This window comes from Mesorhizobium sp. WSM4898 (assembly GCF_029625845.1).
GTDB lineage: Bacteria > Pseudomonadota > Alphaproteobacteria > Rhizobiales > Rhizobiaceae > Mesorhizobium.
In genome coordinates this window covers 1-57,671 of record NZ_JARTVQ010000012.1, presented here as the reverse complement: position 1 = coordinate 57,671, position 57,671 = coordinate 1, and the positions used below count along the sequence as shown (strand labels likewise).

At 64.0% G+C, this 57,671-nt stretch carries 49 protein-coding genes and 1 pseudogene; 17 read left to right on the top strand and 33 right to left on the bottom strand.

Going from position 1 to position 57,671, the window contains the following annotated elements; all coding sequences use genetic code 11:
* Positions 1 to 80: 80 nt before the first annotated feature.
* Complete coding sequence (locus P9228_RS28570) at positions 81 to 2,303, bottom strand: AMP-binding protein (RefSeq protein ID WP_127241648.1); 2,223 nt, start codon at positions 2,301 to 2,303, stop codon at positions 81 to 83.
* 304 nt (positions 2,304 to 2,607) lie between these two features.
* The gene (locus tag P9228_RS28565) at positions 2,608 to 3,015 is read right to left on the bottom strand and encodes a 4-oxalocrotonate tautomerase family protein (protein WP_067321223.1); all 408 of its coding nucleotides are present in this window, start codon (positions 3,013 to 3,015) and stop codon (positions 2,608 to 2,610) included.
* A 112-nt stretch (positions 3,016 to 3,127) separates the two neighbouring features.
* Here P9228_RS28565 and P9228_RS28560 point away from each other — a divergent pair, with 112 nt between their 5' ends.
* On the top strand, positions 3,128 to 3,982 hold the full coding sequence (locus P9228_RS28560; RefSeq protein ID WP_095800089.1) for a LysR substrate-binding domain-containing protein: 855 nt from the start codon (positions 3,128 to 3,130) through the stop codon (positions 3,980 to 3,982).
* 148 nt (positions 3,983 to 4,130) lie between these two features.
* Here P9228_RS28560 and P9228_RS28555 read toward each other — a convergent pair whose 3' ends face one another.
* The 4 genes from P9228_RS28555 to P9228_RS28540 all read right to left on the bottom strand — a co-directional run bounded on the left by P9228_RS28555 (position 4,131) and on the right by P9228_RS28540 (position 8,221).
* Positions 4,131 to 5,030 (bottom strand): DMT family transporter, encoded by a 900-nt coding sequence (locus tag P9228_RS28555; protein WP_082954141.1) that lies wholly within the window; start codon positions 5,028 to 5,030, stop codon positions 4,131 to 4,133.
* 55 nt (positions 5,031 to 5,085) lie between these two features.
* On the bottom strand, positions 5,086 to 5,982 hold the full coding sequence (locus P9228_RS28550) for a DMT family transporter (RefSeq protein WP_095800088.1): 897 nt from the start codon (positions 5,980 to 5,982) through the stop codon (positions 5,086 to 5,088).
* 140 nt (positions 5,983 to 6,122) lie between these two features.
* Positions 6,123 to 7,625, bottom strand: a complete 1,503-nt coding sequence (locus P9228_RS28545) for a peptidase S10 (protein ID WP_278056786.1) — start codon at positions 7,623 to 7,625, stop codon at positions 6,123 to 6,125.
* A gap of 119 nt (positions 7,626 to 7,744) precedes the next feature.
* On the bottom strand, positions 7,745 to 8,221 hold the full coding sequence (locus P9228_RS28540) for a VOC family protein (RefSeq protein WP_095800086.1): 477 nt from the start codon (positions 8,219 to 8,221) through the stop codon (positions 7,745 to 7,747).
* A gap of 239 nt (positions 8,222 to 8,460) precedes the next feature.
* Here P9228_RS28540 and P9228_RS28535 point away from each other — a divergent pair.
* A pseudogene (locus P9228_RS28535) lies at positions 8,461 to 8,559 on the top strand (OsmC family peroxiredoxin); the annotation flags it as partial.
* Positions 8,560 to 8,647: 88 nt separating this feature from the next.
* Here P9228_RS28535 and P9228_RS28530 read toward each other — a convergent pair.
* From P9228_RS28530 to P9228_RS28465, 14 genes are all read right to left on the bottom strand, one after another.
* Positions 8,648 to 8,872: a hypothetical protein gene (locus P9228_RS28530; RefSeq protein WP_067001363.1), complete on the bottom strand. Its 225-nt coding sequence runs from the start codon at positions 8,870 to 8,872 to the stop codon at positions 8,648 to 8,650.
* A gap of 130 nt (positions 8,873 to 9,002) precedes the next feature.
* Entirely contained in the window at positions 9,003 to 9,644 is a 642-nt protein-coding gene (locus P9228_RS28525) for a hypothetical protein (RefSeq protein WP_278056785.1), read from the bottom strand.
* A 76-nt stretch (positions 9,645 to 9,720) separates the two neighbouring features.
* A complete protein-coding gene (locus P9228_RS28520; protein ID WP_067001369.1) occupies positions 9,721 to 10,464 on the bottom strand; it encodes an SDR family NAD(P)-dependent oxidoreductase in 744 nt (247 codons plus the stop codon).
* Between the two features lie 27 nt (positions 10,465 to 10,491).
* Positions 10,492 to 11,973 carry an amidophosphoribosyltransferase gene (gene purF / locus P9228_RS28515; protein WP_095800085.1) on the bottom strand — a complete coding sequence of 494 codons (1,482 nt, stop codon included), beginning with the start codon at positions 11,971 to 11,973 and terminating at the stop codon, positions 10,492 to 10,494.
* A 145-nt stretch (positions 11,974 to 12,118) separates the two neighbouring features.
* Positions 12,119 to 12,799 carry a CvpA family protein gene (locus P9228_RS28510; RefSeq protein ID WP_095800084.1) on the bottom strand — a complete coding sequence of 227 codons (681 nt, stop codon included), beginning with the start codon at positions 12,797 to 12,799 and terminating at the stop codon, positions 12,119 to 12,121.
* Positions 12,800 to 12,826: 27 nt separating this feature from the next.
* Entirely contained in the window at positions 12,827 to 14,245 is a 1,419-nt protein-coding gene (gene radA, locus P9228_RS28505; RefSeq protein WP_095823654.1) for a DNA repair protein RadA, read from the bottom strand.
* A gap of 230 nt (positions 14,246 to 14,475) precedes the next feature.
* Complete coding sequence (locus P9228_RS28500; RefSeq protein ID WP_067330253.1) at positions 14,476 to 15,966, bottom strand: replicative DNA helicase; 1,491 nt, start codon at positions 15,964 to 15,966, stop codon at positions 14,476 to 14,478.
* A gap of 269 nt (positions 15,967 to 16,235) precedes the next feature.
* On the bottom strand, positions 16,236 to 17,201 hold the full coding sequence (locus P9228_RS28495) for a small ribosomal subunit Rsm22 family protein (RefSeq protein ID WP_278056780.1): 966 nt from the start codon (positions 17,199 to 17,201) through the stop codon (positions 16,236 to 16,238).
* A gap of 1 nt (position 17,202) precedes the next feature.
* Positions 17,203 to 17,487: a hypothetical protein gene (locus P9228_RS28490; RefSeq protein WP_278056833.1), complete on the bottom strand. Its 285-nt coding sequence runs from the start codon at positions 17,485 to 17,487 to the stop codon at positions 17,203 to 17,205.
* Positions 17,488 to 17,531: 44 nt separating this feature from the next.
* Positions 17,532 to 18,815: a cyclopropane-fatty-acyl-phospholipid synthase family protein gene (locus tag P9228_RS28485; RefSeq protein ID WP_066995637.1), complete on the bottom strand. Its 1,284-nt coding sequence runs from the start codon at positions 18,813 to 18,815 to the stop codon at positions 17,532 to 17,534.
* A 230-nt stretch (positions 18,816 to 19,045) separates the two neighbouring features.
* A complete protein-coding gene (gene rplI, locus P9228_RS28480; protein WP_095779181.1) occupies positions 19,046 to 19,630 on the bottom strand; it encodes a 50S ribosomal protein L9 in 585 nt (194 codons plus the stop codon).
* Between the two features lie 207 nt (positions 19,631 to 19,837).
* Positions 19,838 to 20,086, bottom strand: coding sequence for a 30S ribosomal protein S18 (gene rpsR, locus P9228_RS28475; RefSeq protein WP_006203718.1), 249 nt, complete (start codon positions 20,084 to 20,086; stop codon positions 19,838 to 19,840).
* Complete coding sequence (gene rpsF / locus P9228_RS28470; protein ID WP_066995640.1) at positions 20,086 to 20,580, bottom strand: 30S ribosomal protein S6; 495 nt, start codon at positions 20,578 to 20,580, stop codon at positions 20,086 to 20,088. The genes rpsR and rpsF overlap by 1 nt, the downstream gene beginning before the upstream one ends.
* 360 nt (positions 20,581 to 20,940) lie before the next feature.
* A complete protein-coding gene (locus tag P9228_RS28465) occupies positions 20,941 to 22,887 on the bottom strand; it encodes an LTA synthase family protein (protein WP_278056776.1) in 1,947 nt (648 codons plus the stop codon).
* A gap of 257 nt (positions 22,888 to 23,144) precedes the next feature.
* On the opposite strand from P9228_RS28465, the gene fabD reads away from it, so the two are divergent.
* The 8 genes from fabD to gmk all read left to right on the top strand — a co-directional run bounded on the left by fabD (position 23,145) and on the right by gmk (position 30,036).
* The gene (gene fabD, locus P9228_RS28460; RefSeq protein ID WP_127246212.1) at positions 23,145 to 24,086 is read left to right on the top strand and encodes an ACP S-malonyltransferase; all 942 of its coding nucleotides are present in this window, start codon (positions 23,145 to 23,147) and stop codon (positions 24,084 to 24,086) included.
* A 28-nt stretch (positions 24,087 to 24,114) separates the two neighbouring features.
* The gene (locus P9228_RS28455) at positions 24,115 to 24,381 is read left to right on the top strand and encodes a ribbon-helix-helix protein, CopG family (RefSeq protein WP_127216608.1); all 267 of its coding nucleotides are present in this window, start codon (positions 24,115 to 24,117) and stop codon (positions 24,379 to 24,381) included.
* A gap of 10 nt (positions 24,382 to 24,391) precedes the next feature.
* A complete protein-coding gene (fabG, locus tag P9228_RS28450) occupies positions 24,392 to 25,129 on the top strand; it encodes a 3-oxoacyl-[acyl-carrier-protein] reductase (RefSeq protein ID WP_095800080.1) in 738 nt (245 codons plus the stop codon).
* A gap of 314 nt (positions 25,130 to 25,443) precedes the next feature.
* Positions 25,444 to 25,680, top strand: a complete 237-nt coding sequence (locus P9228_RS28445) for an acyl carrier protein (protein WP_006203723.1) — start codon at positions 25,444 to 25,446, stop codon at positions 25,678 to 25,680.
* A 34-nt stretch (positions 25,681 to 25,714) separates the two neighbouring features.
* A complete protein-coding gene (gene fabF / locus P9228_RS28440; RefSeq protein ID WP_095779177.1) occupies positions 25,715 to 26,977 on the top strand; it encodes a beta-ketoacyl-ACP synthase II in 1,263 nt (420 codons plus the stop codon).
* Positions 26,978 to 27,080: 103 nt separating this feature from the next.
* Positions 27,081 to 28,310 (top strand): endolytic transglycosylase MltG, encoded by a 1,230-nt coding sequence (gene mltG, locus P9228_RS28435; protein WP_067330283.1) that lies wholly within the window; start codon positions 27,081 to 27,083, stop codon positions 28,308 to 28,310.
* A gap of 155 nt (positions 28,311 to 28,465) precedes the next feature.
* The gene (locus tag P9228_RS28430; RefSeq protein WP_278056772.1) at positions 28,466 to 29,356 is read left to right on the top strand and encodes a YicC/YloC family endoribonuclease; all 891 of its coding nucleotides are present in this window, start codon (positions 28,466 to 28,468) and stop codon (positions 29,354 to 29,356) included.
* A gap of 5 nt (positions 29,357 to 29,361) precedes the next feature.
* The gene (gene gmk / locus P9228_RS28425) at positions 29,362 to 30,036 is read left to right on the top strand and encodes a guanylate kinase (RefSeq protein ID WP_066995702.1); all 675 of its coding nucleotides are present in this window, start codon (positions 29,362 to 29,364) and stop codon (positions 30,034 to 30,036) included.
* Between the two features lie 48 nt (positions 30,037 to 30,084).
* On the opposite strand, the gene rsmA is transcribed toward gmk, so the two are convergent.
* The 6 genes from rsmA to lptF all read right to left on the bottom strand — a co-directional run bounded on the left by rsmA (position 30,085) and on the right by lptF (position 37,885).
* Entirely contained in the window at positions 30,085 to 30,945 is an 861-nt protein-coding gene (rsmA, locus tag P9228_RS28420; RefSeq protein WP_278056771.1) for a 16S rRNA (adenine(1518)-N(6)/adenine(1519)-N(6))-dimethyltransferase RsmA, read from the bottom strand.
* Positions 30,942 to 31,976, bottom strand: coding sequence for a 4-hydroxythreonine-4-phosphate dehydrogenase PdxA (gene pdxA, locus P9228_RS28415; RefSeq protein ID WP_278056768.1), 1,035 nt, complete (start codon positions 31,974 to 31,976; stop codon positions 30,942 to 30,944). Before pdxA ends, rsmA begins: the two co-directional genes overlap by 4 nt.
* Positions 31,977 to 32,054: 78 nt before the next feature.
* A complete protein-coding gene (locus P9228_RS28410) occupies positions 32,055 to 32,981 on the bottom strand; it encodes a peptidylprolyl isomerase (RefSeq protein ID WP_066995711.1) in 927 nt (308 codons plus the stop codon).
* Positions 32,982 to 33,186: 205 nt separating this feature from the next.
* Complete coding sequence (locus P9228_RS28405; RefSeq protein WP_066995713.1) at positions 33,187 to 35,601, bottom strand: LPS-assembly protein LptD; 2,415 nt, start codon at positions 35,599 to 35,601, stop codon at positions 33,187 to 33,189.
* Entirely contained in the window at positions 35,601 to 36,683 is a 1,083-nt protein-coding gene (lptG, locus tag P9228_RS28400) for an LPS export ABC transporter permease LptG (RefSeq protein ID WP_127246208.1), read from the bottom strand. Before lptG ends, P9228_RS28405 begins: the two co-directional genes overlap by 1 nt.
* A 2-nt stretch (positions 36,684 to 36,685) precedes the next feature.
* Entirely contained in the window at positions 36,686 to 37,885 is a 1,200-nt protein-coding gene (lptF, locus tag P9228_RS28395; protein ID WP_067330299.1) for an LPS export ABC transporter permease LptF, read from the bottom strand.
* A 348-nt stretch (positions 37,886 to 38,233) separates the two neighbouring features.
* On the opposite strand from lptF, the gene P9228_RS28390 reads away from it, so the two are divergent.
* Positions 38,234 to 39,760, top strand: a complete 1,527-nt coding sequence (locus tag P9228_RS28390) for a leucyl aminopeptidase (protein WP_278056765.1) — start codon at positions 38,234 to 38,236, stop codon at positions 39,758 to 39,760.
* Between the two features lie 7 nt (positions 39,761 to 39,767).
* A complete protein-coding gene (locus P9228_RS28385; protein WP_066995722.1) occupies positions 39,768 to 40,217 on the top strand; it encodes a DNA polymerase III subunit chi in 450 nt (149 codons plus the stop codon).
* A 194-nt stretch (positions 40,218 to 40,411) separates the two neighbouring features.
* Here P9228_RS28385 and P9228_RS28380 read toward each other — a convergent pair whose 3' ends face one another.
* Together P9228_RS28380 and P9228_RS28375 are read right to left on the bottom strand one after the other, a co-directional pair.
* Positions 40,412 to 41,182, bottom strand: a complete 771-nt coding sequence (locus P9228_RS28380) for a hypothetical protein (protein ID WP_278056763.1) — start codon at positions 41,180 to 41,182, stop codon at positions 40,412 to 40,414.
* Positions 41,183 to 41,271: 89 nt separating this feature from the next.
* Positions 41,272 to 44,469 (bottom strand): DUF6212 domain-containing protein, encoded by a 3,198-nt coding sequence (locus P9228_RS28375; protein ID WP_278056761.1) that lies wholly within the window; start codon positions 44,467 to 44,469, stop codon positions 41,272 to 41,274.
* 249 nt (positions 44,470 to 44,718) lie between these two features.
* On the opposite strand from P9228_RS28375, the gene P9228_RS28370 reads away from it, so the two are divergent.
* Positions 44,719 to 45,729, top strand: a complete 1,011-nt coding sequence (locus P9228_RS28370; RefSeq protein WP_278056459.1) for a glycosyltransferase family 2 protein — start codon at positions 44,719 to 44,721, stop codon at positions 45,727 to 45,729.
* A 22-nt stretch (positions 45,730 to 45,751) separates the two neighbouring features.
* On the opposite strand, the gene P9228_RS28365 is transcribed toward P9228_RS28370, so the two are convergent.
* On the bottom strand, positions 45,752 to 46,042 hold the full coding sequence (locus tag P9228_RS28365; protein ID WP_141247041.1) for a hypothetical protein: 291 nt from the start codon (positions 46,040 to 46,042) through the stop codon (positions 45,752 to 45,754).
* A 237-nt stretch (positions 46,043 to 46,279) separates the two neighbouring features.
* Positions 46,280 to 48,955 carry a DUF6212 domain-containing protein gene (locus P9228_RS28360; RefSeq protein ID WP_278056758.1) on the bottom strand — a complete coding sequence of 892 codons (2,676 nt, stop codon included), beginning with the start codon at positions 48,953 to 48,955 and terminating at the stop codon, positions 46,280 to 46,282.
* A 232-nt stretch (positions 48,956 to 49,187) separates the two neighbouring features.
* On the opposite strand from P9228_RS28360, the gene P9228_RS28355 reads away from it, so the two are divergent.
* The 3 genes from P9228_RS28355 (at position 49,188) to P9228_RS28345 (ending at position 53,332) form a co-directional block, all read left to right on the top strand.
* A complete protein-coding gene (locus P9228_RS28355; protein WP_245307730.1) occupies positions 49,188 to 49,703 on the top strand; it encodes a hypothetical protein in 516 nt (171 codons plus the stop codon).
* A gap of 139 nt (positions 49,704 to 49,842) precedes the next feature.
* The gene (locus P9228_RS28350; protein WP_127335067.1) at positions 49,843 to 50,583 is read left to right on the top strand and encodes a sulfotransferase domain-containing protein; all 741 of its coding nucleotides are present in this window, start codon (positions 49,843 to 49,845) and stop codon (positions 50,581 to 50,583) included.
* A 334-nt stretch (positions 50,584 to 50,917) separates the two neighbouring features.
* On the top strand, positions 50,918 to 53,332 hold the full coding sequence (locus P9228_RS28345) for a sulfatase-like hydrolase/transferase (RefSeq protein WP_278056756.1): 2,415 nt from the start codon (positions 50,918 to 50,920) through the stop codon (positions 53,330 to 53,332).
* Positions 53,333 to 53,360: 28 nt separating this feature from the next.
* Here P9228_RS28345 and P9228_RS28340 read toward each other — a convergent pair whose 3' ends face one another.
* The 3 genes from P9228_RS28340 to P9228_RS28330 are packed head-to-tail and all read right to left on the bottom strand — an operon-like array spanning position 53,361 to position 56,375.
* A complete protein-coding gene (locus P9228_RS28340) occupies positions 53,361 to 54,344 on the bottom strand; it encodes an NAD-dependent epimerase/dehydratase family protein (RefSeq protein WP_278056754.1) in 984 nt (327 codons plus the stop codon).
* A gap of 31 nt (positions 54,345 to 54,375) precedes the next feature.
* The gene (locus P9228_RS28335; RefSeq protein ID WP_066995901.1) at positions 54,376 to 55,452 is read right to left on the bottom strand and encodes a glycosyltransferase family 2 protein; all 1,077 of its coding nucleotides are present in this window, start codon (positions 55,450 to 55,452) and stop codon (positions 54,376 to 54,378) included.
* 5 nt (positions 55,453 to 55,457) lie between these two features.
* Positions 55,458 to 56,375, bottom strand: a complete 918-nt coding sequence (locus tag P9228_RS28330; RefSeq protein WP_278056471.1) for a lysylphosphatidylglycerol synthase domain-containing protein — start codon at positions 56,373 to 56,375, stop codon at positions 55,458 to 55,460.
* 513 nt (positions 56,376 to 56,888) lie between these two features.
* Here P9228_RS28330 and P9228_RS28325 point away from each other — a divergent pair.
* Complete coding sequence (locus tag P9228_RS28325) at positions 56,889 to 57,356, top strand: DUF995 domain-containing protein (RefSeq protein WP_278056752.1); 468 nt, start codon at positions 56,889 to 56,891, stop codon at positions 57,354 to 57,356.
* Positions 57,357 to 57,671: the final 315 nt, after the last annotated feature.

The following is a 57,671-nucleotide window of genomic DNA, read 5'->3' as shown; positions in this document are numbered from 1 at the left end:
GCATCTGATCTCCCCCCGTGTGGGGGAGATGTCCGGCAGGACAGAGGGGGGCGCTGTCCCGCCAGCGCTTGCGATACGGCCTAAGCCGCCACCCCCAACCCCAGTCGGTCGATCGCCAGCCTCCGCGCCGACACGTAATCCGTCTTGCCGGAACCCAGCACCGGGATTTCTTCCACCTTGATGATGTCATTGGGCACCATCAACTCGGCCGCGCCCGCCTTCTTGCCGAACTGGCGCAGCTCTTCGGCATTGGCATCGTCGGCCGTGGTGACCAGCACGATGCGCTCGCCGCGCCTCTTATCGGGCACCGCCACCGCGGCATGGCGCTGTTCCGGCCATAGCGACTGCACCAGCATCTCGACCGCGCCCAGCGACACCATCTCGCCGGCGATCTTGGCAAAGCGTTTTGCCCGCCCTCGGATGGTGATGAAGCCGTCGCGGTCGACCGAGACGATGTCGCCGGTGTCGTGCCAGCCCTCGAGCGGCTGCAACTCGCCGGGGCGGTCGGCGGTCATGTAGCCCATCATCATGTTCGGCCCGTCGAGCCACAGCCGGCCGCCCTCGCTGATGCCCTCGACCGGCTCAAGCTTCATGCGGATCGCCGGCAGCAGCCGGCCGACCGTGCCGTCGCGATTGTGGATGGCGGTGTTCACCGCCACCACTGGCGCCGCCTCGGTCAGCCCAAAACCTTCGATGATCGATGCCTGGAAACGGTCGCGGTAGGTGCGCCTTGTCTCGGGCTTTACCGCTTCAGCGCCGGCAACAACGAAACGCAGGCTGGAGAAATCGCCGTCCTTGGCAGTGCGGGCATAGTTGGCGAGGAAAGTGTCGGTGCCGAACATGACGGTCGGCTTCACCTTGCGCGCGATCTCCGGAATGATCTTGTAGTGCAGCGGCGAGGGATAGAGGAACAGTTTCACGCCGGTTACCAGCGGCAGGATAGTGCCGCCGGTCAGCCCGAACGAATGGAAGACGGGCAGCACGTTGAGCAGGATATCGGCCGGGGAGATCGTGATGCGCGCCTCGGCCTGCATGGCGTTGGCGAGAAGGTTGCGGTGCGACAGCACCACCGCCTTCGGCGTTCCTTCCGAGCCCGAGGTGAACAGGATCACCGCTGGTTTCGACGCCTGCTGCCGCTGCAGCGGAAAACGCCAGAAAAGCGCCGCCGCGACCTTGTCGAGCAAGGTCACGCTCTCGCGCACATCCTCCAGCCATAGCATCTTGGCGCCGCCCGCCTCGACGGCGGTGACGATGTCGTCGATGGCGGCCTTCTCGATGAACGCGCGAGAAGAGACCACTGTGCGAATGACCGCCGTGCGGATCGCGGCGGTGACGCTCGCCGGGCCGGCGGTGTAGTTGATCATCGCCGCGATGCGGGCCGCCGAGATAAGCCCGACAAAGGAGAGCACAATGCCATTGGCATTGGGCAGGAGCAGGCCGACCGCTTCGCCGGGCGCCGTCACCGCCTCGAAGCGGCGGCCGAGCACGCGCGCGCCGATGAACATCTTGCGATAGCTGAGCGCGCCCGAAATCACGTCCTCGATGATCGGATGCGAGGCACCGACGCGATCCGCCGCGTCGCGCATGGCCAGGAACAGGCCGCGGTCGAGATTGCTGCCGTAGAGCCGCGCCTCGGCAAACCGGTCGAACAGGGCGTTGGTGTTCGACGCCATGTCGGGGTTGCGAGCCACCAGCTCGGCCACGGTCATCGGTTCCAGCACGCTGAGCGACAGGCGCGGGAACCAGTGACGCGGCGCCTTGTCGGCCGGCGTCAGCGACATCGGCAGGTCGCGCGCACCGGCGACGAAGATCGGCACGATGCGGGCGTCGGCCTGCATGGCGATGCGGGTGATGGCGCGGAACAGCCGGAACGACTTGACGTCCGGTTCGACGTCGTCGGGCAGATAGACCGCAAGCCGGCCCTTGCCCTTCAGCACGCGCACCAGCCGCCGGCTGACGAAGAGATGTTCGGCATTGAAGGCGATGGTGCGGGCAAGCTCGCGCCACGGCTCCAGCCAGGGCGAGCGGGCCGAGGCCTCGTCCAGAATGTGCAGCGTGTCGTCAGGCAAGAGCGACAGCATCAGCGCCGGCTCGATGCGCGATTGGTGCGAAACGACATAGATCACCGGCGTGCGGGCATTGCGGGCAATGCGGATGCGGTCGTCGGCAATACGGTAGGCGAGCTTGAACGGCACGTAGAGCAACGCCTGGGTAAAGCGCAGATCGAGCCGGAACCTTTCGATCACGCCAATCAGCAGCCAGGCAAAGACAAGACCGGCAAGCAGCGCCAATGTCAGGATCATGCCGCTCTCTCCCAACGTCCTCCACGGTGCGGCTCTTGCGCGGCCGCTTCGGTGGCAGAAGGTAGCGGAAGTGGGGGCAAGGTCAATGTGGGGCTGGTAGGGCGCTCCCTTCTCCCCTTGCGGGAGAAGGTGGCCGAGCGAAGCCCGGACGGATGAGGGTATTGGACGGATCGCTTCGCTGGATATGTAAGTGCCTGAAAGCAATCGATTCTTCCAGGCCGTGCTTCTTCCAAAACCTCTCATCCGTCTCGACGCTGCGCGCCGACCCACCGTCTCGCACAGGGGAGCGGGGAAAGGCGTGCCGCTACGCCACCTTCAGTCTCCCGCTGATGAAGCGGAACTCCTGGCTCTTGCCGCCAAAGCCGTAGGCCGCCGCCGGAACCTCATGCACCAGCGCGTAGCTTTCCTCATGGACGCCGCCGAGCAGGCGGCCGAAGGCGTCGAAAATCGCCTTGAGATACGCTTCGAGCTCGAGCTTGGTGTTGGTGCCGTCCACCACCTTGATGTCGAGCCAGAAGGTGCTCGTGCCATGCTCGGCCAGCGACTTGCCGCCGGCGAACCAGTGCTGCGGATCGACGTAGCTGATCGCAACCGCGGTGATGGTCGGGTCCTTGCGCAGTTGCGTGGCCGTAATCTCGGTGATCTCCTTCGCGATCGCGGCGGAACCCTTTGCGTCGGGCTCGCCGGTGACGCTGACATTGATGATCGGCATTTTTCTCTCCTTCGCTCTGACGGCTTCGCGCCGCCGATGAAGGGACCATGCCACTAGCCATGCGTCAAAAAAATCGAATTGTTTTTGACAATTACTTCGATATTATCGAATTATGGAAACTCTCGATCCCGACCTGCTCAAAACCTTCCTGGCCTTCGTCGATGGTGGCTCCCTGGCCAGGGCGGCGTCCGCTGTTGGCCGCTCCCCATCCGCCGTCACGGCGCAGATGCAGCGGTTGGAGGAGGTCGTCGGCGAGCCGCTGCTTGCGCCCCAGGGACGTGGGCGCGGGCTGACGCCTGCCGGCGAGGACCTTGTCGGCCATGCCAGGCGCATCCTTGCCGTCCACACCGAGGCCTGGCTGGCGCTGAAAGGCGCGCGCGTCGGCGGTCGCATCGCCATCGGAACCACGCAGGACTTTGCCGATCATGGCCTGCCGGAGCTGTTGCGCGCCTTCGCCGCCAGCCATCCGCGCGTCAGGATCGAGCTGCGCGTCGGCCGCTCCCTGGAGCTCGGGTCCGCGCTGCAGGCGGGCCAGCTCGATCTCGCGATCACCATGCGCCATGCGCCATCCCCGGATGAAGCGTTCCTGATCAGCGAGCCGATGCTGTGGCTCTGCTCGGAAAAAGGGCTGGCGACGCGGCAGGACGTGGTGCCGGTGGCGCTGCTCGATCCATATTGCGGCTTCAGGGAGGCTGCGCTCAATGCACTCGACGCCGCCGGCCGCCGCTACCGCATCGCTGCCGGCAGCTCCAGCCTTGCCGGCCTGCGCAGCGCGGTCAATGCCGGCATCGCGCTGACGCCGCGCACCCGGCGTCTTGCCCATTCCGGTATCGTGGAAGCGTCCCCCGATCTCGACCTGCCGCCGCTGCCAATGGCCGGCTTCGCCATCCGGCTCGGCCGCGAGGCGGCTCGTCCGCCGCGGGATCTCGCGGAGCTTCTGGGCAACGGCCTGGCGCTGCCGCCCTGAACGGCAAGGAACGCCCAAAGAAAAAGCCGACCTTTTTGCGGGTCGGCTTCTAGTCGGACGGGTCGAGGGGTTTGGGGGGACTTGGGGGGTGACCCGTCGATCTAACAATGCCTGAGTCGGGTGATGGTTCCGTGACCGCGAAAAAAAATTACGAACGCGTCGATTTGGCTCTCGACCAGTCGCGTGCGGCGTGCGCGAAAACCGCGCAAAGCACGATCGCGCCGCCGACGATGCTGGCCAGCGGTGGGAATTCGCCGAGGAACAGCAAGGCGAACAGGATGGCGAACGGCACTTCGGCCGAGCCGAGCAGGCCGGACTCGGCGGCGGGGATAAGCCGCGAACCTTCGGTCCACAGGATCGAGGCCAGCGCGAAGGAGCAGCCGAAGGTGGCAAGCAGCACCATATCGCGGGTCGAAACGGCAACCGGGTCGGTGACGAACCAGCCGAGGACGAAGAGCAGGAAGGCCGACACCGCGCCGGCCCAGACGACGGGCGAGTCGCGAAAGGCGCGCACCATGATCATGTAGAGCGCGCTGCCGGTGGTCATCAAAAGCGCCAGCCCGTCGCCGAACAGGTGGCCGCTGCCAAAGCCGCCGCCCACCATGACGGCGACGCCGCATAGCGACACGGCCGCCGCCAGCATCGTCTGCAGCCGGAATTTTTCCCGCACCAGCAGCAAGGCAAGCAGTGCGGCTATGAAGGGTGAGGTGGCGTAGATCACCGCGACATTGGCGACATAGGTGTATTTGAACGCCGCGATGAAGGCGATGCTGGCGGCAGCCCCCTCGACCGCAAGCAGCCAGCCGCGCCAGCCGAGCCTGAGGCTCTCGCGCCCGCCCGAGCGGCGGCGGCGCCACAGCACGTAAAGAGCAATCAGGATCGAGCCGAAGAAGCCGCGCCAGCAGGTGATGGTCAGCGGATCGGCATGGATCGACTTGGTCAGCACGCCGGTGAGCGCGAAGGCGACGGCCGAGGCCGAGACTAGCACCACGCCCAGCATGCGCTCGGCTGTGGCGTCGGCGGTGCCCTTGGCAAGCTTTTCAGGCATGTCGACCGTATCCGTCATGGTACCAGACTATGCCGCTCCTGCTGACAGCCTTCTGTCATGAGTCCTCGACCCGTTTGCGGAAATGCTCGTTGCCGACGATCAGCAGGCCGGCGCCGATGATCAAAGCCGCGCCCGTGAAAACTTCGGTTCTCGGCACGTCGCCCCAGATGGCGAAGCCCAGCGCAAACGCCCAGACCAGCGAGGTGTATTCGAATGGCGCCACGATCGACACCGGCGCCCGTTTCATGCCCTCGAACAGCATGTATTGCGCGACGCCGCCGAGCGCGCCAACGCTCATGAGAAGCATGAGTTGCGGCGCGTCGGGCATGCGCCACCAGATCAGCGCCGGCACTGCCGAAAAAAGCAGGAAGTAGAAATTGTTGAGCACCAGCTGGATCGTCGTGCGCTCCTGCATCGCGGTCTTGCGCAAGAGCACCACGGCGATGCCCCACAAAAGCGCTGCCGCCAGCACAAGCAGCACCGGCACGGAGAAGCCGAGACGCGCCGGGTCGCAGGCGATGAAGACGCCAACGAATCCGACGAACACCGCCGCCCAGCGCAAGAGCGGCACGGTCTCGCCCAGCATCACCACTGAAAGCACGGTGACGATGATCGGCGCGGCGTAGTAGATGGTGGTGAGCTCGGCGAGCTGCAGCGAGCGTGCCGCGTTGTAGTAGCAGAGCCAGGCCGCGAGCGTGAACGCGCTGCGCACCAGCATCGGCCGCACGATGGGCGAGTTTGCGGTGTCGGCGAACAGCGTCCGTCTGCCGATCGCGCCGCAGGCGGCAAGGACGGTGACCGAGCGGAAGAACATGATCTGCCACACCGTCATGCCGGCCACCAACAGCTTGATCGAGGCATCCTGCGCCGAAAACAGGAAATAGGCGGCCGCGGTGAACAGGATGCCGGCCAGCACCCTTTCGCGGCTTTCGAGGACGACGACATCGGCCATGCGGTATCGATTTGCCAGCGTGGAGGCGGCTCCGCCCCATCGGATCCACTTCTGCCAGCTATACGGCGAAAGCTTCTACGGCGCTGTTCCAGCGCGGCGCTTGCGTTGGGGCAGAGCCCTCGTGGCCGATCGAGAAGCGCTTACTGCGTCGCCTGGTAGAGCTCGGAGGCTGCCTCCTTCAGCGCGCGCCTTCCGTCGGGCCTGAGGTACATCATGTGGCCGCCCTCCACGACATCGAGCCGGATCGGTTTGGCGTCGGCGAGCGAGGGAAGCTGGTTCACCAGATAGCGCGAAGCGAGATAGGGCGTCACCAGGTCGGTATAGCCGTTGACGATGACCACGCCGAGCGAGGGGTTGAGCGAACGCGCCCGCTGCAGGTCGTTCATCGCCCCGGCATAGCCTTGCCCCGAGGTGCCGTACTCCCAATTGCGACTGATCTCGCCGTTGAGCAGCCGGTAGCTGACATCCGTGCGATAATTCAGTTCGTTACGGGCGTAAGCGACAAAGGCCGAGGTCAGCACCGGCACACTGCGGTCAAGCACCGGGTCCGGGCCTTCTATGCGGGCGCTGCCCGGCGAGATATCGGCGGTGCTGATCGTGGCATCGTAAGGGCTGAGCACCTTGCCCTTGGCGCGCTGGAACTCGCGGGTGAACAGGCCGGTAGGGACACGGGCGAAATTGCGCTCGACGAGATCGAGCGGCAGGCCGGTGATTTCCGCCACGCGCCCGCTGGCGAGCTTGCCGCCTTGCTCCAGCCCGCTGGCGAGAGCCGTCAGATAGTCGCCAAGCGCATAGCGTTCGACCTCGGCCAGTCTGTCGCGCAGCGCCTCGCCGCTGACGCCGTCGGCGCGAAGCCGCACCGCCGCCAGCGAAGGCAGTTCGAGCGCCCAGTGCAATTGATCGAATTGGTCCGGCCGCACCAGCATGAACTCCAGCGCCGGCGAGATCAGCACGATGCCGGAGGGGCTCAAGCCGACATCCTCCTGCAGCGTCCTGGCGAGCAGCGCGGCGCGAAAGCCGCCATAGCTTTCGCCGGCGAGGAAGAGCGGTGAAGCGGTGCGGCCGTTCTGCGCCAGATAGAGCCGTATGAAAGCGCCGACCGAGCTGGCGTCCTGGTCGACGCCCCAGAACCCTTTCGTGTCCTGGCCCGGCGCTTCGCGGCTGTAGCCGGTGCCGACCGGATCGACGAAGACGAGATCGGTCATGTCGAGCCAACTGTCCGGATTGTCGATGAGCCTTTGTGGCGGCGGCAGGAATTGGCCGTCGGCAGCGGTCGCAACGATGCGCGGGCCAATCGCGCCGAGATGCAGGTAGGCGGAGGCCGCGCCCGGCCCGCCGTTGAAGACGAAGGTGATCGGCCGCTCTTTGGCCGGGGCAGGCGACTGCTGCGTGTAGGCGACGTAGAAGATCTCGGCCGTGACCTCGCCCTTGCCGGAAAGCAGCGACAGCGTGCCGGCCTTGGCCTGGTAGTCGAGCTTGCGCCCGCCAAGGGTGATCGAATGCTCGGTGACCTGCGGCGGCGGCAAAAGCGACAACACGCCGCCGGCCGGCGCCGGCCGTTCAGGTGTTTCGGCGCCGACTGGCTGCGCAAAGGCTGTGAGCGCCAGGAGGATGAAGAGCAGGAGCTTCAACTTGGACCGCATGCGACCTCCGCGGGAATGACCCCCGCAAAGGTATGGCCGGGGCGGCCGAAGTCAAAGGGGATAGGCTTGGCGCTGCGTTGGAACTTCGATCTCTCCCGTCGCGGGGGAGATTGGCAGCTTCACCCCCCAAACGCTCGCTCCAGCGCCGCGACATCGATCTTCACCATGCCCAGCATCGCCTCGGTGGCGCGTTTGGCGCGTTCGCGGTCGGGATGTGCGGCCATGTCGCCGAGGATTTTTGGCACGATCTGCCAGGACAGGCCCCAGCGGTCCTTCAGCCAGCCGCATTGCTCGGGCTTGCCGCCATTGCCGAGAAAGGCGTTCCAGATGCGGTCGATCTCGGCCTGGTTATCGAGCTCGACGAGGATCGAGAAGGAATGGTTGAACGGATCGAGCGGACCGGCTTCGAGCGCGACGAAATTCTGGTCGTCGAGCACGAATTCGATGATCTTGACGCTGCCGGCGGGGCCGCTCGGATTGTCCGCCGGCACATCGGTCGTGCGGCCGATCGCTGAATTGGGAATGGTGGCGACATAGAATTCCACCGCTTGCCGCGCGTCCTTTTCGAACCACAGATGCGAGGTCACCTTGGCCATGCTGGATCTCCTTCCTGTCTGGCAACGGCCCAAGGACGATCGAGTTTCGCTCGACCCGACAGGGTATCTCGCTTTCGAGTTTGGAAATCGGCGACGGTGTCGTCCGATGCCCGGCGGGGCAGAGGCGCGCTGTCCCGCCAGCATCTCCGTGCTGTCAAGGCACCGAAAACTGCGGAAGGGATGCAAATGGACGCCACCGCATCTGCAGGCACCGCTGAAGGAGGCTCGACCAGGTCAAGGCGCTGATCACACTCGGGGCCAGAGGCAGGCTCGACGGTCAGTTGATCGCCTGCAAGGTGGAGGCGCTTGCGGTGGCGGAACTCCATTCGGCGACAGGAGCCGGCGCGCCACGCGCGACGACCCCTTCCGGCCGCTTCCCGGCCACTTCCTCCTCACAAGGGCTCACGAGGGGGAGATCAGCTGGCGCTACTGTGCCGATGGCACTTCCGCATCCCCTTCGTCGGTGAAAGGCGAGGCGCTCGGCACGCACTGCACGGCCCAACCCTGCGGCGTCGGTTGCTTCTGATATTCGGCAATCGCGTTGGTGCACTGTTCGCGGGTGTCGAAGGTGCTGGGCAGCACCGCCATGCCGCCCTGCGGGCCGGCGATCACAAGATACCAGACCAACGCTACGCTGGGGGTGGCAGCCATGGGAATTCCTCTTTGCTGGATGTCGGAGTCGGGTCGATGCTAGCAACTCCCAGCAAATGGCGAAAGCAGGGCGGCGGCATACGCTCCCCCGCCCTGGTCACAGACCCGTGAACGACCGCTGGCCGGACGCTTATTCGACAGCGAAGCAGTAGAACAGGCCGTCGCCGCCCGTGCCTCTCAGCGCCTCCTGGCTGCAGCCGCCGCGCGAAGCATGTGAGGAATTCCACGACTTCGCCGCGGCCGATTCGTCGAGGCCGACTCGGTCGTGATGGCCCGTCATGGCCGCCCCTTCCGTGCCGCTCATCGTCCAGTCGCCGCAGGTCTGGTCGGCGATCTTGGTGCCATCGGGCTTGGAGCCGGTCAGCACGTCGTGGCGGTTGGGCTTGTCGCCGCGGCCGTTGACGACTTCGCCCTTCTCGGTAAGCGCCGTCTGCTTGCTGATGGCGTTGGCGTCGCTGTGCAGCGAGGCGACGTCGTCGGCGATCTTCTCGCCCTTGGCATTGAACCAGGGACCCTTGCCGATGCGGTCGCGCGCATCCTCGGCGCTGGAGGAGAGATAGGCGTGCCAGGTCTTGCCGGTGACACCGGCCGCTTCTGCCAGCGAGGCGCAATGCGCGTCCGCACCCTTGAGGCCGCCGAGATCGGCGCCCTTGCCGGAGCCGACGCTGGTGACGAAGAAGCTCATCTTGGCGTCTTGCGACAGGGCCGCGCCTGCCGTGGCGGCGAGTGCGGCGGTAATGGCGGTGGCGGCAACGAGAAGAAGTCTGCGCATGTCGGTCCTCCGGTTTCGAATGTTCTACATTCGAAGAACGTAGCGGGAGGCCTGTTTCATCCGCCTTGAGGCAGGTTTATTCCGGTTGCCGATAGGCGACGAAACGGTTGTGCCTGGCCTGGAAGATCAGCCCGGTTTCCTTCAAGTCCGGGCTTGCCAGCGGCACGATGCGTTTGGCGATCTCGGACGGATGCGGCAGCGTCTCGGGATCCTCGCCCGGCATGGCCTGAGCGCGCATTGCGGTGCGGGTGGCGCCCGGATCGGCGGCGTTGACCCGAAGCGGCAGGCTCTCGGTCTCATGCGCCCAGGAGCGCATCATCGTCTCCACCGCGGCCTTGGAGGCCGCGTAGGGCGCCCAGAAGGCGCGCGCCGAGTGCGCCGCGTTGGAGGACATGATGATCGCGCGTCCGGCGTCGGAGAGCCGAAGCAACGGATCGACCGAACGGATCAGGCGCCAGGTCGCGGTGACGTTGACGGTCATTACCTTATCGAAGGTTTTTGCTTCGACATGGCCGATCGGCGAGATCACCCCGAGTATACCGGCATTGGCGACCAGGATGTCGAGCTTTCCCCAGCGCTCGTGGATCGCGCCGCCCAGCCGGTCGATGCCCGCCATGTCGGCGAGGTCGAGCGGCACCAGCGTGGCCTGTCCGCGGCCGTCGGCCTTGATCGCATCGTCAAGCTCTTCCAGCCCGCCGACGGTGCGGGCGACCGCGACGACATGCGCGCCGGCGGCAGCCAGTTCCCTGGCGATGAAGTAACCGATGCCGCGCGAGGCGCCTGTGACGACCGCGACGCGGCCGGAAAGGTCGAGGGTCATGTGAGGGATTCCGTGGGGTGGACCGGCTTACGACCCGCCGCTCGCCAGCAGCGACAGCGTGCGCACGTTGTCGTGGCCTTCGAAGTCGAGCAGGCGGGTAGGGTACTGGCCGGTGAAGCAGGCGTCGCAGAATTGCGGCTGGTCGTTGTCGCGGCGCGCCTCGCCGACGGCGCGGTAGAGCCCGTCGATCGACAAAAACCCGAGCGAATCGACGCGGATGAACTCGGCCATCTCCTCGACCGACATGCGCGATGCCAGAAGCTTCGATTTCTCCGGCGTGTCGACGCCGTAGAAGCACGATGCGCTGGTCGGCGGCGATGCGATGCGCATATGCACTTCCTTCGCGCCGGCGTCGCGCACCATCTGCACGATCTTTTGGCTGGTGGTGCCGCGCACGATGGAATCGTCGACCAGCACCACGCGCTTGCCCTCGATCATGCGGCGGTTGGCGTTGTGCTTGAGCTTCACGCCCATGTGGCGGATGGAATCGCCCGGCTGGATGAAGGTGCGGCCGACATAGTGGTTGCGGATGATGCCAAGCTCGAAGGGAATGCCCGCGGCCTGGCTGAAGCCGATCGCGGCCGGCGTACCGGAATCCGGCACTGGCACGACGATGTCGGCCTCGACCGGGTTCTCCTGCGCCAGCTCCGCGCCGATGCGCTTGCGGACCTCATAGACGTTGCGGCCCTCGACCGAGGAATCCGGCCGCGCGAAATAGACATATTCGAAGATGCAAAAGCGGGTCTTCTGGGGCTCGAACGGGAACAGGCTCTCGATGCCCTTGGAGGTGATGACCACCATCTCGCCCGGCTTGATATCGCGCACGAAGCGGGCGCCGATGATGTCGAGGGCGCAGGTTTCCGAAGCGAGTATCCAGGCGCCGTCGAGGTCGCCGAGCACCAGCGGACGGATGCCGAGCGGATCGCGGCAGCCGATCATCTTCTTGGCCGTCATCGCGACCAGCGAGAAGGCGCCCTCGACCTGACGAACGGCGTCGATGAAACGCGAGTTCAAATCGCGCTCCTTGCTGGTGGCGACCAGATGCAGCAGCGTCTCGGTGTCGGAGGTGGAGGAGAAGATCGAGCCCTGTTTCTGCAATGCGCGCTGGACGGTGAGCGCATTGGTGAGGTTGCCGTTATGGGCGACGGCAAGGCCGCCTTCGGCCAACTCGGCGAAGAAGGGCTGGATGTTGCGCAGGCCCGCGCCGCCGGTGGTGGCGTAGCGGGTGTGGCCGATGGCGCGGTTGCCCTGCAGGCGATCGATGACGTTCTGTTTGGTGAAGGTGTCGCCGATCAGCCCGACATGACGCTCGACGTGGAACTGGGTGCCGTCATAGGAAACGATGCCGGCGGCTTCCTGACCGCGATGCTGGAGCGCGTGAAGCCCGAGTGTGACGATGGCTGCCGCGTCCTGCCGGCCGAAAATGCCGAACACGCCGCATTCGTCATGGAAATGGTCATCGGCCTCGGCGGAAAGGACTTTGCCTGCGTCTGCCGTTGAGTCTGCCATCTGGGGCTCAAGCTCCGCTAAAACCGCCATATAAGGCGATCGCTCATCGAACGCAACGCATGCGATGCCGCATCCATAACATGCCCCAGGCCAGTGCCGGAACTGGCCTGGTTTCAGTTTGCCGGCGCCTCAGTTTGCCGGCGCCTCAGTTTGCCGGCGCCGGGGTGGCGGGAGCCGGGGCGGGGGCTGGAGCCGGCTCATTGTCGGCCGGCGCTGCGCCTTCGCTGTCGTCGGGCGCCGTCGCGCTGTCGTCGCCGGTCGCCGGCGGTTCGGCCGCGGGCTGGTCGGTGGTCGCCGGCGCGCCGGCCTGGGGCGTGCCCTTACGCGTGTATTTGTTGACCAGCTCTTCCGTGTTCTCGGGCAGCACGCTTTCGAGCTTGGCGCCGATCGTCTCGAGCAGCGGCCGCGACTTGGCGTTGGCAACCCAGGCGGGCGCCTTGGCGCCGGCCAGCCAGTTGAAGAACAATAGCGCCACCGCGACGACCAGGATGCCGCGCGCCGCGCCGTAGAGGAAACCGAGCGTGCGATCGAGCGCGCCGATGCGCGAATCGATGATCCAGTCGGCGATCTTCATGGTGATCACCGAGACGACGATCAGCGCGATGACAAAGACGATGCCGGCCGCCGCGGCCATGGCGATCTTGTCGTTGTCGACATAGGGCTGAACGTAGGGCAGGACCGGCTTGTAGAAGAAGAAGGCCGCCGCCGCCGCCGCTGCCCACGACACCACCGACAATACTTCGCGGGAAAAGCCGCGCACCATGGCAAGCATCGCTGAGACCAGGGTGAAGCCGACGAGAATTCCGTCAAGCAGCGTAATCGGCATGTCTTTCGCCCCACATCATGAGCTGCATCACTCCCCCTCGTCGGCGCGACTGCGCCGTGAGCCGGCTATGCGCGCCACCAGGTCGGCAAGCTCGGTGGGTTGGAAAGCGCCGGCTGCGATTCCCCCGGCCCCATTACCGCCAACGACTTCCTCGCTGCCGAGCGGCAGCACCGCGCTTCCGAAACCCAGCTTTTCGGCCTCTTTAAGGCGCTGCTGCGCATGCGCAACCGGCCTTACCGCGCCCGAAAGGCTGATTTCGCCGAAATAGACGCAATCGGCGGGAAGGGCAAGACCGGTGAGCGACGAAACCAATGCTGCGGCGACCGCGAGATCGGCCGCCGGTTCCGAGATGCGGTAGCCGCCGGCGACATTGAGATAGACGTCGTGCTGGCCGAAACGGACACCGCAATGCGCTTCCAGCACCGCCAGCACCATGGAGAGCCGCGCGCCGTCCCAGCCGACGACGGCGCGGCGCGGCGTGCCGAGCGAAGAGGGCGCCACCAGCGCCTGGATCTCGACCAGCACCGGCCTTGTGCCTTCCATGCCGGCGAAGACGGCGGCGCCGGGCGATTTCGCATGCCGCTCGCCAAGAAACAGCTCGGACGGATTGGCGACCTCGCGCAGGCCCTTGTCCGACATCTCGAAGACGCCGATCTCGTCGGTCGGCCCAAAGCGGTTCTTCACCGTGCGCAGGATGCGGAAGTGGTGGTTGCCTTCGCCCTCGAAATAGAGCACGCCGTCGACCATGTGCTCGACGACGCGAGGGCCGGCGATCTGGCCTTCCTTGGTGACATGGCCGACGAGCACGATCGCGGCGCCGGTGGATTTCGCATAGCGGATCATCGCCTGGGCGGCCGCGCGCACCTGGGTGACCGTGCCGGGCGCCGAATCGGCAAGATCGGTCCACAGCGTCTGGATGGAATCGAGGATCACCAGATCGGGCCGCTTGCCGTCGGCGATTGTCGCGAGGATGTCCTCGACATTGGTCTCGGCGGCGAGTTCGACCGGCGTCGAGGCGACACCGAGGCGCTGAGCACGCAGCCTGATCTGCGCGACCGCTTCCTCACCCGAAACATAGACGATGCGGTGGCCTTTCGAGGCCAAAGCGGCTGCGGCCTGCGTCAGCAGCGTCGACTTGCCGATGCCGGGATCGCCGCCGACCAGAAGGGCGGAGCCGCGCACGAAGCCGCCGCCGGTGGCGCGGTCGAGCTCGCCGATGCCGGAGACGATGCGCGGCGCGTCCTCGATGTCGCCGGAGAGGCTGGTGAGCACCACGGCGCGGCCCTTGCGCACATTGCGGGTGTTGGCCGGCCCCGAGCCGATGCCGCCCGCGGTGCCTTCCTCGACCAGCGTGTTCCACTCGCCGCAGGCGTCGCATTTGCCGGCCCAGCGCTGATGCACCGAGCCGCAATTCTGACAGATGAACTGAACGCGCGATTTGGCCATTAGCGTTGGGCCGATCGCAAATTTTCGAAGGCCGGCGTTCCCGCCCACCCCCCTCTGGCCTGCCGGCCATCTCCCCCGCAAGGGGGGAGATCAGCAGCTTGGCCGCCGGCGCTCTTCTTGCAACGGCGGTGATTGGCGAAGGTCGTGGCAACAGCCAATCTCTCCCCTTGCGGGGGAGATGTCCGGCAGGACAGAGGGGGGTGTGACGGAGCGCTGACGTGGGCCAAAAACTACTCAAACCTCTCCGGCAAATGATGCTCCTCGGCCAGGTCCGAGAACCGCGTGAATTCGCCATGGAAGGCGAGGCTGACGGTGCCGGTCGGTCCGTGACGCTGCTTGGCCACGATGCACTCGGCCTTGCCGCGCGCCTCGTTCATCTCGTTTTCCCACTTGATGTATTCGTCGGTGCCGAGCTTCGGCTCGCGGTTCTTGAGGTAGTATTCCTCGCGGTAGACGAACAGCACCACGTCGGCGTCCTGCTCGATCGAACCGGATTCACGCAGGTCCGAGAGCTGCGGGCGCTTGTCGTCGCGGCTTTCGACCTGACGCGACAGCTGCGACAGCGCGATGATCGGCACGCCGAGCTCCTTGGCTAGAGCCTTCAGGCCCGTGGTGATTTCGGTGATTTCCTGCACGCGGTTCTGCGAGGCGCGCGCGCTCGAGCCCTGCATCAGCTGGATATAGTCGATGACGATGAGGTCGAGGCCGCGCTGGCGTTTCAGCCGCCGCGCCCGCGCGGAGAGCTGCGCGATCGAGATGCCGCCGGTCTGGTCGATGAACAGCGGGATCTTCTGCATCGTCTGCGAGCAGGCGACCAGCTTCTCGAAATCCATCTCGGAGATCTCGCCGCGGCGGATCTTCGATGACGAGATTTCGGTCTGCTCGGAGATGATGCGGGTGGCGAGCTGTTCCGACGACATTTCGAGCGAGAAGAAGCCGACCACGCCGCCATTGGCCGCCTTGAAGGTGCCGTCGGCCTGCTGCGCCGGTTGATAGGCCTCGGCGATATTGAAGGCGATGTTGGTGGCCAGAGAGGTCTTGCCCATGCCGGGGCGCCCGGCAAGCACGATCAGGTCGGAAGGCTGCAGGCCGCCCATGCGGCGGTCGAGGTCGCGCAGCCCCGTGGCGATGCCTGACAGATGGCCGTCGCGCATATAGGCGGCGTTGGCCATGTCGACGGCGGTTTTGACCGCGTCGTTGAAGCTCTCGAAGCCGCCGTCGTAGCGGCCGGTCTCCGCGAGCTCGAACAGGCGCCGCTCGGCGTCCTCGATCTGCTCCGAGGGCGACATGTCGACCGGCGCGTCATAGGCGATGTTGACCATGTCTTCGCCGACGGTGATCAGCGCCCGGCGCGTGGCGAGGTCGTAGATGGCGCGTCCGTAATCGGCGGCGTTGACGACGGTGACCGCCTCGACGGCGAGCCGCACGACATACTGCGCCACGGTCATGTCGCCGACCTTCTCTTCCGCCGGCAGGAAGGTCTTCAGCGTGATCGGCGTTGCGATCTTGCCCATGCGGATGAGCTCGGCCGCGACCTCGAAGATCTTGCGGTGCAGCGGCTCATAGAAATGCGCGGGCTTGAGGAAATCCGAGACGCGGTAGAAGGCGTCGTTGTTGACCAGAATTGCGCCAAGCAGCGCCTGCTCGGCCTCGATGTTGTTCGGTGCCTCGCGGTAGAGCGGTTGCTCCGCCACGCCGAGCTTGCGCGCTGCTTCAGCCATGATGTCCCCGATTTCGATCCCGCTTCCTCGATATCAGAACTGGAAAAATCGGTGCTGACTTATCTGCAACAGTGAGGTTCCAACCGGCTTCGATGCTCGCGATTCACAACCGAAATTTTTCCGTGGAAAGAATCGTGATTGACTCGAATCGAAGTGCGCAACCCTAGCGGGCCTCGAACGAGAACAAAACAGGAAAATGCGATGCCGGCTATGTCAGTCGTGGCAAGCTTGTCTGCGCCGTGTCGCCTCGCCCCTGAATCACAAGCGGCTCAGCCAAGCGTGTCGCCCCAGTCCGCCCGCCTCGCCACCTTGAAGACATCGCCGTCGCGCTTGCTGGAGAGGCGCTCGCCGGCATGGCCGTTGGGCTGGCAGAGCTTGAGCACGACTTTGCCCGAACCGCCCTTTGGCGGCGCGATCACCCGTGACGCGCGCGCCGGCGCCGGCAGACGTGAGGCGGCGAGGTAGATGAACTTCTCGTCCTCCCACGGCACGTCGGCGTCCTTGGCGAGCCGATGCAGCCGCGAACGCGCGACGCGGCGCGAGAAATGGCACCAGTCTGGCGGAGCGAGCGGGCAGGGCGCCTCGTGCGGGCAGGGCGCCGAGACATGCGCGCCGGCTTCGATGAGCTGCCGGCGCGCGGCAAGGATACGCTGCCAGCCGGCCGGCGTGCCGGGCTCGACGATCAGCAGCGTGTCGGCCGTCAATCGCCAGAGCCGGTCGACGAGTTTTGGCAGCGAGGCCGGCGCGATCTCGTCGAGCACATAGGCGACGCTGATCAAGTCCGCCGGGTCGAGACCGTCGAGATCGATGGTGGCGTCGCCGGCTACCCAGCTCGCGCGGACAGCGATCGCGCCGGCGGCCAGCGACTGGCCGACCTTGCGCACCGCCGCGCTTGCCTCGACCAGAACCGCCCGTTCGAGCTCCGGCCAGGTATCGGCCGTGGCCCAAAGCATGGTGCCAGGACCGGCGCCGATATCGAGCAGGCTTTTCGGCTGGAAATCCGGACGGGCGTCCGCCAGCGCGTCCAGGCAAGCGCGAACGGCGGCATAGGTGGCGGGCAGCCTGGTCGCCAGGTAAGCCTTCACCGCCATGTCTTCGCCCATATGCAGGCGGCCGTCACGCAACTCGGCGCGATAGCGTTCCGAAAGCGTTCTCGCGGCCTGTTTCAGCGCCGGCAGCGGTACTTTTTCGAGCAGGCTGTCGACGCCTTGCCGGAGCGCGGTGGGCAGTTCCAATTCAGGCTCCTCTTGGCGCGAGCAGGATCACCGAGGCGCCGACGATCGAGAGCGCGGCTCCGGCGAGGTCGAAACGGTCGGGGCGCACGCCTTCGGCTAGCCAAAGCCAGCCGAGCGAAGCGGCAATGTAGATGCCGCCATAGGCGGCATAAGCGCGACCGGCGGCGCTCGTGTCGACCAGCGCCAAAAGGAAGCCGAACAATGCCAGCGACGCCAGACCTGGCACCAGCCAGAGCGGCGACTTCCCCAGCCGCCACCAGGCCCAGAAGCAAAAGCAGCCGGCGATCTCGGCGCGTCAGGCCGCAATGGCAAGCGGCAATCGCCGCCGTTCTATTCCACCTTCTTGCGGCGGGTCGGCTTGACGGCGGGCGTCGCCGGCTCCTGATGGCCGAGGTCGCGCAATTCCAGCGCCTTCTCGCATTTGGCCATATAGTCGCGCGTCATCGGCAGCGTGTCGTTCTTCTTGGCGATCTGGAACTGGAAGATCACCAGATCCTGCCAGCGGAAGGCGGCTTCCGAGGCCGCAAGGTAGAACTCCCACATGCGGCAGAAGCGCTCGTCATAGATAGCCTTAGCCTTGTCGCGGTTGGCGGCAAAGCGCTGGCCCCAATGCTTCAGCGTGTCGGCGTAGTGAAGCCTGAGAATCTCGATGTCCGTGACGATAAGGCCCGATTTCTCAATCGCCGGCAGCACTTCCGACATCGACGGGACGTAGCCGCCCGGGAAGATGTATTTGCGGATGAAGGCGCTGGTCGCCCACGGCACGCCGGACCGGCCGATGGTGTGGAGCAGCATCACGCCGTCGGGCTTGAGCAGCGTCGCCGCCTTGTCGAAGAAAGTCCGGTAATGGTTGACGCCGACATGCTCGAACATGCCGACCGAGACGATGCGGTCGAAGCGTTCGTTGAGCGCGCGATAATCCTTGAGGTCGAAATGCGCGCGGTCCTGCAGGCCCAGTGCATGTGCGCGGTCGGTGGAGACGCCCTGCTGCTCGGTGGATAGCGTCACGCCCTGCACGTCGACGTCGAAGGCCTTGGCGAGATAAAGCCCGAGGCCGCCCCAGCCGGAGCCGATATCGAGCACCGTCTGGCCGGCTTTGAGTCTCAGCTTGGCGGCGATGTGGCGCTTCTTGGCGACCTGCGCTTCGTCCAGCGTCATGTCGGGCTGTTCGAAATAGGCGCAGGAATACTGCATGTCCTCGTCGAGGAAAAGCTTGTAGAGTTCGCCGGAGAGGTCGTAGTGGCGCTGCACGTTGCGGCGAGATCTCGACGCCGTGTTGATCTGCTGCAGGCGGCGGAAGGCATGGCGCAGACCTTCGATGGCCTTCGACCAGGTCACGTCGATGCCGCCGCTGCCCATGTTCTGGAAAGCGATCCGCATCACCCCGAGGACGCCGCCCTCGGGGATGTCCAGTTCGCCATCCATATAGGCTTCGGGCACGGCCAGCATCGGATCGAAGGTGATCGCGCGCTCGGCATGCATGGTCTTGATGTGGATGTGTACCGGTTCGCCGCTGCCGTCGCCGAATTTATGCGTCGTGCCTTTCGGCCCGGTCACTTTGAGGTCGCCGGTCCGCACCAGCCGTTCGAGAACGTGTTTCAACAGGATGTTCATGACCAAATGTCCCCTCAGACGGACCATCCGGCAGTCGGACCGAATGCCAAATCGAAAGTGCCACAGCGCATCGCCCGCGTCCAATCGACGCGCCACGCCGTAATCTGCAACAAGATATAGGGATCAGAAAAGTTCCTATTGGCACAAAAAAGCCCGGGTCGAAGACCCGGGCGTTGGTCCAGTCGGCGCTGGACGCAGGAGGAGCCGGAGCGCGGCTCCTGCCTTGTCGATCAGGCGTTGTCCTCGCCGCCTTCGAATTCGGCGTTCGGATCGAAGAAGTTTTCCGGCCGGGCGTTGTCGTTGATGTCTTCGCCATAGATGGCTTCGGCCGTCGTCAGCGTCTCGCCCTTGGCCTGGCGCTCCGCCTCATCGGCCGAGCGGGCGACGTTGAGCGTCACCGTGACCTCGACTTCAGGATGCAGCGCGATCGCCACGTTGGAGAGGCCGATGGTCTTGATCGGCTGGTTGAGCTCGATCTGGTTGCGGCTGACGGAGAAGCCCTCGGCGGTCAGCAGTTCGGCGATGTCGCGGGTCGACACCGAGCCGTAGAGCTGGCCGGTCTCGCCGGCCGAGCGCACGACGATGAAGCTCTTGCCGTCGAGCTTCTCGGCGATCTGCGCAGCCTCCGACTTGCGCTCGAGGTTGCGGGCTTCGAGCTGGGCGCGCTGGCCCTCGAACTTCTTCTTGTTGGCTTCGTTGGCGCGCAGCGCCTTGCCCTGCGGCAGCAGGAAGTTGCGGGCGAACCCATCCTTGACCTTGACGGTTTCGCCCATCTGGCCGAGGCGGGAAATGCGCTCGAGGAGAATGACTTCCATGGTTTCGTTCCTTTGGTTGGCGCCATCGCGGATGACGGCGGATTCTTTGGGAACAGGTCAGGAAGCAAATGGCGTCTTCGCCGGTGTCGCTGTCCTGCCTGTTTCGGCAGTTAGAGGTTTATGGCCTCAACTCGGGATTTGAGCCTGCCCGTCGCGGCGCCCGTCGCCGTGGGCCGAAGCGGGCGGCAAGCCGCCCGCATCAATAGCTTAGCGAACCACGTAGGGCAGCAGGCCGAGGAAGCGGGCGCGCTTGATCGCCTTGGCGAGCTCGCGCTGCTTCTTCTGGCTGACGGCGGTGATGCGCGACGGCACGATCTTGCCGCGCTCAGAAATGTAGCGCTGCAGCAGACGCACGTCCTTGTAGTCGATCTTCGGAGCGTTGGCGCCGGAGAACGGGCAGGTCTTGCGGCGGCGATGGAACGGACGCCGGGTCGGGATCTGGTTGATGTCGACCATTATTCTGCACCCCCTTCAACGTTTTCGCGCGGGCGGCGCGGACCACGGTCGCCGCCATCACGGTCGCCGAACGAGCGCGGGCCACGGTCGCCGCGGTCGCGGTCGCCGAACGAACGCGGGCCACGGTCGCCACGGTCGCGGTCGCCGAAGCCGCCGCGCTCGGAGCGCTCTTCGCGCTTCTGCATCATCGCCGAGGGGCCTTCCTCATGCGCCTCGACCTTGATGGTGAGGAAGCGCAGCACGTCTTCCGACAGGCCCATCTGGCGCTCCATTTCGTTGAGCGCGGCTGGCGGGCAGTTGATGTCCATCAGCGTGTAGTAAGCCTTCCGGTTCTTCTTGACCCGGTAGGTGAGGGACTTCAGTCCCCAGTTCTCGATCCGGCCGACCGATCCGCCATTGGCGGCGATGACGCCCTTGTACTGTTCGACAAGCGCATCAACCTGCTGCTGCGACAGGTCCTGCCGGGCAAGAAACACATGTTCGTAAAGAGCCATTATGTTTTTCTGCCTTTCTTCGTTTCTCTCACCGGCCCTCGCGGCTAAGCCTCTGCAACTTGTCTGACCCGGTCGCAAAGGCGCGCGGGGAAGAAAGGAGCATCACGAGACGGTCGAGAGCGGAGACACGGGAGGCCCAAAGCGCTTCTGGCTTCATGACGTGGCCCTCTAAGGCCACGGCCCTCCGTTCAGCCCCCAGCAAGGACCGGCAGATTGCCGGCGTCTATACAGCAATTCGTGAGGAAGGCAAGGGCGGGAGAGAGGGCCGGCGGCTCCGCAGTGTCGCAGGCCTGGCGGCGCTTGTGGGAATTGGCTGACCCGCCGGCCGCAGGTCGGTCATTTCGTCGGAAGGCGATCTACTCAGCTCATATGCGCGACGAGCGGGACTACCGTCTCGGGGAAGAAGTCGGGCGCGATCCGGCGCTTGCCGAACATCATATCGTACTGGATCAGGCGGAAATCGTTGATCTTCGGATCGATCTTTTTCTGCCGCGCCCAGTCGGGCGTCGCCTCGCCGGAGGGCGACAGCAAAAGGTTGCGGTCAACCACCCGGTAGTGCTCGCGCAGCGCGCCGAGGAAGCCGGTGTAATAGGGGTGGGTGATCCCGGCCGTGGTCAGGATATGATAGGGCAGGAAGGCGGGGCTCACCGAGCCCAGATTCTCGACCGGACCGGAGCGGTTCGACCAGATGATCAGCGGCGTGTCGTGATGCTCGAGCGCCGCCTCGGGCGTCGGCTCCTTGCGCGGCGCGACATTGTCCTTGAGGAAGCCGGTCTCGACATAGACGGGGCCGAGCGGCGGCAGGTGGTCGCCGAAGAAGGCGATGATGGTCGGCCGCTCGCGCTTCTTCGCCCAGTCGATCAGGCGCTGCAGGCCGCGATCGGCGTCGGCCGAGCCTTCGGCGTAGGAGAGCAGCGATTCCCGCGCCCAGGTGCTGATCGGCGCGTCGACGCTATGGGTCGGATTGTAATAGCGGTAGGGCTCGTAGGGCCCGTGGTTCTGCAGGCTGACCGCGAACAGGAATACCGGCTCGTCGCTGGCATCGGCCTCGCGCATGATCTCGTCGGTCATGGCCGCGTCGGAGGCCAGCGGCCCGCGCTTTTCCATCGGCGGCAGCGTCTCTTCCGAGCGGAAGTCGCTGAAGCCGAAATCGGCGTAGACGGCGCCCCGGTTCCAGAACCAGTTGGTGCCCGGGTGGATGGCGCGCGCCCTATAGCCTTCGCTCTTCAGGAAAGTCGCCAGCGACGGCGTCGGCGTGCGCACATATTGCTGATAGGGAATCGAGCCCGCCGGCAGGAAGGCGTTGGAGAAGCCGGTCAGCGCCTCGAACTCGATATTGGCGGTCATGCCGCCGAATTCCGGCGAGAACATGGAGCCCGAGCGCAGCGCGCGCACCGTCGGGATCGGATCGGGCTTGATGCTGACGCCGGGGAGCTCCGTCGGATCCCAGAAGGATTCGCTCATCACCACGATGATATCGGGCTTCTGGTCGGGCACCGAGGCGGCAACCCCGGGACGCGCGATCGCATCCATCGTCTTCTCGGAATAGCCGGGCGGGGCCGAGACATGCGCCATCGGCACGTTGAGCGCGAAGGCGAGCGCGAAGCCGTTGGAGGCATAGTTCTCCTTCTGGTCCCACATGATCGGGATGATCTGCAGCCTGTCGCGCGTCCACGAGAAGGTGGCGTAGTCCATGATCGAGACGAAGAAGGCGAGCAGCGGCACGGCAAGCGTCAAGCGCGCCAGCCGTCCCTTGCGGCTGAGGATCGGCACACGCCGGCGCCAGAGCCGCCAGCCATAGACGAGCAGCGCGAGGCTGGCGACGATCGCCGCCGCAAGCAGCACGGCCGTCCAGGGGCGCTCGCGCACCAGAAGCGGCATCAGCGCCATGATCTGGCGGGCATAGAGGAAATCGGTCGGGTAGAGCGGATCGCCCAGATAGTGCGATTTCTGGTGACCGACAAAGGCCAATGCCAATGTCACCGGCGCGACGATCATCAGGCTTTGATGGCTGCGGCCGAGAATGGCGTCGAGCCCGATCAGCACCAGCGAAAAGACGATGATGGTGGTCCAGCCGGGCTTGAAGGGCTGCAGGAAGAAGTCGACGGTGCCGAAGAAGTCGCCGCGCACGATCCATTCGATGGCGAACACCAGAAGGGCGGAGGCAAGCAGCGTCGCCAGGCCGTAGCGGACAATCGGCCATCTGCGCCCCGGCAGATAGCCGGTGGACGGATCGTCTTCCAAAAATTGCGGCGCGGGTTTGGCCGCGCCTTTCCTGATCCTAGCCACTTTGCTTCCCCGGCCCATGTCACGCGTCTTCCACTCGCGTCACGCCACTGTCATCGAAATGTCACACAAAGCTAGCGCCTGTGGCGGAAATAAGAAGAGCCAGCAAACGATTCGTCAGCGGTTTTCATCAGGTGTGATCGCCAAAAAGCCTTTCAGAACAGAGAACTCGGCCGTTCTCCCGGCTGGAACAGCTGCTGAACTGGTGCTTGCGGGCTTGACTTGGCCGTCCGCCTTGCGCCAGAGGCAGGGAAAAACCAGCCGCTGGAGACGCTAACATGGCCGTCGCATTCACCTTTCCGGGACAGGGCAGCCAGGCCGTCGGCATGGGCAAGGACCTCGCCGATGCCTTTCCCGAGGCGCGCCGCGTCTTCGAGGAAGTCGATGAGGCGCTCGGCGAGAAACTGTCGAAGCTGATCTGGGAAGGGCCGGAAGAAACGCTGACGCTGACGGCCAATGCCCAGCCGGCGCTGATGGCGGTGTCGCTGGCGGCCGTAAGGGCGCTGGAATCGCGCGGTTTTTCGCTGAAGGACAAGGTGGCTTATGTCGCAGGCCATTCGCTCGGCGAATATTCGGCGCTTGCCGCAGCCGGCTTCGTTTCGGTGGCCGATGCCGCGCGACTGCTGCGCACCCGCGGCAACGCCATGCAGGCGGCGGTACCGGCGGGCGAGGGCGCCATGGCTGCCATCATCGGGCTGGAGCAGGCTGATGTCGAAGCCGCCTGCGCCGAAGCGGCACAAGGCTCTGTCTGTCAGATCGCCAACGACAATGGCGGTGGCCAACTGGTGATTTCCGGCGCCAAGGCGGCCGTCGAACTGGCGGCGAAGCTCTGCGCGGAAAAGGGTGCCAAGCGGGCGCTGATGCTGCAGGTCTCGGCACCTTTTCACTCGGCATTGATGACGCCAGCCGCCGATATCATGCGCGAGGCGCTGGGCGGGGTCGCGAAAAGCGCGCCGGTGGTTCCCATCGTCTCAAATGTTTCGGTCACGCCGACCAGCGACCCGGATGAGATTGCCCGCCGCTTGGTCGAGCAGGTCGTCGCCCGCGTGCGCTGGCGCGAGACGGTGGAATGGTTCGGCGCCAAAGGTGTCGCGACGCTTTACGAGGTTGGCGCCGGCAAGGTGCTGTCGGGCTTGGCGCGACGCATCAACCGCGATATCGCGACCGGCGCCATCGGCGCGGCCGCGGAAGTCGAGGCGGCGCTGGCAACTTTAGGATAAACGGGAAACTCTTGCTGGCTGGTGCGGCATTCCTACTTCCATCCGTCTTTCTCCCGAAGTCGAGCATCGCCTCGACGATCTCGTGGCGATGACTGGTCGAAGCAAAGCCGAATACCTGCGTGACTTCGTTGAGCGTGGACTCGAAGATCTCGAGGACTATTACCTGGCTGCGGAAGTGCTGGAGCAGATCAGGCTTTGTGAAGAATCGGTCGTGAGCGCCGAGAACTTCTGGTATGGCCTGGACAACATGACAAATGCGGAACGAGGGTCGCTCGCGGGGCGTCCGGAAGAATGAGGTTGAAGCAATGTTCGAACTGACCGGCCGTAAGGCGCTCGTCACCGGCGCATCGGGAGGCATCGGAGAGGCGATCGCCAGGGTGCTGCACAGCCAGGGCGCGATCGTCGGCCTGCACGGCACCCGCGTGGAGAAGCTGGAAACGCTGGCTGGCGAGCTCGGCGACCGCGTAAAGCTCTTCCCGGCGGATCTGACCAACCGCGACGCGGTCAAGGCGCTCGGCCATAAGGCGGAGGCCGATCTCGAAGGCGTCGACATCCTGGTCAACAATGCCGGCATCACCAAGGACGGCCTATTCGTGCGCATGTCGGACGCCGACTGGGATTCCGTGCTCGAGGTGAACCTGACCGCCGTGTTCCGGCTCACTCGTGAGCTCACCCATCCGATGATGCGCCGCCGCCATGGCCGCATCATCAACATCACCTCGGTGGTCGGCGTCACCGGCAATCCCGGCCAGACCAATTACTGCGCCTCCAAGGCCGGCATGATCGGCTTTTCCAAGTCGCTGGCGCAGGAGATCGCCACCCGCAACATCACCGTCAACTGCGTCGCCCCAGGTTTCATCGAATCGGCCATGACCGACAAGCTCAACGACAAGCAGAAAGAAACCATCATGGCGGCGATTCCCACCCGGCGCATGGGCACCAGCGCCGAGGTTGCCTCGGCCGTCGCCTATCTCGCTTCCAATGAGGCGGCTTATGTCACCGGCCAGACCATCCACGTGAATGGCGGCATGGCGATGATCTAGGGTATTTGAGATTCAGGTGATGCCGGCCTGCAAACGGCGGCTTCCTGCGCTTCCGCTCCGGCCCTCGAAAGCCGCCATTTTCGGCTCGGCTTGAGCTGAATCTCACACACCTGGGCGACCGAGCCCCGGGCGCCTGTGAAAACAGCCATTTCGGCTTGGACGCCCGCTGTTTTTCGTGTAATGCGGCCGGCAACCCGGCGGTTCGGGCAAAAACCGGTCCTGTGGCGTTGCGTTTCCCACAAGACCATCTTTCAGCTTGATTAGCGGCATTCCGCCCGCTAACGAAGACAACACAACGTAAGACGAGGCCCCAAATGAGTGACACCGCAGAGCGCGTCAAGAAGATCGTCATCGAGCATCTCGGCGTCGATGCCGACAAAGTGACGGAGCAGGCGAGCTTCATCGACGATCTGGGCGCGGACAGCCTCGATACGGTCGAACTCGTGATGGCGTTCGAAGAAGAGTTCGGCGTCGAGATTCCAGACGACGCCGCCGAGACCATCCTGACTGTCGGCGATGCCGTGAAGTATATCGACAAGGCCTCGGCCTGAGGCGTTCCGCGGGTATCGCCGGGGAGGACCTGCGATGAGGCGAGTCGTCGTCACGGGCCTTGGCCTGCTTTCGCCGTTCGGCATGGGTGTCGAGCACAGCTGGAAGGAACTGCTTTCCGGCCGCAGCGCCGCCTGCCGCATCACCGAATTCGAGGTGGACGACCTTGCCTGCAAGATCGCCCACGTCATTCCACGCGGCGACGGCTCGAACGGCACCTTCAATCCCGAGGCCGTGCTCGAGCCGAAGGAACTGCGCAAGATCGGCGACTTCATCCTCTACGGCATCGCGGCCGCCGACGAGGCGCTGGCCGATTCCGGCTGGAAGCCCGAGACGCATGAGGACCAGTGCGCCACCGGCGTGCTGATCGGTTCGGGCATCGGCGGCATCGACGGCATCGCCGAGAACGCGATGATCCTGAAGGAGCGCGGCCCGCGCCGCATCAGCCCGTTCTTCATCCCCGGACAGATCATTAACCTGGTCTCCGGCCAGGTTTCCATCCGGCACGGGCTGAAAGGCCCGAACCATGCTGTCGTCACTGCCTGCTCGACGGGCGCGCACGCCATCGGCGATGCCGCGCGGCTGATCATCTGGGGCGATGCCGACGTCATGGTGGCCGGCGGCGCCGAAGCGCCGATCACCCGGCTTTCGATGGCAGGTTTCGCCGCGTGCCGCGCGCTCTCCACCGAGCGCAACGATGCGCCCGAGATCGCTTCGCGCCCCTATGACCGCGACCGCGACGGCTTCGTCATGGGCGAGGGCGCCGGCGTCGTCGTCCTCGAGGAGCTCGAGCACGCCAAGGCGCGCGGCGCCAAGATCTATGCCGAGGTCACCGGCTACGGCCTGACCGGCGATGCCTATCACATCACCGCCCCGGCCGAGGACGGCGACGGCGCCTTCCGCTGCATGACGGCGGCGCTGAATCGGGCGAAGCTCTCGCCCGCCGACATCGACTACATCAATGCGCACGGCACCTCGACCATGGCCGACACGATCGAGCTCGGCGCCGTGGAGCGGCTGGTCGGCAATGCCGCTTCCAAGATCTCGATGTCGTCCACCAAGTCGTCGATCGGTCATCTGCTGGGCGCTGCGGGCGCCGCGGAAGCGATCTTCTCGATCCTCGCAATCCGCGACAACATTGCCCCCGCCACCATCAACCTCGACAATCCGGAACGCGAGACGGCGATCGATCTCGTGCCGAACAAGCCGCGCCAGCGCCAGATCGATGTGGCGCTGTCGAACTCCTTCGGCTTCGGCGGCACCAACGCCTCGCTCGTCTTCCAACGTTACGATGGCTGAACATTCAGCCTACCGGCAGGTCCGCCGCCTGCCGTCATTTTTGCCAAATTTGCCCCTACACTTCGGCTAGGGGATTCGTTGCAAGATCAGACGGTAGGGCGCCATGAATACAAATCCGGGCGGCGGTGGAGAATTCGGACAGCGTCAGGCGCAAGGACCGATCGTGCCCAAGACAGCCGCCGAGGCGCTGCGCCCCGAGGCCGGCACGCCGCCGCCGTCAAAACGCTCGCGCGCGTCGCGCAGCCAGGTCGTCGTATTCCTGAATTTCTTCCTTTCGTTGGTCATCCTGGTCGTGCTTGCCTCGGGTGCCGCACTCTATTTCGGCATGCAGGCCTTCATTGAGCCGGGCCCGTCCGCCAATGGCGACACCTTCATGGTCAAGCCGAACACCGGCGTTCAGGAGATCGCCGACCAGCTGGAGCGGCGCGGCCTGGTCAGCGATGCGCGCATCTTCAGGCTGGGGGTGCGTGCCACCGGCAACGATTCCGCGCTGAAGGCCGGCGAATACGCCATCAAGCCGCGTGCCTCGATGCGCGACATCATGGAGCTGTTCAAGAGCGGCAAGTCGGTAATGTATTCCCTGACCATCCCAGAGGGGCTCACGGTTGAGCAGGCGCTGCAGCGCGTGGCCGAGCAGGAGGCGCTGACCGGCGACATGCCGGCGGCCATGCCGCCCGAGGGCAGCATCGCGACCGACACGCTGCGCTTCACGCGCGGCGCCACCCGGCAGCAGATGGTCGAAAAGCTGGTCGCCGACCAAAAGAAGCTGGTCGAGGACGTCTGGGCGCATCGCGCGCCCGACCTGCCGATCGCCAATATGGAGGACTTCGTCATCCTGGCCTCGATCGTCGAGAAGGAGACGGGCAGGGGCGACGAGCGCTCGCGCGTGGCCGCGGTCTTCCTCAACCGGCTCGCCAAGGGTATGCGGCTGCAGTCGGATCCGACCATCATCTACGGCCTTTTCGGCGGCAAGGGCAAACCGGCCGACAGGCCGATCTATCAGTCCGACATCGAGAAGCAGACGCCGTATAACACCTATCTGATCAAGGGCCTGCCGCCGACGCCGATCGCCAATCCGGGCCGCGCCGCACTCGAGGCGGTGGCCAATCCGTCGAAGACCGACGACCTTTATTTCGTCGCCGACGGCAATGGCGGCCATGTCTTTGCCGCGACGTTGGAAGAGCACAACCAGAACGTCGCCCGCTATCGGGCGGTGCAGAAGAAGCAGGCCGATGCGGCGGCCAAGGCCTCCGGCCAGACGACGGCGCCGGCCACTCCCGACGACGGTGCCAGTGCAGGCGCCAGCGGCGAAAATGGGGACGCGGCCCAGTAGGCCGCGCTGATTGCCGGATCTGGCCCGCCTCCTTTGACGCCGGGCCGTATTCATGTTTTGAGGGGACATCCGACGCTGGCCAGAGGTCCGGCGTCTTGCTAGGGGCGCATGCTCGGGCAATCGCGCCGGGCCTGCGTCAAGGGGTGACACGCATCATGAACGTGCAGAGCATGACCGGTTTCGCGCGAGCCGTCGCTGAGCTCGACGGCACGTCGATCGCCTGGGAAGTCAAATCGGTCAACGGCAAGAGCGTCGAGGTCAGGCTGAGGCTGCCGCAGGGTTTCGACCGGCTGGAGCCCGCTGTAAGGCAGACCGTGCAGAAGCGCTTCGCGCGCGGCAATTTCCAGGCAACGCTGACTGTCGCGCGCGCCGCCTCCCAGCAGGCGCAGCCGGTGGTCAACGAGGCGTTCCTGAAGGACCTGGCGGGACTGGCCAAGCGCCTCCAGGAGCAGTTCGGCACCGCGCCGGCGACGGCTGACGGTCTGCTGGCGCTGCGCGGCGTGCTCGACATCCTGGAGACGGTCGAGACCGAGGAGGAACGCGCCGCCCTCGACGCGACGATCCTGTCGGCGCTGGACATGGCGCTGGCCGGATTGGAGCAGGCAAGGCAGAGCGAAGGTGCCGCGCTGCGCAAGTTGTTGTCCGGCCATATCGACGCCATCGAGGCGCTGACGCTGAAGGCCGAGGCCGACCCGTCGCGCGGGCCGGCGGCGATCCGCGAGCGCATCACCGAACAGGTCCGCCTGCTGATGGATGCGTCGGCCAATCTCGACGCGGTCCGTCTGCATCAGGAAGCGGCCTTCCTCGCCACCAAGGCCGATATCCGCGAGGAGATCGACCGGCTGAAGACACATGTCGCATCAGGCCGCACGCTGCTTTCCAGCGGCGGCGCCGTCGGCCGCAAGCTCGATTTTCTGGCGCAGGAATTCAATCGCGAATCGAATACCTTGTGTTCCAAGTCGAATGCCGCCGCGGTCACCGCGATCGGGCTGGAGCTCAAGGCGGTGGTCGACCAGTTTCGCGAGCAGGTTCAGAATCTGGAGTGACGGGGATGGTTGCCAAGGAGCCTACGGCCGCCAGGGATCTGGGGTCCCGCATCCGCCGCCGCGGGCTGATGCTGGTGCTGTCGTCGCCGTCGGGCGCCGGCAAGTCGACGATCGCGCGCAATCTTCTGGAAAGCGATTCGAGCCTGGAGCTGTCGGTCTCCGTCACCACCAGGCCGCGTCGCGGCTCGGAGATCGAGGGCGTCCATTATCTTTTCCGCACCATGCGCGAGTTCGAACGGCTGCGCGATTCCGACGCGCTGCTCGAATGGGCCGAGGTGCACGGCAATTTCTATGCGACGCCGCGCGAGCCGGCCGAGGCAGCACTTGCCGAAGGCCGCGACATGCTGTTCGACATCGACTGGCAGGGCGCCCAGCAGCTCAAGGAGAAGATGCGCGCCGACATTGTCTCGATCTTCATCCTGCCACCTTCGATGAAGGAGTTGAAGGCGCGCCTGAAGCGCCGCGCCGAGGACCAGGAGCAGGTCATCGAGACCAGGCTGAAGAATGCCCGCGTCGAGATCGAGCACTGGAAGGAATATGACTTCGTCATCGTCAACGACGATCTCGACCGCGCCTTTGCCGAGGTGCGTGCAATCGTTACAGCCGAGCGCCTGCGCCGCGACCGTCGGCCGGGCCTGTTCGATTTCATCTCGGGCTTGTTGGACGAGAAGACGGAGTGAGAGGCAGTGCCTCCACTTCTCCCACAAGGGGAGAAGCAGGCCGGCGGGCTACAGCGCGTTCGTCAACCTTACGAACTCTTCCACACTCAGCGTCTCGGCCCGGCGCGTCGGGTCGATGCCGGCGCGGGTGAGCAGGGCTTCTCCGCCCAAGCTCTTCACGCTTTGCCGCAGCATCTTGCGGCGCTGGCCGAAGGCGGCTTCGGTGATGCGCCCCAGCCTCTTGCCGTCGGTGGGCAGGGGAGATGCACGCGGCACCAGATGCACCACCGAGGACGTGACCTTCGGCGGCGGAGTGAAGGCCTGCGGCGGCACGTCGAAGACGATCTTTGCCTCGGTGCGCCAGCCGGCAAGCACGCCAAGCCGGCCATAGGCGTCGCTGCCCGGGCTTGCTGTGATGCGCTCGGCCACCTCGCGCTGGAACATCAGCGTCATCGATTGGTAGAAGGGCGGCCAGTCGGCCGTCGTCAGCCAGCGGATCAGAAGCTCCGTGCCGATGTTGTAGGGCAGGTTGGCGGCGATCTTCACCGGGCTGCCGCCCGTCGTGCCGGCAAGCGCGGCAAAATCCGTCTTCAGCGCATCGCCGGGAATGACCTCGAGCCGGCCGGGATAATGGCCGGACACCTGCGCCAACGCTTCCAGACAGCGCTCGTCGCGCTCAACGGCGATCACGCGTTTGGCGCCGTTGAAGAGCAGCGCCCGCGTCAGCCCGCCGGGGCCGGGCCCGACCTCGATCACGGTCGTCTCGCTGAGGTCGCCGGCCGCGCGCGATATCTTGCTGGTCAGATTGAGGTCGAGCAGGAAGTTCTGGCCGAGCGCCTTCTTCGCCTGCAAACCGTGGCGCTCAATCACCTCGCGCAGCGGCGGCAATCCGTCGATGGTCGTGCGCCCCCCGCTCAAATCGAGCCTCATGCCGCCGCAGTCCGGCGGCCGCTGTCGGCGAGGCGGCGAGCCAGCCTCAACGCCGCGATCAGGCTGTCGGCGCGTGCAATGCCCTTGCCGGCGATGTCGAACGCCGTGCCGTGGTCCGGCGAGGTGCGGATGAAGGGCAGGCCGAGCGTCACATTGACCGCCTCGTCGAAGCCCAGCGTCTTGGCCGGGATCAGCGCCTGGTCGTGATACATGCAAAGGGCTGCGTCATAGCCGGCGCGTGCCTGCGGATGGAACATCGTGTCGGCCGGCAACGGCCCGACAGCATCGATGCCCTCGGCCTGAAGCGCCTCGACCGCAGGCAGGACAATCGACAGATCCTCCGTGCCCATCGCGCCGCCTTCCCCGGCATGCGGATTGAGCCCGGCTATGGCGAGCCTGGGCCGCGCGATGCCGAAGCGGCTCTCGAGGTCGGCCGCGGTGATACGTCCTGTGGCCACGATCAGCTCGCTCGTCAGAACCTTCGGCACCTCGGCAAGCGCGATGTGGATGGTGACCGGAACCGTGCGTAATTCGGGCCCGGCAAGCAGCATCACCGGCGTCACCTCGGCGCCGGTGTGGCGCGAGGCCAGATGCGCCAGGTATTCGGTGTGGCCGGGAAAGCGAAAGCCGGTGTCGTAGAGCGGCTTCTTGGCGATGGGACAGGTGACCACCGCGGCGGCGCGGCCGGCGAGGCAGTCGGCGACGGCGCGGTCGATCGCTTCGATGGTGCCCGCGGCATTGGCCGAATTCGGCTTTCCGGGACTGTCCAGATGCCGGGCGTAGAGTGGGACGACGGGCAGTGCGCGGGGAAAGTGATGCGCCGCTTGCCCCGGCAAGGTCTCCACGATCGCCACGTTGGCCCCGATCTCGCGCGCCCGCGCCTTGATCAGGGCAGGATCGGCGAGCAGGTAGAAGGGCGGCACGCCGGCGCTGTCGCCCGCCTGCCAGGCGGTGATGGCGATCTCGGGCCCGATGCCGGATGGATCGCCGACGCTGACCGCCAGCGGCGCGTCGGTCCTACCTGCGCTCATGGCGTCACGTGGGGCGCCATATCTGCTTCGAAGCAGGGCGGGTGGCTCGAGCCTTGTTCTGTCATGCGCCGAAACGGCCTATCGCTCGACGATGGTGGCCTTCTTGCGCAGTTCCTCGACATATTTCTTGCTGAGCTCGTCGGCGTCCTTGTCGTTGCTGCCGCCTTCGGCCTGGAACACCATCTGGGCGGCCTTGTCGTCGGAAACCTCGCGCGAGGAACAGATACCGATGAACTCGACGCCGCGTTCGGTCTCGCGCGTCGGCGTCGCCCCTCCGACCTTGGTCGCCTTGATCTGCTCGGCCCAGTCCGACGGCAATTGCGGCGCCAGCACGCGGCCGAGATCGCGCACCGTGACGTCGATCAGCCCTTTGGCGAATTCGCGCGTGGTGTTGCAGCCGTTGAAGCGGGCACGCATGGCGTCGGCCTCGCGCTTGCGCTTGGCAAGCGTGGCCGAGCGCTCGGAAGCGGGCACCACGAAGATGACCTGCTGCAGCATATATTCCGTGGCGCTCGGCTTGGAGCCGCCCTTGTCGAGCATGCGGCGGACCGCATCCTGCTCAGTCACCGAGCCACCCTCGCCGGAGCGGTAGCGCGCGCCAAGCGCCTGGTTCCAGGCCATCTGCGCGCGGATGAACTCCTTGAAATGCTCCTTGGTGACGCCCGACTGCGCCATGACGGCGTCGAGCTTCGCGAGCGGCATCTTGTTGTTGGAGGCAAAACGCTGATAGGCGGCGTCGACCTGCTGGTCGGTGATGCGGATGCCGAGCCGCTTGGCCTCGGCAAGCCGCAGCGTCTGGTCGATCATTTCCTTGGCCGCGTCGCCCTTCTTGCGCTGCAGCTTGAAGAATGCGGCGCGATGGGCGATGTCGCCGGTGGTGATCGGTATGTTGTTGACGACATATTTGATCTGGCTGGCGAATGCCGGCGGCGTCATTGCCGCGATCGAAACCGAGGTCGCCGCCACCAGCAGCGCGAATCCTGCCGAAAACAGGTATTTCCTCATCTCACCTTCCCAATTCCTATCCGCCACGACGGCGCCGCACGTCCTCCGAACGCATGCGCTATGTGGTCGACCCCATGCCCGTCCTATGCGGCGAAACAATGTCGCCGGCGCATGCCCCCGAGAATCGGCCCACTTTCGAAGGATCACGCGCCAAACCAAGCTTCACGCCAGCGACGGCGCACGCCGTGACCGGCGCTGCCTCCGCTTACTGGATCGTGTCGACGCCGCTGGTCGACGAGCCGAAATCGCCGAGCGTGCGGAACGACAGGTTGAAGCCGATATTCTGCGACACCTCCTTGGTGACCGTATCGCGCGTCTGCGAGAACGTCATCACATAGGTGAAGCAGGAATCGTTATAGGCGAAGCCGACGCCGTCCTTAACCAGGACGCTTGTCTCCAGATCGTAGGTGCCGGTGCCGAAGACCCGCCAGCTCTCGGCCAGGTGCGTAGAGGCTCCGAGCGTGACCTCGTGGCGGTCCGTGGCGAAGCCGTAGAGCGGCTGCGCCTGGATGAAGGCATATTTGGCGCTGAGCGAAACCGGCAGGCCGGAATAGGCCGCCTTGATCTCCGCGCGCCTGACCTCGAATGTCTGCTCGTCGAACCGGCCGCTGAGCGAGCCGGAGAAGCCGCTCGGGCTGTTGAAGCCGATGAGGCCGACATAGTCGGACTTGGCGGTCTGCAGGCCCGAATAGGCGCCGACATTGACGAGGTCCGGCGCGTCGAAGGAGTTCTCGCCGCCCAGTTGGTAGGATTGGCCGAAGATGGCGTTGGTGCCCCAGCCGTTTCCATAGGCGCCGGAGTAGCGGAAGCCGACATTGGCGCGCGTGCCGCCTTCGATGCGATCGTAGCCGGAGAACTTGTCGCGCTCGAACAGAGTCGTGGCGTCGAAGACGAAGCTCTGCGCGTCCTCGTTCGGAATGGCCAGCCCGCCGACATATTGCTCGTTCGGCCGCACGAAGATCTGCGCTGTCGGCTCCAGGACATGACTGGAGTTCGACATCGAGAACAGGAGAGGCCAGCGCATCTCCAGGCCGAGCGTGGCCATGTAGCGGGCGAGCGAGGAGCGCATGTCGACATCCTCGCCGAGATTCGCCGCCATCTGGTTGACCGCCGCCAGCGATTCGGATGTGGTCGACACATAGCCGGCGTCGCCACGGAAGGCGAGCAGCGGCGTCAGCTGCAGTCCGTCATCGGTGGTGAAGGTGCGCTTCCATTCGGCCTCCGCCGTCAGCCGGCTGGACTGGCCCTCGAGGCCGCGCACGTTGTTGATGGAAGTGTCGTCGAGCGGATTGGCCAGCACCGCGTCCAGCCGGTCGCGGCTGATGACGCGCGCATTGACGTTGAGCGACAACTGCCCGCCCGCCACCGACATGTCGGGGATATAGGCGTAGTCGAACGACGGCAGCACCCAGGGCTGCTTGGCGGAGCGCGCCGTCGGGTCGCTGGACAGCGTGTCTTCCTGCACCTCGAATCGCATTGCCCTGACGTCGAAATAATTACGGTCGCTCAGGCCCGTCAGATAGATCGACGACTGGTGGACGAGGTCGTTGTAGCCGTCGATGTTATAGGTGCGCGAAAAATTCTTGTCGGTCTGCAGCAGCACGTCCCAGCCGAAGTTCCAGCGCTCGTTGATGGCGAACTGGCCTTTGGTGCCCATCATGCCGCGGAACTTGTTGGGATCGTTTGGCTCTCCCGAATCGACGGTAAAGCGATTGCCCGTGCCGATGAAGGCGTCCGGATCCTGCTGATTGATGCCGGCGATTTTCAGGCTGTATTCGCCATTGTTGAAGCGCTGCCGCCATTCGGCCTCGCCGAGGAAGCCCTGCTTGGTGTAGCCGCTGCCGGTGACGGTCAGGTCATAGGTCGGCGAGAGCGCGAAATAGTAGGGTACTTTGAGGCCGACGCCGAGGTTGTTGTTGTAGACGATGCCGGGGATCAGGAAGCCGCTCTTGCGCTTGACCGTCGGGTCGGCGATCTCGAAGGCTGGCAAATAGGCAAGCGGATAGCCGAAGAACTCGAAATTCGCATTCTCGAACCGAACCGTCTTCTTCTCGCCGTTCCAGATGATCTTCCTCGCCTTGACGCGCCATGTCGGCGCCGAGTCGGGCTTGTCCTCGCAAGGCTCGCAAGCGGTGTAGATGCCGTTGTGGAATGTCGTCAGCACGCCGCCCATGCGTTCGGCGCTTTCGGCGGCGAAATAGGCCTTCTCGACCGTCTCGACGCGCAGCGCGTTGACGAAGCCGTCGGCGAAATCGTCGGTGATGTCGATATGCTCGGAATTGATCTTGGTGCCGTCGCTGTTGATGAGCTCGACGGCGCCGCTGGCGACGAGGCGCTTGGTATCGCGGTTGTACACCACTCGCTGGGCGACGAGCTTGTTGCCGCCATAGTCGATCTGCACGCCGCCGACGGCCGTCACCGTGTGCTTGTCGTTGTCATAGACGAGCGTATCGGCGGCCAGCAGCATCTGTGTGCCGGAGGGAACAGGCTTCGCCGTGATGGTCTGCGCCAGCGCCGGCACCGTCGGTACCACGCAAGCGAACAAACATGCCAAGGCTGTCGCCCCATAAAGGCGTGCCAGGCCGGCCTGCCTATGGCTGCGCAAACCAGCCTCCCTCACTAGCCGTCTTCCTTGTATAGCAGAAAAGTCACCCCGAAGAACATAGCCACGACAACCGGAACCCATGCAGCCACCATTGTAGGCACGAATCCGGCGACCCCGAATGCCTTGACCAGTACCGAAACGACATAAAGCAGAAAGCCGGCCAGGACGCCACCCAGAATCATCGTCGCCGACTGCCCCATCCGCGCAAATCGCATTGAAACTGTTGCCGCAATCAGCGTCATGGCGACGAGGAGGAACGGCAGCGCCACCAGCGAATCAAACTGCATGGCGAAGGCATTTGCCTTGAGGCCGAAGGAGCGGGCAACCTCGATCTTTGCCGGCAGATCGTAGAACGGGATGGTTTCCGGGCGCGCCAGGCGTTCCTGCACGAATTCCGGCTTGAGGTTGGTGGCCACGCGGTCGGAGGTCTCGGCACGGATGTTGCCGTCCTTGAACAGCTTGACGTCCTGCAATTCCCAGTAGCCGTCGCGCAGGAAGGCGCGCGCGGCGTCCTTGCGCTCGACGATGTTGCCCTGCTGGTCGAGGACGAAGAATACCGCGTCCGCCATTTCCAGCCCCTGGTTGAGGATGGCGCGGGCGCCGATGATGGTGTCGCCGGAGTTGGTCTTTTGCCTCAGCCAGGGCGTCGTGTCCTCCGTGACGGCGTTAGACTTGCCGGCGCGCAGCTGGTTTTCCATCTGCTCCGACCAGGAAAAGCCGTGCGCGGCGATCGGGTTGAGCACGCCGACCGACAACAGGCCGAACATCAGCGCGCCGACGCAGCACGGGAACAGGAACTGCCAGGCCGAAACCCCGGCCGAGCGCGCGATGACAAGCTCGTAGCGGCGGTTGAGCGACACCAGCGTTGCCATCGCCGAAAACAGCCCGACGAAAGGCACCGTCTGCAGCATGATCATCGGCATCCTGAGCGCCGAAATAGCGAAGGCGGTGCCGTAGGTGAAGCCCGGCAGTCCGGTCGTGCGGCCCGAAAGTTCGGTGAAATCGATCAGGAACACCAGCGCCAAAAGGCCGAGGAAGAACCAGATGGTGATTGACACGTAGCGGAAGAAGAAATAACGGCCCAGCGTCCAGCCCATCGTCAGGCTCCCTGGCCGGAGGTGCCGCGCCGGGCGAGCCACAGCTTGAGCGCCGTCCAGCCCTCGCTCACGCGGCCGGCGAGATTCGTCATCCAGTCGGCCCAGGCGGCGGGCAGTTCCATGCTCCGCGACGATACGATGAACCAGGCGGAGACCGCCGACGCCACGATCGGAACGGCGTAGACCATATAGGCGTAGTACCAAACCTTGTCGGCCTTGCCGGCGGCGAAGAAGCCAAGCCAGCGGACGAAAAGGGCGATAGCGATTGCCGTGATCAGCGGATGGATGCGCGCCTCGCGGTGCGAGCGCGCGTCGCCCGCGACCGCAAGCGCGATCAGCGCGAAGACCAGCGAATAGGACCATTCGGAGAAGCGCTGGTTGACCTCGGCCGTATAGCTGCCCGGATTGCGCTGGTACATCTTGTCGTTGGGATCCGGGTCGAGCAGGTATGACGTCGTCCGGTCCTTGGGCAGCAGCGTGATCTCGTTCGCCGCCGACATGAAGGCCGACAGGTCGAAGGCGTAGGAGGTGAAACGGATGACGGAAAGGTCGCCGGTCACCGATTTGCGGTTGATGACGCCGTCATTCATCATCAGCACCTTCTCGTCGCCTTTTTCGACGATGCTGCCGGTCTTTGCGTAATAGGTGAGGTTGGCGCCTTCCTCGCGCGAATCGGCGACGAAGATGCCGCCGAGCTTGTTGTCGGGCAGCCGTTCTCCGATCTGCAGGAACAGGCCGTCGTCGATCTTACGAAACGTGCCTTCCTGGATGATCAGTGACAGAAGGTCGGCGCGCGAGGCCGCCACCAGCTGCCGGTTCTTCTGCCTGGCATAGGGATCGACGCCGTTATCGACGGCAAAGGAAAAGACGCTGGCCGCCAGCGCCAGCAGAAGGAGCGGCCGCGCGATCGCCCAACGCGAGGCGCCCGCGGCGTTGATCACCGCCAGCTCCGAATCCGTGTTCATGGCGCTCAGCGTCTGCGCCACCGCGACCACCAGCGCGAACGGCACCACGATCGGGACGATCGAGGGGATGATCAGGGCCGCGACTTCGAAGAAGGTCAACGCCGACTGGCCACTGTCGGTGACCAAGTCGATCTTGGCGAGCACCTGCGTCGTCCACACGATCGCCAGTGTCCACGCCAGCGCCGCAAGGAACATCGCCGTAGCGCGACGCATGATGTAGCGTTCAACGACCTTCATGAAGGCTTTTCTCGATTGTGCCGAACGGCATCATGCCCGCCGACAAGGTAGTCATCCGCCGACGGCTGCACAACCGGGTCCACAGGCGGCTCATCTGGTTTGTCCTCTCCACGCCACGCGCCCGGCGCGGCGGAGTCTCCGCGTCAATGAATAAGAAATGCGAAACATTGATGGTTAACAACATGTTGCGGCATGAAGCTTGCGTTCCGCCGCGACGAATCCTTGGTTGGTTTCGGCGCCGATATAGACAGCGATTTCGGCCAAAGTCTTGCCAAATGGCCGAAAACGACCAAATGTCGCGCACGCTTGAAAGCCGGTTCGCGGCGCCTCACCCGGAAGCAGGATCTGATGACTTCGAGACCTTCGATTGCCTTCGCCAAATTCGCCGCGCCTAAGAAAGGCAGCGTCTTCGTGCTTGCGGCCGACGGCGGCGGCCTTGGCGATGCCGCGAAGGCCTGCGACCCGGCTGGCGCATTGGCGCGCGCGTTTCCGGTCGCCGATTTCTCCGGCAAGTTCGCGAGCTCGGTGGAAGTGCTGGCGCCGGAAGGAACCTCTGTCGACCGGCTGGTGGCGGTTGGCGCCGGCAAGGTCGCAAGCCTCGACGACTACGCCTGGCTGAAGCTCGGCGGCGCGGTTGCCGCCGCGCTGCGCAAGGCTGTGGAAGTCGCTGTCATCCTCGATCTTCCGGACCTCCAGCCGGACGGCAGGCAGGCGGCGCACCTTGCCGCCGGCATCCTCCTGCGCAGCTACGGCTTCGACAAATACAAGACCAGGAAGGACAAGGAAGACGGCCAATCCGACGCGAAGGGGGCGGAGAGCAAAAAGGCCGAAACCGCAAAGCCGGCCAAGATAACCATCCACTGCGCCGACCCTTCCGCCGCCAAAAAGGCCTTCGCCGCGGAAGAGGCGGTTATCGAAGGCGTGCTGCTTGCGCGCGATCTCGTCAACGAGCCGGCCAATACGCTCGGTCCGGTCGAGTTCGCCGCTCGCGCGAAGGAACTGGAAGGGCTCGGGGTCGAGGTCGAGATCCTCACCGAGAAGGAGATGAAAAGGCTCGGCATGGGCTCGCTGCTTGGCGTCGCGCAGGGCTCGCCGCGCGGCGCCCGCATGGCCGTCATGCAATGGAAGGGCGGCAAGGCCAAGGACGCGCCGATCGCCTTCATCGGCAAGGGCGTCACCTTCGACACGGGCGGCAATTCAATGAAGCCGGCCTCCGGCATGGAGGACATGAAGGGCGACATGGGCGGAGCCGCCGCGGTCACCGGTCTGATCCGTGCGTTGGCCGCCCGCAAGGCCAAGGCCAATATCGTCGGCGTCATCGGCCTGGTCGAGAACGCTGTCGACGGCCATGCGCAACGCCCGGGCGACATCGTCACCTCGATGTCGGGCCAGACCATCGAGGTCTTGAACACCGACGCAGAAGGCCGCTTGGTGCTCGCCGATGCGCTCTGGTACACCAACGATCGCTTCAAGCCGAAATTCATGGTCAATCTGGCGACGCTGACCGGCGCCATCATGGTCGCGCTTGGCCAGCACTATGCCGGCCTGTTTTCCAACGATGACGAGCTGGCCGGCAGGCTTTTCGGCGCCGGCCAAGCGACGCAGGAGCGGCTGTGGCGCATGCCGCTTGGTGCCGAATACGACAAGCTGATCGAGTCCAAGAACGCCGACATGAAGAACATCGGCGGCCGCTATGGCGGCGCCATCATCGCCGCGCAGTTCCTGCAGCGTTTCGTCAAGGACACGCCCTGGGCGCATCTCGACATCGCCGGCACCGCGATGGGCGCGCCGGCGAGCGAGATCAACCAATCCTGGGGCTCCGGCTTTGGCGTACGGCTGCTCGACAGGCTGGTGCGCGACCATTACGAAGGATAAGGCTGTCGTGGCCGACATCCTGTTCTACCACCTGACCGAATCGACGCTTGAGGAAGCCCTGCCGGGCCTGCTCGAGCGCAGTGTCGAGCGCGGCTGGCGCGCGGTCGTGCAGACCGGCACGGAGGAACGGCGGGACGCGCTCGACCAGCATTTGTGGACGTTTCGCGACGACTCCTTCCTCGCGCACGCCACCGACCGCGAAGCCTATCCGGCCGAGCAGCCGATCCTGCTCACCACGGGGGAGGGCAACCCCAACGCTGCCCAGATACGCTTCCTGGTCGATGGTGCGCACCCGCCCGAGCTTTCGGGCTACGAGCGCGCCGTCTTCCTGTTCGACGGCCACGACGCGGCGCAGCTCGAGGGCGCGCGTAGCCACTGGAAGACGATGAAGGAAGCCGGCCACGCGGTGACCTACTGGCAGCAGACGCCCGACCGTCGCTGGGAGCGCAAGGCGTGAGAGTGATCAGCGGTCGACTATCGTCGCCTTGTTGATTTTCGTGCTGGGCGGAAGGTCCTTCACCTGTCGGTGGATTTGGCCGGCGATATGCACTTTGACCCTGAAGACAAGTCTTCTTGATTTGCTCGACGGACATTTCCCCACCGAGCACGGGTGGCGTTTCAAAGTCGTAACATTCGCCGGCGGCAGGCGCGCTACATCAGCGATGCGGTGGCCATGCGGTTTTTGGCGGTATTCGGCTTCTTGTCGCCGACATACTCAACATTCGTATCGATGAGGCGGTCGCTGTCGATGCCAATCGCGGTCATGATGTCCATGATTGCCTTGATCCGTTGCTTGGCTAGGTCCTTGTTCGTCTCTGCCGCATCGGCGCCGATAAACTCCTTGGCAGCCAATGCCGTCAGTTCCACGTTGCAACGCGAATCCTTGACGCTGCTGGCGAACTTCTCCAGTTCGCTTTTGACCTGCGGTGAAATCACGGACGACTTGCTGTCGAAGACGAGCTGTACCTGTACTGGACTGCGCTTCTCATACTGCCGGCACGAGATCCCTTGCTTGGGCAGAGTGTAAACGATGGCGCTCCGCGCCTGTTTCGTGTCGGCGGCGCCGTCGTCGACCCAGTGCTGGACCGGAAGCACCATTTCCGGTTTGACGCCCTGGGTCGTAAGGAAATCGCTGACTGCGTCGAGCCTGCGGCCGGCTATTTCGTACGCTTTCCGGCCTTCCTTGCTGGCGGTCGCATAAACCCTGTAGCCGCAGTCACGCCCTGCGTCCTTGACGAAGGCTGCCAAACTCTTCCCTGCTTCGTCGGTGACCCTGCCGTCGCCCTTCTTGAACAGGACGCGGTACGAATGCCACTGGATACATTTCGGCCCAATGTCGCGCTCCTGGGCAGTCGCTCCGAAAAAAATCGCGCTTACCGCAAGTGTGACAACGGCCAGAACAAGGCTGAGTGTATTTCTCATCTTCTTGGTGCCTCTCGAATTAGCCTATTCTATTAGCGAACTCGTCCCCGTGGCAAAGTAACGTTCGCGAGATCTGGCTGGTGTCGCCTTCATTCCCACAACAGCAGCAGCTTGCGAAAGAAAGCATTGGAGGGCATGGGCTTCGAGCCGCGGGGCAACCGGACGGCCAGATAGACTGTCAGCCATTTGCGATCGATCTCGCGGATCGAAACCTTCAGCTCATGCAGCTCGAAAGGATTCGAAACCCGCGTCCACCCGGAGAATGCGAGCACGCCCGTTGGGGTGTCGTGGTTCCACACCAGCTTTTCTTCCGGCCTGCCCAAAGCGATGGCGAACTCGAATGGCGACGCGTCCTCGTGTGCGATCTCCACTGTCGCCATGACGCTTCTGGCAAAGGCCGGGAAGGCGGAGTTGAGGGCGGCGGCGACAATGCCATGCGTGCTCGGTCGCAGGAATATGCCGCCATTATCCCCAGCAACGAGCAGCGTCGGCAATTCGGAAGGATAATCGGTCACGAGCGTTGCACGCTTGAGCTCATCGTCGCTCATGCGGCGGATGCGCTGGCGCTGTTGCGGCGCGCTGAGGCGAGGCCGCTTCGCGCCGGCCAGAACGGCATTGCGGATCTGGATTCCTGAAAATCCTCCAAGCACCCGCGCCGCCCGGCCGCTGCCGCTGCACCTTACCGCCAGCAGCAGATCGAGCCTGCCCGACGCAGGCAGCATGGCTGTCGTCCTTATCTCGCGTGCCTCGCGGGCTCGGCGCACATCGGCCCAGCCACTCCCGCTCCCACTCTCAAGTATTTTGGCGAGATCTCTGACGGTCCGGTTTTCGGCGTTTACGATGGCAATCTGGAACTGCGCAGGATCGGCGATTTCCTCATCGAGATAGACCCAGCAACCCGCACTGACCACGCCCGCCGGACAGACCCCCTTCAACACCGCCATCGCCGTATTGCCGCCCTTCGCTTCGACAAACAGTTGATCCGGCGACTGTTCGACGTAGGTCAGTTGATCCGGATCGGCATTCGGGTAAGAGCTGACAAGAGCAAGACGATACGCCTCAGCGGGCAAATACTGGTCGCGATAAAGCGATGAATTCAGTTCGGACAACGCATCGTTGGCCGCCGCATCGAGCATGTCCACGACGCCCAAGGTGAAATCAGAACGCCCCGCATAGGCGAGGAGTGATATCGCGGTGTCCGCCCTTCCTTCGCGCGCGGCAATTGCTGCCAGCAGCTGCAATGCGTCGGCGCCGCTTGCCGAACCCGTGCTCAGCTTGACGTAGCGCTCGTCGTTAACCAGCAACTCCAAATTTCGAAGGTTGAGATCCTTTTCATAGTATGCGGTGTTCGTGCTAATGCCCAACTGCACGAACAAGTCCGTCCGGGCGAATTTGTGCTTTCGAAACGCATCGATGATTGGCCTGCGATTCCTCACCCACTCGGCATTCAGGTTCATGCCTGTCGGATCCGATTTGTACCAGTAGATCGGCTCGGGAATGGGGACGATCTCCAGACCTGCCAGGTCCGCGCGCAGGAAAAATTCCCAATCGCTTGCGGAAAATCCTCGTTCTTCGTTCACATAGCCTATCTTGTCGAAGACCTCCCGCCGGAACATGGCATTGGCATCGCCGTAGGGATTGGTGATCAAGGCGATGTCGGCCGGTCCGCCTACGGGAAAGTAGCGCATGTAGCCGCTTTTCGTATCGAGCGGCGCAAAGGACTCGTTGAACCACTTGGCAAAAGTCGTGCAGATATCGGCGCCGGATTTTTGTATGCCGGAGACGAACGTGCTGACGGCATTCGGGAACAGCGCGTTGTCGTCGTCGAGGAATAGAATCAACGAGCCCTTGGCGGCACGGATCCCGGCGTTTCGCGCCTTGCCGAGGAAACCGTTCTTCTGCCGGATGATCCGCCAGCCACGCTGCTTGAACTCCGGCTCGAGCTCTGCCAGCAGCCGGATCGCGTCCGGATCGGTGCTGCCGTCATCGACGACGATCAATTCGATTTTTGGATAGTCTTGGCGTCGAACGGACGCGACCGCCTGCGGCAGCAGCCGCGCCCGATTGTAGAAGGCAGTGATGATCGACACGAGCGGTTGCTGGGTGCGGCCGCGGGTGGCTGTCTCGGCGGGACGCTTGCAGAATTTTGCATGCAGCGCGGCCCAGGCTTTCTCGCGCGCTTTCCTGTTTCGCAACGGCTTCGCCGGGCCAAATGATCGGCTTTCCAGGGCCGATGAGATTTTCGCCGCTATCGCAGGGGCAGACGCATTCATCAGCACAGTATCAGCCGAATTGGGATCAAGCGTTTCCCGTATGCTGCCGACATCAGTCGCGACGAATGGGATTTCCTCATCGAGGCAAGCCGCCACATCGAGTGGAAGCTGGGCGGCCGTGTGTGTGAGTGCGACCAGAGCGTGGCTCTGACGGAGATACTTGAAGATCTGCGGCCTGTCCTCGATAGGCAGGAGCTTCAGCTTGAACGGCCAGTGCCGCGCGCGCCGGACGACCATGCCCCCCGAGTGCTCACCCAGCACAGGACCAAATGCGCCGATAACCGTCACGGTCAGGTCGGCTGTGCCCTTATCGGCAAGGCGATCGAGCGCGTCACAAAACAGCATCAATCCGCTGCGTTCCTCGGTGCCGGAGAAATGGACCACTTCGGCAGCGGGACGCGTTCGCGGCCTGTAGTGATCCACGGCAAAGTTCGTGCGCCATTCCTCTGGTACCAGCGGTGAGGCGACATGATGGCTGGCGGGCAATCGCCATCCGGCCTCAACCATCCAGTCCAGCACGGACTGGCCGGTAGCGACGAGATGGTCGCAGTTTTCGGCAGACTTCTTTTCCATATGGCAGACGGTAATCTGCTCTTTTTTGTCGACCATTCTGGCGTTGGCATCCAGTTTCCATCTAAGGGGTTCATGCGCGAGCACGACTATCGTGGGAGGATTGGGAAACACGCCGGTGCGTTTGGCGACCGTGGGAAAATGCGCCAGTCCGCCCTCGAGCGAAAAGTAGACGACGTCAAAATCGTTCTGCTTCAGGTAGTGATAAACGGCCACCGAATTCTTGTCGCTCGATTCCAGGCCGCGCAGCAGCTCGGGCGACGGCGGCAACAATTCCAGCCGCACCAGGAAATTGTCCAAACACCATTTGCCTACCGTGACGATCTCGTGTTCATCGGGCTGGGTCCCGAGTGGCGCCGGCACCCAAAGCAGCGTAACGGTGTCACCGGTTCGCGCCAGATACTGGGCCAGTGCGTAGGTCGCCGAACCGGGATCTGTTGTCACGGTTGAGCCGAACTCAACTTCCGAAACGACACACACATTGCGGGGCTTGTGGCTTGCCTGTCGCCTGCGGGTCGACGTCGCCCGCGCCTTAGAACCAACGCTCAATGAGTTACCCCTCGATCATCAGCCGCCGCCGGTAGTCTTGCCAATAGTAAGATAACACTTTGATAATCGTCTCGCGGGGATAATCGATTTGCGGAGCCGCGATGCCGGATCCGTATTCGCGCAACCTGGATCGATGACGTTCAGATGCTTGGCCATCGGCTTCTAAGACACCTCGAAAGGCTGGACGACCTGCCGACCGAAGTGGGGAAACGCGAAGTCCTATGCTTTGTCGGGTTGCGCAACGAGGCAACGTTGCTGCCTTATTTTCTCGACCACTACCGCAAGCTCGGCGTCGACCGTTTCTTCTTCCTGGACAATGGCTCCACGGACGGGACGCGTGAGCTGATTCTGGAACAGCCCGACAGCCACTGCTTCCACACGGAAGGGTCGCATTTCGCCGAAAACGTCGATCCGCCCCGGTGGGTCAATACGCTGATGAATGTTTTCGGAACCGGCCACTGGTGCGTATCGGTCGATTCAGACGAGCTGCTTGTTTATCCCGACTGCGAGCAGGCAGGTCTGCGCCAACTTTGCGACTATCTCGACTCCACCGGCGCGGAAGCAGTAATAGGCAACTTGGTTGATATGTACGCAGACGGCCCGTTGGCTGAATGCAGCTATGACGGCTCAGTCCCGCCTGTCGAGGCTTCACCTTACTTCGATCCGAAGCCGGGATGGATGCGAGCCCGCGACGGCAGGCATCCGCCGGAGCAGATGTTCGGCGGCGTTAGGGAACGCGCCTTCTGGCACGGTAGGTTCAAGCAGACGCTTCCCCCATGTTTGACGAAGGTGCCGATCGTACGATGGGAGCGAGGCAGATCCTATCAGGTCGCGCAGCACGCGATCACTGAGGTCAATTTCAGCGAGTTGCGCAGCGCGCTCCTGCATTTCAAATTCGTGTCAGGTTTTCGCCAAAAATCGGCGTCCTCTTTGAGCGAAAATGCACAAGTCAAGGAAAAAGGGCTCGAGGAACGTGCAGCCTACATGGAAGCACTGGAGCGAAACCCGAAGCTGGCGCTCCGCGACCATCGTTCCGTGCGCTATCGCGATACCGCGCAGCTCGTGGAGCTCGGCTGGATGAAAACCTCGGATCGCTACGCTGAGTTCGTGTCAAAGCAAGCGACGCGCCGCCTTCGCGACGGCGCGTCCGCCTGACATTTTCGAGAAAATCGGCGCTTTATCCGCCGTAGCGGCCGCCACCATCTCCACCGTTGCCGTTTCCACCACCGGTTCCAAACTGCGACAAGCTGTTCAAAGCAAGCGCTTTGCAGGCCGTTGGCGCATTCGGATAACGATGCAGGTAGTCCTCTAGCGCCTCGATGGTGCCGATCTTGAGGGCCTGCTCGCAGGCGAGCTCGGCTTCCTTGATTGGAGCAACTTCGATTTGCGCTTGCGCCGCATTCGAAAACGCGACGCTCAACCCGAGCAGACTGAGTCCGCCCAGAAGTAGCGACTGTATCTTACGCATTACGCCCACCCTTGCCACTACATACCCCATAGGCTGTTGATACTATTCATTTGTTAGCAATTTGTCAACCATATCGGAAGAAATCGGCTTGAGAGATGGTTAACTTTGAGCCGCTGCTTGGGCCTGTGAAGGCTATTTCTCGCCGATGGGGCTGAATCGCGTCGTGGCCGCACAAATGCGGCGCCGAAAAACAGGCGAACGGTCAGCATCTCGAGTTCAGATTTCGAACGTCCTGCTTTAGTCGCTGAACACCGTCAGCGTCCGAAAGAAGGCGTTGCTCGGAGCACCGTTCGGCCCTTCCGCGAAGCGCACTGCGAGCACGATCGAAAGCGGCATCTTGCGCCTGACATTGACCGTCGCCGCCAAGGCGTGGCGCACGAATCTGTCGCGGACCGTCATCCAGCCGGAAAAGCCGATTGTCTGCGCGCCGACATCCTGCTGCCAGTCTATAGGCCGGTCCGGGCGGGCGAGCGCCAGGCCGAACGCGATTGCCGGAGCCTCGGCATGGGCGAGTTCGATGGCGGCCTCTATTCTGCGAAAGAAGGGCGGGAATTGATGATCGATCGATGCTGCGACCGCACCCTCCGCATGCGGGCGCAGGAACACGCCGCCGCCGTCGGGCGCCACCAGCAACAACGGCAGCGCTGCAGTGCGCGGCGTAAGCAGCCTTGCGCTCCTCAGCACGTCGTAAGCGAGCGCGCCTGAAGCGCCGGCCGCCACGGCTCTGCCTGATGCGTCTGGCTGCGGCCTGCCGAGACCGTCTCCAAGCAAGGCGGTGGCAGTATCGTGGCGGCCGACCGAAGCGGCGATGCCGGCGAGCGTCTCGATCGCTGCCTTGCCGTTCGGCTCGAGGTCGCTGAGAGCCAAATATTTGCGATCGGCAGGCTTATATTTCAGGTTCTCGCGCGCGCTGTCGACTTCGGAACGCGCCGTGTTCTGCGCGATGGCTATTTGGTGGAGCAGCCGGGTGTCATCGGATCGCAGCGTCCGCAACGCCTCCAGGACAGGCAAGCGGTTGTCGTACCAATTCGACGTGCGGAACATGCCGTCCGGCTTCGACCGGTACCAGTAGAGCGGCTTTGGAATGGGCCTGAGCTTGAGCCCGGCGAGTGAGGCCCGCGCGAAGAACTCCCAGTCGTGCATGGCATAGCCGGGATCCTCAAGCCAAAATCCGATCTGCGAGAAAACAGACCGGCGCACCATCGCATTGGCGTCGCCATAGACGTTGTGGATCAGGCCCAGTGCGTCGGGGCCGCCAAGCGGCAGATACTGGATCAGGCCGTCGGCCCGGTCCTCGGGCACGAAATCCTCATAGAAGAGCAATTGGAAGGCCGTGCAGATGTCCGCGCCCGATGCCGCCATGCCACGGACGAAATGCTCGACGGCTTCCGGAAAAAGCGCATTGTCGTCGTCGACAAACAGGACCAACTCGCCGCGCGCGGCGCGCACTCCGGCATTGCGGGCGGCGCCAAGATGCTTGTGCGGCCGGCGCAGGATCCTCCATCCGCGCTTACGGAAGCCTGGTTCCAACGTATCCAGCAATTGCCTGGCTTCTTCCAGATCGCTTCCGTCGTCGACCAGCACCAGTTCAAGATTGCCGTAGGTTTGCGCCTCGACCGCTTCGATGGCCTGTTTGAGATAGAGCGGCCGGTTGCGATGCGCCATCACCACCGAAACCAGGGGCGCCGGTTGGGGCCGCTTGCGAATGCGCTTCCGGGCAGCGGGCAGAGGGCGCGTATGCAGCCATGCCTTGCGGCCGGGCCCCGTCATATCGATCCGCCGTGGCCGGGGCGGCTTCTCGAGCGCCGCCAGCATGGCGGCCGCCAATTGCGCCGCGTCGGGCTCGACCAGCGGCGGCTGGCCGGCTTCAGCCTTCCAGGCTTCGGCATTCGCGCCGGCATTGGTTGCGACGAAGGGCAGCCCTGCCGCGGTGCATGCGCCAACGGCCTCGCCGGTCGATGCGGCAAGGCTTGGGACAACGGCCAAGGCGCCGCTGCGTGCGAGGTAGTCGAGCCTCTCCTCGAGGGTCGCGCGCGGCAACAGCTTGAGCCGGAACGGCCAACGTTCGGCGCGCCGCAGAAGCAGTCCGCCGCTGTGCTCGCCCATGATCTTGCCGAATGGACCGAACGCGGTGAGGGTCAGCCCTTCGGGCGCCGATTGCGCGAGGATGTCGAGCGCGTCGCAGAGCAGCGTCAGCCCGTCACGAAAGCGCGATCCGGCCAGGGCGGCAAGCTCACGCGCCTTGCTCGCGATGGGTGGCTGCGGCGCTTCGGTCCGGACGGCCCGAAGCGGTGGCGGCAGCACCGTCGCCTTTCTCACCTTCCAGCCTCTCGACAGCATCCATTGGCGCAGGGCGGCGGATGCACAGACCGTCCTGTCGGCCATCTCGGCGCAGTACTTTTCCATGTAGGCCGTGGCGATCGCCTCGGTGCTGCCCATGAATGTTTTGTCGGCTTCATGCGCCCATTCTTGCGGAGCGCGGGCAAGGAGGACGATCGGCGGCGTGGCGAAGGCATCGGTCTCAGCCGCGAGCAGGGTGAAGTAGGGCAGGCCACCCTCCAACGGCGCGTAGACCAGATCGTAACTGCACCGCTCGAGATAATGCAGCAGCGCAGCGGAGCGGCTTTCGGGCGTCGCCAGCGAGGGAAGCAGCTGGTCGGACCGGTCGAGAACCTCCAGTTTGACCGAGGCGGCCCCGAACTCCGCCCGGCGGGCCGCGACCTCGTCCGTGGATGGCACGTCCCGGCCGGCAACCCACAGCAGCGTGACGTCGTCTCCGTCTTCGGCGAAGAGCCTGGCAAGTTCGCCGGGCGCCGAGGCATCGTCTTTATCGGCGTCGCGCCGGATCGCAGGCGTGACCACGCAGATGCGGCGACGACCGCCTTCCGGCTTCGGCTTGCTTGCAGCGGTCATTGAACGTTCCTCTGACCCAAATCGACCGGCAAGGCTTCCACGCTTCTCTGGTCTTTGACCATGCCGGATTTACTTTTCAGTGATCATCCTTCTGCGCCGTTGATAAACCAATGCAATCAAGCGGCTTCCTAAAAAGACTGTGCAATCAAGCGATTGTTACAAGTTTATCGACACGGCATAACCAATCTTTACGCGTCCCGGCTAACCGTTCACGGCATAGCAGGAGGCGCGAATGAAAACGATATTGAAGTTTCTCGCTGCGCTCGCCTTGACGGGCGCGATGATCTCGACGAGCTCGGCAGACCAATTGCTGCGTCCGCGCATGAATCTCGGCAAGGGCTACGTCAAGACGATCAGCGGCGACCGCGGCGGCTATGTAATCGACTATGCCATCCGCATGCTGAAGATGCGCCGCAGCGGCGGTTTCGTGCGCTTCAACGGTGCGTGCGATTCGGCCTGCACGCTTTACCTGGCGATGCCCAAGAGCAAGGTCTGCGTCACGCGCAACGCATCGTTCGGCTTCCACCTGCCGTATGGCGCCGGGGTGCGCGGCAACCAGGTCGCGGCCGACTTCATGATGAAGAACTACCCTGGCTGGGTTCGCGGCTGGATCGCCAAGCGCGGCGGCCTGAAGAACTCCGTCACCACCATGACCTATGCGGATGCGAGCCGGTTCCTGCCGACTTGTCCCGCCGAACAGCGTTCGACCATTGCGAGCCTCAGCCCAACGCGCCTGCGCGGCGGTTGAACCCCGCAGCAAGTTGCTGGGACACCGACGACGGCGGGTGCTTCAGGGCGCCCGCCGTTGCCGTTTCAAGCGGCCGCTCACATTTGAACGGAGAGGTCGTTTGTGTATGTTCGGGCAAACTCCAACGGGTGTGGCGTGAATGCAGTCTTGTCAGAAGTTCGTGCTGATCGCTTCGCCACGAACCGGTTCTCAAGCGCTCAATCGCCATCTCAACCAGTATGACGGAATGGTGCTGCACGGGGAAATCTTCAATCCGAGCTTCGTCGGCTTGCGCCATGACTATCACGAGAAAATCGATCTGCCGCGCGATCGGGTCGATTTGCGAGATGTCGAGCCGGAGCAGTTCATCGCGCGCATCTTCGACGATCAGTCGGCTCGCTTCATCGGTTTTCATATATTTCCCGACCAGACGCGCGCGGCCATACTCCCCGTGCTGGAAGATGAAAGCGTCAAGAAGCTCTGGCTTGTCAGGAATCCGATCGCGTCCTTCGTCTCGTTGCTCGAAGCGGAAGCATCCGGAGTATGGACAGTCCATGCCACCGACCGGTTCGCAGCCGACAGCCCCAGAAAGAAGGTGCATTTCGACATAGAACGTTTCAACGCGTTTCTGCGCGAGCTGAATCTGTTTCGCGCAAAGATCAGATCGGTGCTGTTCGAGACCCGACAGCCGTATTTCCCGATCCACTATAGCGACATCGGCGATCCACTGGTTGGCAATGCAATCATTGCCTATCTCGGCGGTTCCCAGCGACTGGACCACTTCGAGACCGAGATCCTGAAGCCGCCGCAGCGGCCTTTCGTCGACCGCATCGAGAATTACTGGGAATTCGTGACCTATTTCAGGGCAGTCTCGACGGACGATCTGTACGCGTTCGGCTGACGTCGGAATGAAGCCGGGCCGGCCCGCAACACGGTCTCAGCCTTCTTCGCTGCCGCAAGTTGGCCGCTTCCATGCTGATCGGCGCTTTGGCAAGCCCATCGTCTTTCAATGTTTGCGGTTAACCAGTTCTGAAGAGACGTCGTTAACGCACACTTGATTTTGTTGACTCTTTCCTGCCCCGAACCGATTTTGCGCACGGGGTTTGAAAGCTGCCGGCCGTGGTTTCTGGCCGGAGCACAAACTGGCGGTGGGCAATCTCATGAGTATCGGCGGCGGTATGGGCTCGGCGAGCCGGTCCGAGGGCGGCCAGACGGGATCGAGGACGAAACCTGCATTGACGCAGGAACTTCGCTTCACGCGGACGTCCTTGCGCGTCATTTGCACCAGCCTGTGGTTATGGCTTCTGCTGGGCATCTACCGGGCCGTAATCGTCGATCCGCAAACGACATTTCAGGGAGGCCTGGCGTCCATTCCCATGGGATTGGCGGCAAGCTATTACGACCTGATACTCATCACATCGGTGACGGCGGCAACGCTGATCCTGCTCTTCCTTACAAAGTCAAGCCGGCTCGCATCCGCGGCCGTCGCCTCCCTTTTCTATCTCGTGGTCCTGGTGTCGCTCGGCTGGGGATCTGCCAACATCAATCTCGTCAAGATGCTGGGTGAGCCTTTCACCTTCCAGTGGCTGGTCTATGGCGACTTCCTGCAGAATGCCGACGCCAAGAGCGCGATGGGCGATGCCCTCAACGTGAGGGATGCCGCGATCCTTTTCGGGTCCATCGTTCTGGTGCTGGCCCTCGGCTACGCCGCGGGCAGTTTGTGCCAGCGGCTGAGTTCCGCAGGCCGCAAGAGGTTTCTCATCGCTTTGGTTCTGTGCGTTGGCGCGGCCCTGGTCGGCAGCGGCTATCATGTGCGCGCTCAGTCGCTGCCAGCATCCAAGGTCGACAATCCTATCGTGTATTTCGTTCAGTCGGCGTGGTTCAGTTCGACGCCGGTGACTTTTGCGATGAGCGCCGGCGGCGATGATCCCGATGTCGCCAGCGTCGGGGAGCGTCCGGCGGAAACCTCAAGCTTCAAGGCGCCGACGCCAAATCCGATCAAGAACGTGCTGATTTTCATGATGGAGTCGGTGCCGTCGAAATACATCGAGACCTTTGGCGGCCAGTATCCAATCACGCCGAACATAAAGAGCTATGCCGGAGATTCCATTCGGTTCGACAAGATCTATGCGCATGCGCCGTCCACGCACTACTCGATCTTCTCGCTGCTGACCTCGATGTACAACGACATCTCATTCTACGGGATGACCGCCAAATATCCGTACCTGCCGCTGGAGACGATCTCCAACACCCTGTCCAAGCACAATTTTCGCACCGGGTTCTTCTGGAGCGCCGATTCCCGTTTCCAGCGTGTGGACGAGTTCCTGCTCAACAAGGGACTGGACGCCATCCAGGACTATCGGGGGCAGAAATGCGCCACCCCGACCTTCAAGCTCAGTACCGAGCAGTGGAAGAACATGGACTACAACAGTGACCTCTGCACGGCCCAAACGATCATCGACTGGATGAAGAAGGATCCGCAGAAGCCCTTCTTCGGCATCATGTTCACGGCGATGACGCATTATCCGTACATCACCGGCAGCCCGATGTTCTCGAAGATGGTGCCTTCCGCCAAAGACATCGGGCCGGTGCACTACGTCGATGACGAAAAATTCAATGCCTATCTCAACGCCCTGAAGGTCGGCGACGCGGCGTTCGGTGAAATCCTCGATTCACTGAAGCAGTCCGGCAAGCTCGATTCGACGCTGGTTGTCGTCCTTGGCGATCATGGCGAGGCGTTCGGAGAACATGGCGACTACGTCCATGCCACCGCGATCTACGACGAGAACGTCCACATTCCGCTGATAATGATCAACAAGCACCTTTTCCATGACGAAGTCGCGCATCCGGTCGGCGGCATCGTCGACATCGCTCCGACGATCATGGACATACTGGGACTGCCATTGCCCGAGCAGTGGCAGGGCCGCAGCCTGTTCAGCGAGCAACGGCCAAACAGGACCTTCTTCTTCAATCCGTGGGCCGGCTCCTTGCTCGGTTATCGCGATAATGATCGAAAGGTGATTTTCAACGCTACCACCGGCAAGGTCGAGGAATACGACCTTAAGGCCGATCCCGGCGAAAAGACGAACCTATTCGAAGAAGGCTTGAGCGATCGAACGGCGCTGCTGCAGCCGATTGCCGGCTGGGTGCAATCGCAAAAGCGGCGCATAGCCACACTTGTCGCCAACGCGGCCGGAGACGCGGGGCACTGCACAGCCACAAGCTTGGAGATCGACGCGGCCGGCACCGACTACCAGGGTCAGCCTCGCTTCGACGTCTTCGCCGACGGCAAGCGCCTTGGCGAGATCGCCGTCCAGGGCAAGGAGAGCAAGGCCTCGACAGGCGAGCAGCGCGTGGCGGAACTGACGGAGGCGGCCGTCGAGGCGCAACCGTTCCACATCGACCTTAGCGGCGTGCCCAATCCAAAGACGATCGAAATTCGTTATGTCAACGACCAGTGGGCCGGAGACGGCCGGCCCGGCGATCGCAACCTTTTCATCAAGACCATCAAAGTGAACGGGCAGCTTGTGCCCAACGGCAAGCTGCACGTCGACGAGCAATCCCATGGCTACACCGACGACAGCGGAACCGCCATGTATACCAACGGCTCGCTATGGGTCAGCGGTCCGTTTATCGAAGGATGCATGTAGGGCAGGGCATCGGCGGCAGCGCTTCGCTTTACAGCTTGCCCTCCGGCCGCCATTCCCGCCGGTACCAGTCGACGAATTTCGCCAGTCCTTCCTCGATCGGCACTTTCGGCTTGAAGCCGATGTCGCGCTCTAGCGCGCTGGTGTCGGCAAAGGTCTTTTCGACATCGCCGGGCTGCATGGGCAGATCCTCACGGATGGCCTTCACGCCGAGCAGCCCTTCCAGCGTCTCGATGAAGCGGCCGAGATGCACCGGCTGGCTGTTGCCGATGTTGTAGATGCGGTGGCGCTCGCGGCCGGCCGCCGGCGGCTTGTCGAGAACCGCAATCACGCCCTCGACAACGTCGTCGACATAGGTGAAATCGCGCCACATCTCGCCATGGTTGAAGACGCGGATCGGCTTGCCGGAGAGCATCGCCTCGGTGAAGATCCAGGCCGCCATGTCCGGTCGTCCCCAGGGGCCATAGACGGTGAAGAAGCGCAGGCCCGTCTGCGGCAGCCCAAAGAGATGCGAATAGGTCGAGCTGATCAGCTCGTCCGCCTTCTTGGTCGCCGCGTAGATCGACACCGGATTGTCGACGCGGTCGCTTTCCACGAACGGCACCTTGGTGTTGCCGCCATAGACCGAGCTCGACGAGGCATAGACCAGATGCTTGATCTCGGGCGATGCACGGCAGAGCTCCAGCACCTCCAGGTGGCCGGCGATGTTGGCGTGGATATAGGCGCGCGGATTTTCGAGCGAATAGCGCACGCCCGCCTGGGCGCCGAGATGCACGATGCCGCTCAGCAGCGTTCCCTTGAGCGTCGCCGCCAGCGCGCCCGACTCGGCTATGTCGAGTTGCTGGAACGAAAATCCGTGCCGGCCGGAAAGCCGGGCGAGCCGTGCCGCCTTCAATGCCGGGTCGTAGTAGGCGTTCATGCTGTCGACGCCGACAACGGCGTCGCCGCGGGCGAGCAGGCGCTCGCAGACATGGCTGCCGATGAAGCCGGCGGCTCCGGTCACAAGGATGGTCATGCGCGGACCTCGGATGAGGGCAGGGGCGGGATCATTTCCGTCTCGGGGCTTTCTTGGCTTGCGCCGGCGGGCTCGGCCAACGCCAGCCATCACCTTCGCCAGGCGCGGGCTGCGGGCGCGCCACATAGGCGAGCGAAACATTGGCCTCGAGATAGACGCGCGACAGCATCTCGGCGAGTACGCCCGACGTTACCATCTGCAGGCCAGCGATGACCAGGAAGAAGCCGGTGAACAGCATCGGGCGCGTTCCAATGTCCTGTCCGAAAAACACCTTCAAGCTGAACAGGTAGGCAAGGATCAGCGAGCCGAGCACGCCGAACACGATGCCGATGCCGCCGAAGAAATGGCCGGGCCTGGTGCGGTAGCGCATGAAGAAGAACATGAAGACCAGGTCGAGCACCACGCGGAAGGTGCGCGAGATGCCGTATTTCGACTGGCCGTGGATGCGGGCGTGATGGGTCACCACCTCCTGGGCGATGCGGCGCGGCGTCGTCACCGTCGCCAGCCAGGCCGGGATGAAGCGGTGCATTTCGCCATAGAGCCTGACGCTGCGGATGACGCTGCCGCGGAACACTTTGAGGCTGCAGCCATAGTCCTTCAGCCGAACCCCGGTGACGCGCGCGATCAGCGAGTTGGCGATGCGTGACGGCAGCCGGCGCATCCAGAAACCCTCCTGACGGTTCTTGCGCCAGCCGGCGACGAGGTCGAGGTCCTCGGTCAGCAGTCGATAGACCATGCGCGGTATGTCGAACGGATCGTTCTGCAGGTCGCCGTCGAGCGTCGCTATGACATCGCCGCGGGCAGCGTCGAGGCCGGCCTGCATGGCCGCCGTCTGCTTGAAGTTGCGCACCAGCTCCACAGCGTGCACATGCGCACCGTATTCGGCCGCCAGGCGGCGAATTTCATTCGGCGTGGCGTCGGTGCTGCCGTCGTCCACCAGCACCACTTCCCAGGGCTGGCTGTAGTTCTCCATCGCCTGGTGGATACGCACGATCAGCGGCTCGACGTTGTCGGCCTCGTTATACATCGGGATGACGATGGAAAGCTGGTGCTCGGGCATGACGGCACCGGCAGGCAGCCCCGACTGAGGAATGGGAAGCATGTCCATGGCGGTCATTTCCTTGCGGGTCCCGTAGCCGGCGTCTCCGGCAGCGTCGATTTCGAGGGAAACAGCCAGGCGATCGCACCGGTGGCAACGGCCGAGCAGAGGATGAACAGATGCAGCGCCAGCGCCGCCTGCAGCCCGTCCTTCATGGCGATGCCGGAATAAAGCAGTGCGGCCGCGGCTCCCGCCTCGTAGGTACCGAAACCGGCGACACCCTGCACCGGCAGGATGGCGGCGGCCTCGGCGCCGACGGCGCCGGGAAAGGCAGTCTGGAAGGAGGTGCCGAGCAGCATGGCGAGCAGCCATCCCTGCACGGCAAGCTTCAGCGTCCAGTTCGCGACCGTCCACCACCAGCCGTAGCGGGAGCGCCCCGTGGCCTCGGTGAAGATATCGCGCAGCTTGCCGAGCTTCGACACGATGCTGCCGCGCCCGGCCCAGTCATGCGGCGCGCGCGCCCAGCGCGGCAGATACCAGGCGGCGGCAATCAGCGCCGCGATGCCCGCGGCCCTGAGGGCCGGGTGAAGACCGGGCCACACCAGGCAGGCGAGCACACCGACGACGAAGGCGTCCTGCAGCCTGAACCAAAGGAGCGAAGCGCCGGCGCGCACGATCGAGATGCCGAACACCTGCCGCAACAGCAGCGGGAAGGCGGTCTCGCCGCCGCGGAACGGCACCACGTTGATCATGGCGTTGTGAATCAGGATGACGCGCAGGCAGGCGCCGAAGCGGCCGTTCACCTCGTCGCGGAACTCGTCGCAGACCCGCAGCGCGCGCAGCACATAAGTGACGAACAGCGCCAGCGTCACCGCAGCGAAGGCGCCGGGCGTGATGCTGGCGAAGGCGTCGCCCACCATCTTCCAGCGCGAGTCTGCCGCAAGCCAGGCCAGCAGCGCCAGTGTGACGATTATCGAGAATGCTCTTTTCAACCAGTTCTCCGAATGGCGTCGACCGCCGCATTCCGGGTAATTGCTTCGATTTCCAAATCGGCCGCACGGCAGGGGACCGCTCCAGGCCGCCGGCTCCCTTGCCGGCTTCCAATGGCCTGGCGAGGCGCCAAGATTCCGAGCCCTTCCGTGGTCGCCGGCCCGTTCAACGTTTCTGCTCCATCATAAGCGGCCGATCCTATAAACCAGCGGCTTGCCCATCCACAAGCTTTGGCGCGGCCGCAATCACCGTCCGCGGGCGATCTTGGCTCGCTGCGACGGGAAGGTTGACACCATTCCTCGAGCGGCAGTTAATATCACGTGGGGGCGGTAGCTGCGCATTGGGATCGAATACCCAATCTGGGTAGTGACGCCAGATCGAAAGGCGTCGTCGAAATGTTATCGCTCATCATTCCTGCAGTTCGAAAAATATTGCCGTCCAGACCAGCGCGGAGCGTGAGGTGCCGTCGTTCTGCGCGGCGCGCGGACCTGATGCTTCTGCTCTTCTGCGGTGGAGTGGCGCTGTCCGGCGTTGCTCACGCAAGCGGCGCTGGGTCTCCGGCAGCGGCACAAGCAGGCACCACGCCGACGGCATTTGAGTTGCAGTTGTTCTATGCCGACCGCACCTGGAACTGGGAGGACGGAGCCGCCTATTTCGCCCAGGACAGGCGCATGCGTGCCTGGACGTCCAAGCCTGGTTCAACGTCCTTCGCCGAAGGTACATGGCATCTCAGCAATGATGGCAAGATGTGCATGGAGCTCGTCTGGCGGTCCACGGCCTATACGGCACAGCCCATCCGCACCTGTTTCAGCCATCGCGTCCTGAACGGGACCGTCCAGCAACGGAGGGATCCGGATGGCCGGTGGTACAGCTTCAGGCACGCTTCGGACAATTCGGCCGACGAGTTCAAGAAAATTCAGGCGGGCGATACCAGGAGCGTCGATTTCGAAAAGGCCCGCAAGTTGGTCGATCCCAAGAGTTAGTCGCTGCTGGCGCACGTCCAGGAAAATGCCTAGAGCGGCTGGCCGTTTCACGGAAACGCCGACCCGCTCTATCTCTTTGCTCACGCAATTTCCGGACGGAAAACCGCTGCACACGTCCTGGAATTGCTCTAGCAGTTTCCGCTCGGAATTGTCCCGGCGTATCAAATCTAAGAGGCTCGCTGAGACAAGCCGTCAACCCAGCTCAGCGAGCCCACGCCCCGACACAGTACTCACAGGGACGACTGCCAGCCGTGCAGGCTGGCGTTTTTCCGCGGCGTTCATGCCGCGCGGCGGGGGGGGGGGGGGGGGGGGGGG

Bases quoted from the DNA above. Each gene is read 5' to 3' on its own strand.
- P9228_RS28570 (WP_127241648.1), bottom strand. From the start codon at position 2,303: ATGATCCTGACATTGGCGCTGCTTGCCGGTCTTGTCTTTGCCTGGCTG.
- P9228_RS28565 (WP_067321223.1), bottom strand. From the start codon at position 3,015: ATGCCGATCATCAATGTCAGCGTCACCGGCGAGCCCGACGCAAAGGGT.
- P9228_RS28560 (WP_095800089.1), top strand. From the start codon at position 3,128: ATGGAAACTCTCGATCCCGACCTGCTCAAAACCTTCCTGGCCTTCGTC.
- P9228_RS28555 (WP_082954141.1), bottom strand. From the start codon at position 5,030: ATGCCTGAAAAGCTTGCCAAGGGCACCGCCGACGCCACAGCCGAGCGC.
- P9228_RS28550 (WP_095800088.1), bottom strand. From the start codon at position 5,982: ATGGCCGATGTCGTCGTCCTCGAAAGCCGCGAAAGGGTGCTGGCCGGC.
- P9228_RS28545 (WP_278056786.1), bottom strand. From the start codon at position 7,625: ATGCGGTCCAAGTTGAAGCTCCTGCTCTTCATCCTCCTGGCGCTCACA.
- P9228_RS28540 (WP_095800086.1), bottom strand. From the start codon at position 8,221: ATGGCCAAGGTGACCTCGCATCTGTGGTTCGAAAAGGACGCGCGGCAA.
- P9228_RS28530 (WP_067001363.1), bottom strand. From the start codon at position 8,872: ATGGCTGCCACCCCCAGCGTAGCGTTGGTCTGGTATCTTGTGATCGCC.
- P9228_RS28525 (WP_278056785.1), bottom strand. From the start codon at position 9,644: ATGCGCAGACTTCTTCTCGTTGCCGCCACCGCCATTACCGCCGCACTC.
- P9228_RS28520 (WP_067001369.1), bottom strand. From the start codon at position 10,464: ATGACCCTCGACCTTTCCGGCCGCGTCGCGGTCGTCACAGGCGCCTCG.
- purF (WP_095800085.1), bottom strand. From the start codon at position 11,973: ATGGCAGACTCAACGGCAGACGCAGGCAAAGTCCTTTCCGCCGAGGCC.
- P9228_RS28510 (WP_095800084.1), bottom strand. From the start codon at position 12,799: ATGCCGATTACGCTGCTTGACGGAATTCTCGTCGGCTTCACCCTGGTC.
- radA (WP_095823654.1), bottom strand. From the start codon at position 14,245: ATGGCCAAATCGCGCGTTCAGTTCATCTGTCAGAATTGCGGCTCGGTG.
- P9228_RS28500 (WP_067330253.1), bottom strand. From the start codon at position 15,966: ATGGCTGAAGCAGCGCGCAAGCTCGGCGTGGCGGAGCAACCGCTCTAC.
- P9228_RS28485 (WP_066995637.1), bottom strand. From the start codon at position 18,815: ATGAACATCCTGTTGAAACACGTTCTCGAACGGCTGGTGCGGACCGGC.
- rplI (WP_095779181.1), bottom strand. From the start codon at position 19,630: ATGGAAGTCATTCTCCTCGAGCGCATTTCCCGCCTCGGCCAGATGGGC.
- rpsR (WP_006203718.1), bottom strand. From the start codon at position 20,086: ATGGTCGACATCAACCAGATCCCGACCCGGCGTCCGTTCCATCGCCGC.
- rpsF (WP_066995640.1), bottom strand. From the start codon at position 20,580: ATGGCTCTTTACGAACATGTGTTTCTTGCCCGGCAGGACCTGTCGCAG.
- P9228_RS28465 (WP_278056776.1), bottom strand. From the start codon at position 22,887: ATGGGCCGGGGAAGCAAAGTGGCTAGGATCAGGAAAGGCGCGGCCAAA.
- fabD (WP_127246212.1), top strand. From the start codon at position 23,145: ATGGCCGTCGCATTCACCTTTCCGGGACAGGGCAGCCAGGCCGTCGGC.
- fabG (WP_095800080.1), top strand. From the start codon at position 24,392: ATGTTCGAACTGACCGGCCGTAAGGCGCTCGTCACCGGCGCATCGGGA.
- P9228_RS28445 (WP_006203723.1), top strand. From the start codon at position 25,444: ATGAGTGACACCGCAGAGCGCGTCAAGAAGATCGTCATCGAGCATCTC.
- fabF (WP_095779177.1), top strand. From the start codon at position 25,715: ATGAGGCGAGTCGTCGTCACGGGCCTTGGCCTGCTTTCGCCGTTCGGC.
- mltG (WP_067330283.1), top strand. From the start codon at position 27,081: ATGAATACAAATCCGGGCGGCGGTGGAGAATTCGGACAGCGTCAGGCG.
- P9228_RS28430 (WP_278056772.1), top strand. From the start codon at position 28,466: ATGAACGTGCAGAGCATGACCGGTTTCGCGCGAGCCGTCGCTGAGCTC.
- gmk (WP_066995702.1), top strand. From the start codon at position 29,362: ATGGTTGCCAAGGAGCCTACGGCCGCCAGGGATCTGGGGTCCCGCATC.
- rsmA (WP_278056771.1), bottom strand. From the start codon at position 30,945: ATGAGGCTCGATTTGAGCGGGGGGCGCACGACCATCGACGGATTGCCG.
- pdxA (WP_278056768.1), bottom strand. From the start codon at position 31,976: ATGAGCGCAGGTAGGACCGACGCGCCGCTGGCGGTCAGCGTCGGCGAT.
- P9228_RS28410 (WP_066995711.1), bottom strand. From the start codon at position 32,981: ATGAGGAAATACCTGTTTTCGGCAGGATTCGCGCTGCTGGTGGCGGCG.
- lptG (WP_127246208.1), bottom strand. From the start codon at position 36,683: ATGGGCTGGACGCTGGGCCGTTATTTCTTCTTCCGCTACGTGTCAATC.
- lptF (WP_067330299.1), bottom strand. From the start codon at position 37,885: ATGAAGGTCGTTGAACGCTACATCATGCGTCGCGCTACGGCGATGTTC.
- P9228_RS28390 (WP_278056765.1), top strand. From the start codon at position 38,234: ATGACTTCGAGACCTTCGATTGCCTTCGCCAAATTCGCCGCGCCTAAG.
- P9228_RS28380 (WP_278056763.1), bottom strand. From the start codon at position 41,182: ATGAGAAATACACTCAGCCTTGTTCTGGCCGTTGTCACACTTGCGGTA.
- P9228_RS28370 (WP_278056459.1), top strand. From the start codon at position 44,719: ATGCTTGGCCATCGGCTTCTAAGACACCTCGAAAGGCTGGACGACCTG.
- P9228_RS28365 (WP_141247041.1), bottom strand. From the start codon at position 46,042: ATGCGTAAGATACAGTCGCTACTTCTGGGCGGACTCAGTCTGCTCGGG.
- P9228_RS28360 (WP_278056758.1), bottom strand. From the start codon at position 48,955: ATGACCGCTGCAAGCAAGCCGAAGCCGGAAGGCGGTCGTCGCCGCATC.
- P9228_RS28355 (WP_245307730.1), top strand. From the start codon at position 49,188: ATGAAAACGATATTGAAGTTTCTCGCTGCGCTCGCCTTGACGGGCGCG.
- P9228_RS28350 (WP_127335067.1), top strand. From the start codon at position 49,843: ATGCAGTCTTGTCAGAAGTTCGTGCTGATCGCTTCGCCACGAACCGGT.
- P9228_RS28340 (WP_278056754.1), bottom strand. From the start codon at position 54,344: ATGACCATCCTTGTGACCGGAGCCGCCGGCTTCATCGGCAGCCATGTC.
- P9228_RS28335 (WP_066995901.1), bottom strand. From the start codon at position 55,452: ATGGACATGCTTCCCATTCCTCAGTCGGGGCTGCCTGCCGGTGCCGTC.